We start from the raw sequence: 50141 nt of genomic DNA, 5'->3' as shown, positions 1-50141 counted from the left end.
CGGCTCGCGGATCGTGTCGATGATCGATTCAGTATAAGCGTACGCGCCGCGAAGCTTCGCCTCGCCCGCCTTCAGCGTCGAGATATCGGCGAGGTTGATGACCACGCCTTCGATCCGGTCCTCCTGGGTCCGGTAAGGAGAAATACTGCAGAGATACCATGTTCCGGACGCGCTCTGCACGTCACGCCTGAGCAGAGTGAGATTTGCAAGTACGGCGCGCGCATCGGCGAGCAGATCGACATCCGTGAACCGGATCGCCAGGTCGGCAAGCGGCCGGCCGACGTCGGTTGCGATCAGGCTGAACAACGGAGCCGCCGCAGGCGTGAAGTGACGGATGTTGAGATTCCTGTCGAGAAACAGCGTCGCGATGTCGGAACTGTTCAGGATGTTCTTGAGATCGTCGCCTGTCTTGCGCTCACGGTCGAGCGACTCCTGAAGCTGATTATTGACCGTGGTGAGCTCCTCGTTGAGCGACTGCAGTTCCTCCCGCGACGATTCCAATTCCTCATTCGTCGACTGAAATTCCTCGTTCAGCGAAACCGCTTCCTCATTGAGCGACGTCAGCTCCTGGTTCGAGGCCTGCAGATCGCGGATCGTCGCCTCGAGTTCCCTGCGGGTCGTCTCGAGCTCCCGTTCGAGCTGTTCGGTGCGCGATGCTTCCGCCGGCGATTCGGCAGCCGGAGCCTTCCGATGCCTGACTTCGTCGGTGAACGTGACGAGGAGCAGCTCTTCGCCGTGATGCTGGAGCGGCCGGACCGAGATATTCACCGTGACGCTGTCGCCGTTGCGTTTGACCTGGCCGCCACTGATGGTGGCAACTGCATGACTCTGGCTCGCCTGACGGGCTGCCGCGCGGAATTTGGACGGCAGGCCGTTGCGCAGCATGCTCGGCAGGTCCTGGCTCGGCTCGCCCGGGGCCACCCGAAGGTAGCGATCGATCGGACCGAAGAAGTACAAGCCCTGGTACCTGCGATTGACCAGGACGGTGGCCGGCGCATAGGTGTCGAGCAACTGATCGTGGACGAGATCGCCGAGGTTGGGTTGCTTGGCCTCAAGGGGGACAGGAGGCCGCGGCCAGAGCGTGCGGCTACGATCGACGATGAGCGGCGCCACGGCCCTGCCGCGCTGCTGGACGGGCCCGATGCGACGGAATATCCGCATCGCTTCGGAAACCGGCTCGAAATGATCGGTGAGCTTGCCGACGGTCTCCGAACTGCCAAGCAACAGGACGCCTCCCTCGCGCAGCGCGAAGTGAAACACCGTCAGCACCTTCTCCTGCTCATTGGGCTGCAGGTAGATCAGCAGGTTGCGGCAGGACACGAGATCGAGGTGCGAGAATGGCGGATCAGCCAACAGATCCTGGACGGTGAAGACGATCGAATCGCGCAGGTCGCGGCTCACCCGGTAGCCGCCGGCCTCATGGACGAAGAACCGGGCCAGCCGCTCCTCGGCAATGTCGGCCTTGACCGAGTCGGGATACAGCCCGTTGCGTCCGTAGGCGACGGCGTCCTCGCTGACGTCGGACGCAAACACCTGGAGCTTCAGGCCGCGCTTCGTCTCCGCGAACTCTTCCAAAAAGAGCATGGCGATGGAGTAGGCTTCCTCGCCTGTGCTGCAGCCCGGCACCCAGACCCGGATCGGCAGATCCTCCCGGTGCTGGCGCACCAGATCGCGAATCACGGTCCTGGCCAGAGCCGCAAAGGTGTCCGGATCGCGGAAGAAGCTGGTGACGTGGATGAGCAGGTCCTTGGCGAGAAGCTCGAGCTCGCGGCCGTCCTTTCGCAACATTTTGACATAGGCGGCGAACTCATTGACCCCTGCGGCCGCCATCCGCCGTTGCGTGCGGCGAAGCAGCGTCGCCTTCTTGTAGTGAGCGAAATCGCGGGACGTTCGTGCCTGCAGCAGCGCAAGCAGCTCGTCGAGCGAGCGTTCCGCCTCCTCCTCGACGGGAGCTATCCTCTTGGGGCGGGCGGTCACATAGGGATGCTGCGCATAGCTGAGGAGTGCCCGCGGTATCCGCTCCGCGGGCAGCACCAGGTTGACTGCGCCGGTCGCGATCGCGCTGCGCGGCATTCCCGCATAGCCTGCCTCTTCCGGATCCTGGGCGATGACCAGGCCGCCGTTTTCGCTCACCGCCTTGACCCCGGCGCTGCCGTCGCTGCCGGTACCCGAGAGGATGATCGCGACGGCACGTTCGCCATAGGCCTGAGCCAGCGAGGTCAGGAAGAAATCGATGCCTCCCCCGTGCCGCATGGCCGGTCGGGAAATCCGCAGGACACCGTGGTCTAGCGCGAGATCGGCCTGTGGCGGGATGATGTGGAGACGGTTGCGCTCGAGCGCCATGCCGTCGGTCGCCTGGACCACCTTCATCGCGGTGTCAGACGCCAGCAGCTCGGCCATCATGCTTTTGTGGTGCGGGTCGAGGTGCTGGATGAGAACGAAGGCAAAACCGGTCTTTGCCGGCATTGCCGCAAGCAGCCTCCTGACTGCCTCGAGTCCGCCGGCCGATGCGCCAAGTCCAACGACGAGAAAGCGATCCTTGTCGGGCTGCGACGGTTGCGGCGCCGCAACGGTGTCTTTGGCAGACGCCGCTCGCTGCTTCGTCTTGACCGGTCGCTTGGCCGAGGCAGCCCCTCGCGCGGTGCGGCGCCTCGGAGCTTTCGGGTTGCCTCTGTATTTCCCCGCCTTCGGCATGCCGACCCCACTCACCACGCCGAGCCATCGCGAAGCCCTGAGACTTTGTTTCTCAGTATTTTCCGAGGGCTCTCATGCGCCTGCGGCCCCCCTATCCTGCAAGGAACTCGAGCCTTCGATGCTGCATACCGCATCAACGGCCTGCTGCAAATACAAGACTCGTAACGCAGGGTAGAGGCGGTGACAACGGACAACCCAGTGGTTTCCCACCACGGCAGGGCTTCTGCCGGGTTCGGCCCCGGCATGCCGAGGTCCGGTCGGGGCCGGCGGGATGACCCGGGCGGAGGTCGTGGACCGATTGTCGTGATCGACCGGTGCAAATCAACCCGAAGCTACCTTGTCAAATGCCTCGAGGAGGCAACCGACGGCGCAGAGGTCATCGCATTCCCAAGCGCCTCGAAATGGCTCGAGGCGGCCCAAGACCACGAGCGGCCGAAAGTCGTGCTGGTCTGCAACTCCGGTCACGACGGCCGCGATGGCCCGATCGTTGAAGACCTGTCGCTGCTTTCCGATCTGACCGACGTTCGTGTGATCGTGCTTCCAGGCGCCGGTGCGGCCGCCCCGCTCGCGGCGCGGCCGCCGCGGCACTCACGAATTGCAACGCGGGCCGTCCCGTCGCTTGCAAGATGTTCAGGAGAACAGGACGACGCGTTCGCCTCATGGCACAGGATTGAAGTGGTGGAGTGAGGGCCCCAACCATGGACAGATTCATCGCCGAACAGAACATCGCGCACTACAAGAGGCTGCTTGCGACCGAACTCGACGAGCAAAAGCGGCAAGCCATTCGGCACCTGCTTGTCGATGAAGAAGCGAAGCTGCATGCGATGGAGGAAAAGCCGAGGCTGAACTCCAACTCGCAGCCGAGGAAGTGAGGTCGATGCAGTTTGAGGAGAACGACAAGCGCTGGTCGCACCAGGCCGACGTCGAACAATACGGCAAGCTGCTGCGAACATCCCTGACGAAGGTGAGCAGCAATTTGTGGAGCGACGGCTCGCGGAGGAGTGGGAGGCCTGCTCTGCACTCTCGGCATCGCAGCTCAAGGATCGATTGGGAAGTCATCTTCCGGTCCTGCCCCCCAATTACACAGGCCGGTGAACCCGATCGTAGCGAGCATGACCCTCCCCACAGGGCTCTGCTCGGAAGCACGGCACCGAAGGCTTCCAGCCTTCGGTGCCGACTTCACCACTGAGACCTCCAACGGATACACTCGCCAGAATGCCCGATCAATTTCCGGTCTTCGACATCGTCCTGAACAAGCGTGGCGGGACCTGGAGATGGCACGTTTGCACGGCTGAAGGCCACGTTGTCATGCAGGGTTCCGAAAGAAGCCGGCCGTCAGCCAAGTACAAGGCTAACAGAGCGCTGTTCCTGCTACTGCTATCCGCTCCCTACCGATCGATGCGGCCAAAGCATATTGACCAATAAACACCTGACGAGGCTCAGTACGGCGGCGGGCAACCGCCGCTTGGCATCACACGAGCGATTTCCTCGCGGCCAGGCGGCCGCGCCAGCCGAGTTTGACGCAGCTCTCGACAATGCCCGGACCGTTGCGTTCGACGACGACAGGTGACACCCACTGCTCGCTCCGTGCGGCCTTCAACCCTTGAGCGCCGTCACGACCACCTCGATCAGGGCACCGCCACCGAGATCGGCAACGCCGACGGTGGCGCGGGTCGGCAAATTATCGCCGAAGAACTCCGTCCAGGCCGTATCCATCTCCTTCTTCTTCGAGAGGTCGGTCACGAAGATCGAGGCGCTGACCACGCGCGAGGCATCGGTGCCCGCCTCCTTCAGGTAACCGGCGATCTTGCCGAGGATGTTGCGGGTCTGATCGCCCATGGGGACAGATGTGTCATCGGCGATGGTGCCGCCAACGAAGACGAAGCCGTTGGCTTCGACCGCGCGGTGCATGATGGGCGTGCGGATGCTGCGATTGATGCTCATGATGTCCTCTCGTTAGAGCTTGGAAGGATGGAAACGGTCGATGCCGAGGTCGCCGATGCGGGTCTGGGTGCCGCCGCTCGCGATCAGCTCCGCCATGACGGCGCCGGCGCCGGGGCCGAGCTGGAAACCGTGCAGCGAGAAGCCGAACTGGTGATAGAGGCCCTTGTGGCGGCTGCTCGGGCCGAATACTGGCAGATCGTCCTTCATCTTCGCCTCGATGCCGGCCCAGGCGCGGACGATCGTCGCGCTGCGCATCACCGGGAACAGCTCGAACACGGTACGGGCGCTGGTCGCGAGGCTCTTCCAGTCCAGGACCGTCTCGTTGCGATCCTGATCGGGCGTCGCCAGATGGCCGCCCCCGATCAGCACGGTGCCGTTGGAGAACTGCTTGAAGGAGAGTTTTCGCCCGCGCAGGATCACGACCGGATCGATGAAGTGGGGTACGCGCGAGGTGATCATCAGCATCGGCGCCACGGTCTCGACCGGAACGGGCTCGCCGAGATCAGCGGCGATCTTCCCGGCCCAGGCGCCGGCGGCGTTGACCAGCACCGGCGCGGCAAAGCTCTCGGCGCCGACATCGACGTGCCAGAGGCCGGCGCTCTGCCGGATGTTGGTAGCAGCAACGCCCTCGCGCACGATCGCGCCGAGCTGCTCGGCCTTGCGCCGGAACGCCGTCGTCGTCTGCGCCGGATTGGCCGCGCCGTCGCGCCGCGAGACCACGCCGCCGGGACAGGTTTCGGCCACCGCCGGCACCAGCCGGCGCAATTCGGTCGCGTCGATCAGCTCTTCGTGGGCAAAGCCAAGCGCGTTGAGTTCGGCGACGCGTGCGCGGCAGACTGCGAGCTCATCCTCGTTCTCCGCGACCAGAACCTGGCCGTGGCTCTCAAAACTGCAATCGTCGTCGAGGAGATCGGCGATCTTCTCCCAGATCCCCATCGAGCGGATCGAAAGCGGGATTTCGGGGATGTGCCGCGCGAGCTGGCGCACGCCGCCGGCGTTGACGCCGGATGCATGCCGGCCGGCATAGTCCTTCTCGATCAGCACCGGCTTGATACCGGCAAGACACAGATGCAGCGCGGTCGAGCATCCGTGGATGCCGCCGCCGACGACGATCGCATCCACGTACCTCGTCATCCGCGAACCACCGCCTTGACGTCGGCCTCGCTCTGCGGAACGGCGGCGAGCTCGGCGAGCGTGATCGGCTTCACGGGCGCGCGCAGCCGGTAATAGCCGATCTCCTGCGGGCTCCTGGCCCGCGCCTGCGCCATCAGCTCGGTGACGGTGAGGCCGCACAGCCTTCCCTGGCAAGGGCCCATGCCGGTGCGGCGATAGGCCTTGAGCTGGTTCGGCCCGGTCGCGCCGATCGCAACCGCATCGAGAATGTCCTTCGCCGTCACCTCCTCGCAGCGACAGACGATGGTGTCGCCCGTGGGAATACGGAACTGCGGCGCTGGGCGGAACAGCGTATCGAGGAAGACACGGCCGCGCTCGGCCCTGGCGAGATCGGCGCGGAGCGTCGCCATCGGCACGAGTTTCTCGGCAGCCGCGGGCGCCAGTGCCTCCACCGCCGCACGCGCCGCGATGCGGCCGCGAACCACGGCCGCATTCGCGCCACCGATGCCGGCGCCGTCACCGGCAATCGCAATGCCGGCGACCGATGAATTGCCGCTCGCATCGAGCGTCGGCGACCAGCACAATTGCAGTTCGTCCCAGCGATGCTCGATACCGGCGGCCATCGCCAGATTGACGTTGGGTACGACGCCCTGGTGCAGCAGCAGCAGATCCGCAGGGATGGTCTCGCGCGTGCCGCCGGCGACATAGCTCACGCTCGCGAGCTGTCCGTCGCCCGTCGCGGCGAGCTCGGTGACGCCGGAGACGACCTGCACCTTGGCCCGCACCTCGCGCATCATCGACAAGCCCTTGGCGAAATAGGGCGAGGTCAGGAAGGCGAAGGCGTGCGGCAGCGCCGCGAAGTAATTGCCGCGCCCGGTGGTGTCGAGGATGCGGTCGATGCGGCCACCGAGCCGAAGAATCTGCGCGGCGAGCAGCCAGAGCAGCGGCCCCTGCCCTGCGATCACCGTGCGGCCATCGGGCACCAGCGCCGACGACTTCAACATGGTCTGCGCCGCGCCCGCGGTCATCACGCCTGGCAACGTCCAGCCCGGAATCGGGAACGGCCGCTCCAGCGCGCCGGTCGCGAGGATCACGCGCCGCGCCTTGACGAAGGCCGACGCGCCGCCGATCGAGACGGCGATATCGAGGTTGCGATCGAGGCTCCAGACCGTCGCGCGCTGGATGATCTCCGCGCTGCTCGCACGAACCGCCTGCACGAGGTCGACGCCCGCCCAATAATCGGCGCCGAGCTGATTGCGCTCGCTCACGGGCGTCGAGGCGATGGCGCGGTACACCTGACCGCCGGGACCGATGTTCTCGTCGAGCAGCAGCGTCGACAAGCCGGCTTCGGCAGACGTCGCAGCCGCAGCGAGCCCGGCGGGACCGGCCCCGATCACCACGACGTCGTAGGCTTCGCGCTTCGGAGCCATGGTCATTTTCCGATCTCCCGCTTGCCCTTCTGGATCTCGATCTGCATGCCTTCGGTGACTGGCACGAGGCAGCCCTGGCGGTTGCCGACACCGTCGATAGTGACGAGGCAATCGAAGCAGACGCCCATCATGCAATAGGGCAAACGCGGCGCGCCGCTGACCGCGGTCGCTCGACGCGCGTCGCGGCCGGAGACCAGCAGCGCCGCGGAAACGGTGTCGCCCTGCCGTGCCGCAACGGCGACGCCGTCGACGAAGATCTGGACCAGCGGACGCTTGTCGTGTTCGGATCGCTTGAACATGGGGATGCCCCTTGGCTCCTTCTCAGAATCTAACAACCGGCGTTTGCGCCACTTGCGCCGCCGAAGCGACTGGCCGAGAACGCACCCACCAGCTCCCGCTCGAGTGAGCCCTGCGCGACCATGCGCGCGACATCGAAGGCGTGATTGGAGGCGAGCGTCACGCCGGAATGACAGCAAGCGACGAAGGCCCCGGGATGCGTCTCCGATTGGTCGTAGATCGGAAAACCGTCCTGCGGCATGACGCGGATGCCGGCCCAGCTCCTGACGACGTTGAGCCGCGCCAGATGCGGGAACATCCGCTGCGCGCGATCGGCCATGACGGCGCTGATCGAATGCTTCAGCGCGCGATCGTCGAGCTCTTCTTCCTTGCTATCGCCGATCATCACCGTGCCCTCGTCGCTCTGGCGGATCGTGGTCAGCGGATGCGGCAGGAACGGCACGGTTCGTTCGGTCACCACGATCTGGCCGCGGGTCGGGCCCATTGGCGCATGGAGACCGACCATCGGCGCGAGCGTCTGGTTGGCATTGCCGGCGGCGAGCACGATCTTGCCCGCGCGGATTTCGCCGGCGGGCGTCGTCAGGCGGAATTCGCCGCCGCTCTTCGTAATTGCCGTGACCGGGCGATCCGGGAAATAATCGATGCCGAACGCCTTGAAACCGGTATGGAAGGCACGAAACGTGCGCAGCGAATTGACGTGACCGTCGAGCGGGCAGTAGCTGCCGCCGGAGACCTCCGGCCCGATCAGCGGCAGCGACTTCCTGACCTCGGAGGCGGAGAGCATCTCCATCCTGTAGTCGGCGGCACCCGCCTGGTTGTGCATGCGCGTGACCAGCTCGCTGCGCTGGCCGAATTCGTCCTCGCCGAGCGTGAGATGAAAGCCGCCATTCTGCTGCAAGCAGACGTCGAGTCCGCTCTGCTGCTTCAGCTCCGAAGCAAGCTGGCCCCACGCTTCCGAGGCCCGGACCGTCCAGACCGTATAGGCCGGCATGCCGAGCCCCTTGCTCTGGACCCAGACCAGCGCAAAATTCGCGCGCGAGGCGCGCTTGGCGATGTCGCCCTCGTCGAGCACGGCGACGCTCTTGCCGAGCCGGCCAAGTCCCCAGGCGATGGCGGAGCCGAGCAGCCCGCCGCCGACGACGGCGACGTCGTATTCCCCTGACATGAGTTCTCCTATCGCCCCGGATCGCCCTTGCCGGCGAGCACGCGGTCGAGCCCGTAGAAGCGGTCGAGCAGAATGAGGGCGGTCATGGTGATCGCGATGACGCAGGCCGAGACTGACGTCACCAGCGGATCGATGTTGTCCTGAATGTAGAGGAACATGCGCACGGGCAGCGTCTCGGTGCCGGGTGCGGCGAGGAAGACAGTCATGGTCAGATCGTCGAAGGACTGGATGAAGGCGAGCGCCCAGCCGCTGATGACGCCGGGCAGGATCAGCGGCAGCGTGACCCGGCGGAACAGCGTCCAGCCGCCGGCGCCGAGCGAGACCGCCGCCATCTCGACCGAAAGGTCCATGCCGATCGCGGCTGCAAGCGTCAGCCGCAGCGCGAACGGAAACACGATGACGACATGCGCGATGATCAGCGCCGCAAAACTGCCACCCAGCCCGAACGAGGTGAAGAAGCGCAGGAAGGCAATGCCGAGCACGACATGCGGGATCATCAGCGGCGACAGGAACAGCGCAGCAAGCGCATCGCGGCCGCGGAAACGATAGCGCGCGATCGCAAGCGCCGCGGGCACGGCGAACAGGAGCGCGACGAAGGAGGACAGCGCCCCGAGCCCGAGGCTGATCCAGAAGGCGTGGATGAACTCGGGATAGTTCGCGATCGTCCTGAACCAGCGCAGCGAAAAACCATTGGTCGGCAGCGACAGATAGCCTTCGGGCGTGAAGGCGACGAGACAGACCACCAGGATCGGCGCCACCATGACGGTGACGAAGACGGCGTGGAAGACCAGCGCCAGCGGACCGTTCCGTCTCATCGGAACACCTCCGCATAGCGGCGCTCGATCATCGCGTTGCTGCCGACCACGATCAGCACCAGCGCCGCCAGCAGAAGCGTGGCGACCGCCGCGCCCAGCGGCCAGTTCAGCGTATTGAGGAATTCGTCATAGGCAAGCGTTGCCGCGACCTTGAGCCGGCGGCCGCCGATGATCGCGGGCGTCGCAAAGGCGCTGGCCGAGAGCGAGAACACGATGATTGCGCCCGACAACACGCCCGGCATGATCTGCGGCATGATGATGCGGCGGATGATGGTCACAGGGCCGGCGCCGAGCGACATCGCGGCATTCTCGATCTGCGGATCGAGGCGCTGCAGTGCCGCCCACACTGACAGAACCATGAACGGCATCATCACATGCGCGAGCGCGACGACCATGCCGGTCTCGGTGAACATGAAGGGAATTGGCGAGCGGATCACGCCGAGCGACATCAGGAGCTTGTTGGCGAGGCCGTTGTTGCCGCCGAACAGCAGCGCCCAGCCGAGCGTGCGCGCCACCACGGAGATCAGCAGCGGCCCGAGAATGACGAGCAGGAAAAAGCTCTTCCAGCGCCCGCTCATGCGGTTGAGGATGTAGGCTTCGGGTGCGCCCAACAATGCGGTGAGCAGCGTGGTCAGAATCGCGATCCGAAACGTGCGCCAGAACATCTCGGCATAGTACGGATCGGTCGCGATCTCCTGCCAGTTCTTGAGGATGAAGACTGGCTCGATGCCCTTGTACTGGCCCCAGTCGTGGAACGACAGCATCACGGTCATTGCGAGCGGAATCAGCAGCACGCCGACGAACAGCATCAAGGCAGGCGCCGTCAGCGCCCACGGCGCGCGGATGCTCCGTTCCTCGGCAACCGAGCTCATGACGCAGCTCCGCCGCGCACGCTCATGTCCTCCGCCCGCCAGGCGAGACGAACGCCCTCACCTTCGGCCGGCTGCGCCTGACCGTCATTCTGGCGGATCACGATCGCCGGTCCGCATTCGCTCGCGCACTGGAACAGCCAGTGATTGCCCTGGAATATCCGCGTGACGATCTTCGCGCCGAGGCCCGCATCGCCGAAGCCGATCCGCTCGGGGCGAATGCTGACGGTGACGGGACCGCTGAGGCCGGCCGGCGCCGGCGCGCTCCAGGAGCCCGCCACCAGCCGCGCCGGCATAGCTGTCCGATCGATCGTCGCGGCAAAGTCATTGGTCTTGCCGAGGAACTGCGACACGAAGGCCGAGGCCGGCCGCTCATAGGTATCTTGCGGCGTGCCGATCTGCTCGATGCGGCCCTGGCTCATCACCACGATGCGGTCGGACAGCGACATCGCCTCGTTCTGGTCGTGGGTGACCAGGATCGTCGTGGTCCCGATCGTGCGCTGGATCTGGCGCAGCTCGATCTGCATCTCCTCGCGCAGTTTTGCATCGAGATTCGACAGTGGCTCGTCGAGCAGCAGCACGCTCGGCTTGATCACGAGCGCACGGGCCAGCGCCACGCGCTGCTGCTGGCCGCCGGACATGCGGCGCGGATGGCGTTGCTCGTAGCCGGCAAGGCCGACCATCGCGAGCGCGGCGCGAACGCGCTCGGCCCGCTCAGAGCGCGGCACGCTACGCATTTCCAGGCCGAAGGCGACGTTCTCCGCCGCCGTCATGTGCGGAAACAGCGCGTAGCTCTGGAACACGATGCCGAGCCCGCGCCTGGCCGGATGGATCGCAGTCAGGTCCTTGCCTTCCAGCCGGATCGCGCCGCGCGTGGGGTCGAGGAAGCCTGCGATCATCTGCAAGGTGGTGGTCTTGCCGCAGCCGGAGGGGCCAAGGAAGGAGATGAACTCCCCCTTGCCGACCGCGAGACTGAAGTCATCGACCACAGTCTGCGCGCCGAACTGCTTGGCGACCCGATCGAGCTCGAGATGAGCCATGATGCTGTCTCCGCCGCTAACGATCAGATCAGCGCTCGACCTCGCGGTTCCAGCGCTTGGTCCACTCCTCGCGCTTCTCGTTGATGACCGTCCAGTCGGGATTATAGAGCTTTGCCGCACGCTCGCCGATCGGGGCCATCTTGCCGAGCTCCGGCGGGATCACGAGCGATTTCAGCACCGGGCCGTAGCCATAGTCCTTCAGCAACACGAGCTGGATTTTCGGATCGAGCAGCATCTTGATGAAGCTGGCCGCGAGCGGCGAGGCACCGGGCTTGGCAATGGGACAGGCCGTCGTCAGCAATGTTGCCGCACCTTCCTTCGGATAGACGAAGTCGACGGGGAAGCCGGTATTGGCAAAGCTCTGCACGCGGCCCGTGCCCCACACCGCGATGACGGCCTGGCCGGACTGGAACAGCTCAGTCATCTTGCCGGGCGAGGGCTCGTAGGCGAGCACGTTCGGATTGATGTCGGTCTTGAAGATCTTGAAACCGGAATCGACGTTGGACTCGCCACCGCCGTTCATCTTCGACAGCATCACCAGCGCTTCGAGGCCGTAGGTGTTGTTGATCGGCGGAACGACGAGCTGCTTTGCGTATTTTGGATCCTTCAGGTCGTTCCAGGAGGTCGGCGGCGCCCAGCCCTTCTCTGCAAAGACCTTGGTGTTGTACATCAGACCGGTCGCGACGATGCCGATTGCAACCGCGCGGTCGTCCTTGAAACGGGCGGCGTCGTAGAGATCGGCCGGCAGGCCGTCAAGCTTGCCGCAGAAGCCGAGCTGGATCGCCTGGTACATCGGGCCGTCGTCGACGATGGCGACGTCGATCTGCTGGTTGCCCTTCTGCGCCTGGAGCTTTGCCAGCGTGTCCGTGGAATTGCCGGCGACGTATTCGACCTTGACGCCGTTCTCCTTCTCGAAGTTCGGGAGCACCTCGTCGCGGATCGTCTTCTCGAACGAGCCGCCATAGCCGGCGACATAAAGCGTCTTTTGCTGGGCCGAGACGGCCGAGGGAACCACGGCGAGCGCCGCGAGGCTGATCGCAGTCAGGAGGCTGAGAGACTTCATGTGGACCGATCTCCAATACGGGGAACGAGGCGAGGTGCCGGATGCCGGAAAAACGAGCGATCTCCAGTACTGCTGAAAAATATTGCAATGCAGCCTTTCGGCGTCCAATGAATAATGGCACCATCTATATGCCGAAATGTTATGAATTGGAGCCGGAATGGCGCGGATTAATTCGCGGCAGGTTGAAGCCTTCCGCGCGATGATGGTGACGGGCAGCGTGACCGAGGCGGCCAAGCTCGTGGCCGTAACGCAGCCTGCGGTCAGCCGGCTGTTGCGCGACTTCCAGGGACTATTGAAGATGAAGTTGTTCGAGCGACGCGGCACCGGGCTGGTGCCGACCGCCGCCGCAACCGCACTCTATATGGAAGTGGAGCGCTCCTTCGTCGGCCTCGAACGCATCACCGCGGCCGCCGAAGAGATCCGCAGCCGTCGCACCGGCACGCTGAGAATCGCCGCGCTGCCGGCGCTGTCCAACGGCTACCTGCCGCGGCTCGCGGGCCATTTTCTCAAGGAGCGGCCCAACCTCAATCTCGCCTTCTTCGGTGTGATCTCACCGATCGTGGTCGACTGGGTGCTGAACAACCAATGCGACGTCGGCTTCGCCGAGGTGCCGATCGCACATTCCGGCCTGCCGAGCCTGCGGCTGCCGGCGCTGGCGCGCGTCGCGGTGCTGCCATCGGGACATCGCCTGGCGGCAAAGGACGTTTTGCAGCCGCGCGATTTCGAGGGCGAGACATTCGTGTCGCTGTCGGCCGGGTCGAGCGGACGACATCTGATCGACCAGGCCTTCAGTCGTGACGACGTCCGCCGCGTCCTTCGCGTCGAGACCGCGCTGTCGGAGATCATGTGCGGGATGGTATCGTCCGGGCTCGGGGTGGCGATCTGCGATCCGTTCACCGCGCAGGAATTCTCGACGCGCGGCGTCGTCGTGCGCCGCTTCGTTCCACGGATCGACTTCGAATTCGCGGCCGTATTCCCCGCGCAACGCAGCCCGTCGCCCGTGGCTTTGGATCTCGTGGAAACCGTGCGCGAGGCGCTCAACGCGATGGATCAGAATCGAGGTTGATCCCTGATGGCACGCTCCTCCCCCGTTGAAGAAGCTGGCGGGACGGCAACAAGCCGCCGACCACAAGGAACATCACACCGAACACAGGATCAGTGCCCGACCCCGGCCGCTTGCCCTGACGTGATCGAACGCCTGTGCCGCGTGGGTCATCGGCACCCGCAGGCCAATCGGGAGATGGACGCGCCGCTGCTCAACAAGTTGCCGCAACTCGGCGAGAGCAGCAGGTTCGGGCCGGAAGGTCGTCCAGTGGTAGTTTGGCACGCCTTTCGGCAGGGCGGCGCGGTGGCTCCGCTTGTCGGACATCGTCTTGAGCGCGCCACGTACCCAGCCGAGCTCATCGAAATTTCCGAGGAGGGGATGCACCGTCGTGGCATGGCCGATCGCACCGTCGCGAAGGCAGGCGAGCAGCGAGCGTTCGTGTTCCCATGACGCGAAATTCAGCGTCGCATCGAAGGTCCGCGGAAGCGATGCGAACGGCTTGTCCGTGCTGTCGACCACGACACTGGCGCCCGCTTCCCGGCAGGCCCCGAAATCCTGCGGCCATGCGATCGCCGCAACCGTGGCTCCCCAGGTGGACAACATCTGCAGCGCCAGCGTCCCAAGGCCGCCGGCGGCGCCAAGGACGAGCACGTTTTTTCCGCGAGCATTCTGCGGCGTCAGTCCGGCGCCACGGACCGCAAGCCACATGGTGATGAAGCTGTAGGGAAGCGCCGCGAGCGCCTGAAGGTCCGTCTCCGACGGCGCCGGCAGGAGATGCGCAGCCTTGACCAGCACATGGCTCGCGTGGGTGCCGTCGGTCGAGGGCGGCTTCACGCCGTACACGGGATCGCCGATGTTGAAGGCCGTGACCGCGCCCCCCACGGCCGTGACGATACCTGCCATATCGTTGCCGAGCACCATGGGAAACTTGCCGGCACCGAGCAGCGAAGCAGTCGCCGGCCGTATCCCTGCGCGCGCCGCACGTCGATCGGATTGACGGACGCTGCCCTCACTGCGACCTCGACCTCATCAGGTCTCGGCTCTCGGCGGAGCACGCGCTGGATTTCCAGGCTGCCCTGTGCCGATGGCCCGAGACACATCAGCACTGCGCGCGAACTCGCTGCCGCTCGCTCGCAGCTCCGCTTGATTTCAGGTGTCGTGACCATTTGCTAATGGACCATTTCGAAGAGAGGGATCAGGCGCTGCGGGTTCAGCGTTGCCACTGGCGGCCCGGGCGCGCCATGCTGTTCTTCAGGGCCACCAGGAGCTTCACCCGCGTCTTGTCGCTGAGCGCCAGCTTCAGCACCCGCCAGAGCCGTCCGGGTGTCATGCGTGTATCGATGAAGTCGTCGGGCAGGTCCGGCCCCCACTGGTAGAGGCCGCTGCGATCCATCAGGTGGTAGCCCGCCGGCTGCGCCGCGTCGAACAGGTCCCCGTCCGCGTAGTGCTCATGTTTCTGGCCCCAGGGGTCGCGCCAATAGTCGAAGATCTGGCTGCCCAGCAGGTGACGGCCCACGCCCCAGGCGTGGCGATAGCGTTTCGCCAATAGCACCTGTTGACCCATCTCCACGGCATCGAGATCGACGACCTCGAACGCGACATGGTCGACCTTCGACTCCATTCCCATGGCGACAAAGATTGTATGATGGTCGGTCGGCTCGTCGCCGCGGTCAAGCCGCATGAACGAGCCCACCGGCGTGCCGTCGGCGAGGCACATCACGTCCGACGGGATGAAGCCGAACGTCTCCATGTACCAGCGCGCACTGCGGCTGAAATTCGGCGTCTCCAGCACGAGATGACCGAGCTTGGTAACTTGCGGCGGCTCGAGCTTTGGTCGCTGGGTGTCGTTGACGCGCACGGTTTGATCCGGCGCGTTGTGCAGAATTTGCGGGCGAGCCGGCAGCGGCTCGCTTGGGGTGAAGCCGTGATGAACGTGGACCGCGACGTTTTCCGGATCGCGCAGGTGCACGACCGAGCCGTCGCCCGGCCCGTCGGCCGGCTCGACCCGGCTGCCGAATTTTCGAGCCAGCATCTCGAGATCGTCGGCCTTTGGCACCGAGAGCCCGATGCCGAGGAACCGCGCCTCGCGCCCGCGCGTGACACGGTAGATATAAGGCGCGGGAGCCGTCCCACGCATGAACAGGTCGCTGTCGCTTCCCGCCGCACGGACCAGGCCAAAGTCGACCAGATAGCGTTCCGCCGTTTCGAGATCGGGCCGCTCGAAATGCGCGTAAAGCAGCCGGTCAGCCTTCACCAGGGGCGAGACGCCGCGCTTCAGCTCGATACTACCGGGACCGCTTTTGGGAATACCGTTGGACATATCTTTCTCCTGAGCTCAGGCCGCTATCGGAGGTGCGGCGACATCCAGCGACTTCGCAAATGGGGTGAGAACCTGCAGGTCGCGTCCCTTCGCATCGAGCCGGTCTGCGATGAAGCGGTCGGGTCGCACGAGCACCGCCCGCACCGCGTAACGTTTAGCCCAAGCCTGGAACACCGCATCGTCGCATCTCAGCTCGAGCGTATGCTGGCTCGCGCCAGAGCCATTGATGCAGATCGAACGGGCGTCGAGCGCATCGAGAATGCGGCGATCACGCGCCGAGAGCATCGTTGCCGGATCGACGCCGATGCCGAGCACCATCCATTGATGGCAGGCCTGAAACGCATCGAGCAGGAACGAGCCGTCCGGCGTCTTCACGCCGGGTTGCGGCAGCATCTGGCCGATCAGGACATCGCGCCCCGCGCCTGTCAGCGAACTGCGGCCGATCGCCGGCGGCGGCATCACGCCACCGCGACCGATAAACGCCCGGAACGCACGCGACATGTTGAGGCAGGCAAAAATGGCGTCGCGCAGCGCAGCGGCGCGCCGGCTGGTCGGCATGATGACGGCACCGAGCCTGCGGGACAGCTCGACCATCTTGCGCACCACGGGCGCGCGTTCCTGCTCATAGCTGTCCAGGATCGCCTCCGGGGCAAATCCCTTGAGAACCGACGAAAGCTTCCAGGCGAGATTGACGGCATCCTTCATGCCGCCGTTCATGCCCTGCCCCGCGAACGGCGGCATGAGGTGTGCCGCATCGCCGGCAAGGAAACCACGTCGGTTGCGCCAGCGGTCCGCAACGCGGGCGTGAAACGTGTACACCGCCTTGCGCTCGATCTCGACTTCGCGATACCCGGCGCTTTCCGCGATCAGCTCGGTGATCCGGGCATCATTCTTCAGCTCCTCTTCGGTTTCTCCCGGTAGCTGCATGAATTCCCAGCGAACACGTTCGCCGACCGCAGGCAGTTCAACGCGCGGACGGCGCGGATCGCAATGGAAGCTGATCTGGTCAACACGATGCTTCTTGACGATCGCATCGACGACGAGCCATCGCTGCGCATAGGTCGATCCGATCAGCCTGACCCCGAGCATGTCGCGAACCCGGCTCGTTCCACCATCGCAGCCGGCCACGAACTTCGCCCGCAAGCTGCTCGGGCCGTTGCGCGTCGCGATCGACAACACGGCATCCTCGCCGCGCTGCAAGAGGCTGGTGACTTGATGGCCGAACAGCACCTTCACGGTGTCGAACCGGGCCAGCCCCCTCAGCAAGACCCGCTCGAAATCCGGCTGATAGAACGTACCCAGCGACGAGTGGCCGTAAGGCCCGTGGGCCGGCATGTCTGCCTGCATCAGCACTCGACCGCGCGAATTGAGGTACCGGACATGGGGGTTCTTGATGAGGCCGCCCTCGATTTCGCCGAGCAGCCCGATTTGCGCGAACAGCCGAAGCGTCTCTGAATCATAGGCGATGGCCCGCGGCAGTCCGAGGAGTTCTGCATTGGCCTCGAGGACGGCAACCTGGATCCCGGCCATGCCGAGCAGATTGGCCAACATCAATCCCACGGGCCCTGCGCCAACGATCGCAACGTCGACATCACGTAGCGCCGCCCGTGCCGCAATGCTTTCCACCGCCATTCGAGCTTTCCTCCCCCGCAGGGTCGACAACTATTTTTGAACATGATAGTCAAAACGACTAAATCGTCAATATGAGATTAACGTCGTGCACGAATTTGAACCAAGCCGCTGTCACGACAGCGGAAATTGGCGACGATCATGCAATGGCCAGTGAAAGGGAGAATGCCTTGGCGACCAATCTTGTGCGTTTCGAAGCAGGTCAGGGCCCCCGCTGGGGCGTGGTGACGGGGACGCAAATCGCGCCGCTGTCGGGCGACTATGCGACCACCGCCGCGCTCATCGAGCACGGCGAAGCGGACTGGCGCGGGGCGCCGGCCCGGGCCACGCGAATTGCGCTGGCATCCGCCAAGATTCTGTCGCCAGTGACGACACCGGCTCGGCTGTATTGCCAGGGAGCCAACTATCGTCAGCACATGATCGAATCCGGCATGGATCCGGACGCCAAGTTATTCAACATGTTCTTCACCAAGGCCGACGCCTCGGTCTGCTCTGCCCACGACGCAGTGCTTCGCCCCGCGCACGTCAAGCTCCTGGACTACGAGATCGAACTCGCTCTGGTCTTTCGTCGCCCGATCACGTCCGCGATTACGGTCACGCGCGAAACGCTTGCTGACCATGTGTTTGCCATCACCATCGCCAACGATCTCAGCGCCCGTGACGTGCAGTTGCCGCAAACGCAGTTTTTCAAGGGCAAGAGCTACCGTGGGTTCTGCCCGATCGGACCGTGGCTGACCGTTCTGGAACGAAGCGAGTTTTCCGTGGTCGACGAGCTCGCGCTCGAGCTCGACGTCAATGGCACGCCACGGCAGCGCGATACCACGGCCAATCTGGTGTTCAAGCCGGCCGAGACGATCTCCGAGCTCTCGACGTTCGCCAACGTGCTGCCCGGCGACGTGCTTCTGACGGGCACACCGAGCGGCTGCGCCTTGCAGGTCCCGCCGCCGCCATTACGCAAGCTGATTCAGCTGCTGCCGGAGCGCACCCTGTGGCAGCTTTTCTTCAAGGCGCAGGCGCGGAGGCCGCAATATCTCAAGCCGGGTGACCGGATCAGCGCACGCATCGCCAGCCGCGACGGCACGATTGACCTCGGTGAACAGGTAACCGAAATCGTCGGTCCTTGAGCGCCCGACGATTCTACGCCCGCGGGCGGCGGAGTCGCCCCCTCGCCCTCCCTTTGGGCGCTTCCGTACCTTGCAGGGGCTCCGGCAGGCGCGCCAGCACGGATTTGAGCTGCCGTGCGTCGACATCGATCGCGCGCAGGATGGCCGCAATCGCACCTTCGCGATCGCGCGAGGTCAAGCGGCCTTCGGCGATGGCACCAAGCACTTGCAGCTGGATGCCAACCACAACTTCCAGACCAAGTTCGGGGTTGATGGAGCTGGTTGCCGGCAGACGTTTCACGTGCTGCCTGATGTCTTCGAACAGGCGCCGACGAGCGACCTCGCCGACATTCGCCGCGGCTACGGTCATACGAGCCGTCAGGGCAGCCCAGCGGGCATCAGCAAGTGCCCGATCGATGAAGCAGCTACAGCCGTAAGCTATGCGAAGCGCGGGTTCGTCGATGGAAAGCCGGACTGGCTGAAACAGGTCATCTATGGCGGATACCAATTCGTCGGCCACGGCCGCCGTCAACTCGCGCAGGTCCTTGAAGTGAACGTAAAATGTTCCCTTGGCGACCTCGGCCTCCCGCACCACGTCGTCAACCGTGACCGACTCCACGGCCTGGCGGGCGAAGAGTGCGTTCGCAGCAGCGATCAGTTGGGCGCGCGTCCTGGCTCTTTTCTCGCGGCCGATCTCCGCACGACGGATTGGGTCGATATTGGCCACCAGACAACGACCTTTCGATTTTAACTTGTTCAATAAGTCAAAATGACCAAATCGTCCAGTGGAGGCATGACGCGGATCCCGGTCTCATCGACCACGCGATCTTCGCCCTGGATCTCACGGCGCAAACTGCAGAGACGAAATGGGAATCGGGACACGTGAGTTGGTTTTTCGACCAAGATCCGATCAGGATGGATCAATCTGGCTTTCCAACCAAAGGTCCACTCTGAGGCACAGGCCTTGCCAGAACCTGATTTTATGGTGGGCGCACCAGGGCTCGAACCTGGGACCCGCTGATTAAGAGTCAGCTGCTCTACCAACTGAGCTATGCGCCCGAAAGGCGCGAACGCCCTTGCGAGGCCGGTCGTTTAGCAAGCAAAGCTGACGATGGCAAGCGATGCAGCCGATGTTTTCCAAGGGTTCATGTCCTGCCCCGAAAACGCGAAAAGCCGCTGGATTCCAGCAGCTTCGCGAAGGCTAATCCCGTGAAAGTCCGGTCTTCTCAGAGCCGGCCGCCATCCCGGTCGGGCCCGCCGTCCCGATCACCATGAAAGCGGTCCATGCCGCGTTCCATCATGCGGTCCATGCGGTGCTCCATGAAGCCGCGGGGTCCCCCCTCCTCGCCGCCGCCGAACGGGCCGCGGTGGCGGGTTAGGGCGGCGAGCCGGCGCTTCTGGCCGTCGTCGAGCGTCTTGTAGAGGGGGTCGGCGGCATCGGCGATCCTCTTCAGGGCGGCCGAGGTGGCACCCATATCGTCGGCGCGCTGGCGCAGCCGGGCGACCGGATCGTCAGGCTTGTCCGCGCTGCCTTGCGGCGGGTTCATCCGCGCGTTCGCCCGATCGATCCGCAGTTTTGCAAAATCGCGCACGGCGGCCTCGACCGGCGGCCACAGCTTCTCTTGGTCGGCGTTGAGCTTCAGCCCGGCATGCACGGCGGCGATACGCGCGTCGACGAAGGCGGCGCGGTCTTCCGGATTCATCCGCATGTGGTGCATGCGGTCGTGAAAGCGGTGGTACTGCGCGTAGACCGCGCCCGAGGCTGCGATGCTCAGGACTGCGACAGCGGCGATGGCGAACTTCTTCATACGAACCTCCTCATCAAGGTTGCCTCAAGATGAGCGCAGGCGAAGCCGTATTCAACTTACAAACTGGTCAGGGACGCGTGCCTTACCAAGATGTAATGCACCATCTACAGTTTGAAATCGTTCGCAACAACGAGAAAGCCTCCGCATACCGGCGGAGGCCTTTCATTCATCGTTCGCCGGGATTCGTGGCGCGCAGTCAGTTCGCTGCGCCTAGTTCGTAGCGCTTTTGGCCTCCTTCACGAATTCGTCGATCAGCCCCTGGCCGACGCGGCCAGCGGCATCCTTGTAGACCGGCTCCATCGCCTTTCGCATCGCGGCGTCCTGGTCCGGCGTCAGCTTGAGGATCTCGCTCTTGCCGCTCTTCTTGATCTCGGCGAGCGCGTCGTCGTTCTCCTTCTGCGATTGCGTGTTGTTGAAGTCGGTCGCTTCCTTCATCGCCTTTTCGAGCTGGCCGCGGATGTCGGCCGGCAGATCGTCCCAGAACTTCTTGTTCACGATGACGACGTAGCCGATGTAGCCGTGATTGGTCTCGGTGATGTACTTTTGCACCTCGTGCATTTTCTGGGTGTAGATGTTGGACCAGGTGTTCTCCTGCCCGTCGACGACGCCGGTCTGCAGCGCCTGGTAGACCTCACCGAACGCCATCACCTGCGGCAGCGAGCCGAGCGCCTTGAACTGCGCCTGGATCACGCGCGAGGACTGGATGCGGAATTTCACGCCCTTGTAGTCATCGGGTTCGATCAGCTTCTTGTTGGCGCTCATCTGCTTGAAGCCGTTGTCCCAATAGGCAAGGCCGGTGATGCCCTTGGCATCGAGCAGCTTGAGCAGCTTCGTGCCGAGCGGGCCTTCCGTCACCTTGCGCAGCGTCTTCAGGTCCGGCAGCAGATAGGGCAGATCGAACGCCTCGAACTCCTTGATGCCGAGCGGACCGAATTTCGAGTTGGACGGCGCGAGCATCTGCACGCTGCCGAGCTGCAGCGCCTCGAGCTCCTCCTTGTCCTTGTAGAGCGTCGAGTTCGGGTAGACCTCGACCTTCACCTTGCCGCCGGTATATTTTTCGGCCAGTTCCTTGAACTTTTCGGACGCCTTGCCCTTCGGCGTGTCGTTGGCGACGACATGGCTGAACTTGATGATGATCGGCGACTGTGCCGCGGCGGGCCCGGCGAAGGCCAGTGCCGCGATCGACAGGCCGGCGATGGACGCTGCAAAAGTAAATTTGCCCATAATCTCTCCCCTTGTTTGTTATTGGGGACGTGGCTCGCAGGATGCTGGCCGCGTCCGAAATGAAAGACGCCGGCAGCCTAACCGGGAGCCGGCGCACGCGCTATTGGTCGTTCGCAGGGCTGGTATACAACTGCCCGTCATTCCGGGGCGGCGCGAACAGCCGAACCCGGAATGACAAGCTCCGCGTGTCAGCTCGCAGCTGCCGTCTGCACGGTGTCGCGCTGGCGCTTCATGACGATCTTGTTCAGCGCGCCGAGATAGGCTTTTGCCGACGCCACCAGCGTATCCGGATCCGCCGCGCGTGCCGTCATCGCGCGTCCCTCATGCGACAGCCGCACCGACACTTCGGCCTGCGCGTCGGTGCCTTCGGTGACGGCGTGGACCTGGTACAGCTCGAGCTTTGCCTCGTGCGGCACCAGCGCCTTGATGCAGTTGAAGACGGCATCGACCGGGCCGTTGCCCTCGGCTTCCTCGATCTTGATCTGGCCGTCGACGTCGAGCTTCATGGTCGCGCGCTGCGGGCCATGGGTGCCGGCGATCACCGTCAGCGAGGTCAGCTTGATGCGGTCGTGCGAGGCGGCCATCTCCTCGTCCACGAGGGCTTCGATGTCCTCGTCGTAGATGTCCTTCTTGCGGTCGGCGAGCGCCTTCATGCGCGCGAACGCGTCTTCCAGCTGGTTCGGGCCGAGCTTGTAGCCCATTTCCTCCAGCTTGTGCACGAAGGCGTGGCGGCCGGAGTGTTTGCCGAGCACCAGCGAGGACTGCTTCAGGCCGACCATCTCGGGCCGCATGATCTCGTAGGTCGAGGCGTCCTTCAGCACGCCGTCCTGGTGGATGCCGCTCTCATGCGCAAAGGCGTTCCGGCCGACGATCGCCTTGTTGTACTGGACGGGGAACGAGGTCGCCGCCGACACCACCTTGGAGGCGCGGGTCAGCTGCGTGGTGTCGATCTTGTTCCACCAAGGAAACACGTCGTTGCGGACGTTGATGGCCATCACGACTTCCTCGAGCGACGCGTTGCCGGCCCGCTCGCCGATGCCGTTGACCGTGCATTCGATCTGGCGCGCGCCGCCGGCGATGCCGGCCAGCGAGTTTGCCACCGCCATACCGAGGTCGTTATGGCAGTGAACCGAAAACACCGCCTTGTCGGAATTCGGCACCCGCTCGATCAAGGTGCGCATGAAGTGACGATATTCCTCCGGCGTGGTGTAGCCGACGGTATCAGGGATATTGACCGTGGTCGCACCAGCCTTGATCACGGCCTCGACGATGCGGCAGAGGTAGTCCATCTCGCTGCGGGTGGCGTCTTCGGCCGACCATTCGACGTCGTCGATCTGGTTGCGGGCGCGGGTGACGTTGGCAATCGAGAGCTCCATCACCTGCTCGGGCGTCATGTTCAGCTTGACGCGCATGTGCAGCGGCGACGTCGCAATCACGGTGTGGACGCGGCCGCGCCTGGCGAATTTCACCGCTTCGGCGCAGCGGTCAATGTCCTTCGGGTTGGCGCGCGACAAGCCGGCGATCACGGAGTTCTTGGAGCGGCGGGCGATCTCGCTCACCGCCTGGAAGTCGCCTTCGGATGTGATCGGGAAGCCGGCCTCGATGACATCGACGCCCATGTCGTCGAGCATCTCGGCGATCTCGATCTTCTCCTCGAAGGTCATGGTGGCGCCGGGGCACTGCTCGCCGTCGCGCAGCGTGGTGTCGAAAATGATGACGCGGTCCTTCTCGGACTTGTTCACGGTGGCCATTTCGAAATTTCCTTTAAGCGTTCGCGCCGGTCGTTCCTTCGGCGCTGTCAGGGTCTGGTGATCTCGTACAACCCCTGAGTGCCCAGGCGCGTCGCGCCCAGCCGGCCCTCAGGGGCAGGTAAGAAGGAGCTCGCCAATAAGGAGGGTGGGCAGGATGGCGGCCAGGGGCACGGACGGACCGGCGGCCAGAGCCGCCTCCCCCGAAATCCCATGCTTTTGGCCGCGAATCAGCATTGCCAGACCCTTTTGAGCCCAAGAATCCTCGGCCAAAACCGTTGACGGTTCGTTGCCGGGAGGCTCAGTGCGGCGTTTCTAGACGAGAAATGGCAACAACTGCAATGCCAAAAGATGGTCAGGTAGGTTGACCTGGTTGCGGCGGCGCGCCCGCCTTCCCACAGCGAATGACGGGGTCGCCTTGAATCGCCGCCGCGAAGTCGCGTAGGCTTGCGGCTGTGGGGACAAGCAGACTCCCCGTGAGACGTCTCGTCCAAGCTCTGCGCAACACCCGATCCGTCGTGGAGCTTGCGCATGGACATCGAACGTCATTCCCCTTCCCGTCACACCCCTTCCCGCCCCACCATCGCCATCGTCTCGCGCGGCGACGCCGCCGCGCGCCGGGACACGACGGCACAGACCAGCCGCTTCGTCCGCGTCTTCGAGGCGCTCGCGGCTGCCGGCATCGCCGCACAGCCGGCCATTTACGACGAGGGTTTTGCCGATGCGGTGCGCGATCAGTTGCTCGGCGTCGATGGAGTCCTGGTCTGGGTCGATCCGATCCATCAGGGCAAGACGCGCGCGGCGCTCGATCCGCTGCTGCGCGATGTTGCCGCGCGCGGTCCGTGGGTCAGCGCCCATCCCGACGTGATCCTGAAGATGGGCGTCAAGGAGGTGCTGTACCGGACGCGCCATCTCGGCTGGGGGACCGACACGCATCGCTACGACAGCGCCGCCGATTTTCGCGCAAGTTTTCCGTCGCGCCTGCGCGAAGGCGGCCCGCGCGTGCTCAAGCAGAATCGCGGCAATGGTGGTCAGGGCGTCTGGAAGGTCGAGGCGCTGCCGGATACGGCACAGGTCCGGGTGCTGCACGCCCAGCGCGGCAGCATGCCTGAAGACATTCCGCTCGATACGCTGATTGCGCGCTGCGAGCCCTATTTCGGATGGGGCGGCTGCATCATCGATCAGGCCTTCCAGCCGCGCCTGCCCGAGGGAATGATCCGCTGCTACATGAGCGGATCCAAGGTCGCGGGCTTTGGGCAGCAATTGATCAAGGCACTGGTACCGCCGCCACCCGAAGGCCCGGATGCGCCGGAGGCGCAACCCGGGCCGCGGATCATGCACGGCCCGGAGGCCGCACAATTCCAAAGACTACGGCGCAAGATGGAAGACGAATGGACGCCGCAGATGATGGCGACGCTCGGCATCGACGCGCCATCGCTGCCGGTGATCTGGGACGCCGACTTCCTCTACGGACCGCGCGACGCCGATGGTGCCGACAGCTACGTGCTCTGCGAGATCAATGCGAGCTCATGCTTTGCGATTCCCGATGAAACGCCTGCAGCCATCGCAAGAACCGTCAGCGCGCGGCTGCAGAAGGTCGGGTGAGCGGTCCCGGCAGCGGTTACTGCCGGGGCGGCGGCACGAGGCTGAGCAGCCGTTCCCGGAGGCTCGTTTCAACTGGCGCGTTACAGACCGGGCGGTTGTAGAAGCCGGTGGCGCGACAGACTTTGGGCGTCGGACCCCGGAGATCGCCGAACTGGCACGCCTGGCACATCCGCACAACCGCCGCCTCGAGCTGCAGCGAATAGTCGAGCGCGGATGCCGCCGGCTCGAACGACTGGAAGAGCTGGCCGGCCTTGATGTTCTGGAACCAGGTGTCGACATGGGCCTTGACCTTCATGGGATCGGTGAGGTCGGCGATCTTGAAGCTGCTGCCGAGCAGCCCGATCGAGGCGCGCGGCGTGCGTGCCGCGCCGTGGCACGACAGGCAGGACGAACGGATATTGTCGGCCGGCCCATTGGCGCGCCCGTTGAAGCCCATGGTCGGACGCTCGTCCCAGCCATAGGTCACACCGAGCAGATCGGGATTGGTCCAGCCTTCACGGATCGCGTTGTTATAGACGCCAGGGTCGTTGCCCCATTGCAGCGATACCGGCACGAGATTATCGAACAGCTTGTCGCCCGTCGGCGGGCCGCGCCAGACGAACGTCCCGAACACCCATCCGGTCTCTGTCGATCGGCGATCCCTTACCGAAATGTCGACCTGGAGCAGACGCAATGTCCGGATCGAGCGCGTGTTGGCCGGGTGACCTGGGGGACCCGACCCTGTCGGCACGGGGTCGATGAAGGCATCGTATTCCGGCGCCCCCTGCAGATACGTCACCTCGTCGGGTGAGGCATCGGTGAACAGGAATTTGACCGACGCCGTGTCGAATGGAAATTTGATCGCGACCGGGAAGGACGGATCGCAGGGCTCGGCAAACACATCACCGAACACGGCGGCCCCAGGCCTGTTGTAGAAGCCGACCGCCCAGACCTGATATTTGTCGCCGCTGGTCTTGGAGAGATCCTTGGCATCCGGGCTGCGCTCCTTGGTCAGTCCCATCAACGGCTCCCGGCCGGAAAAGCCATAGTCGAGCCATTGCGAGATCCACCACTCCTCCTGGCCGGTGCCGACGAGCTTGCGGTCTGCGATCTTGAAGGACGACTTCGCAGTGCCGAGCACGGCGTTCATGTAATCGGCCGGCTTGGTGCGGAAATTGATCGCTTCCCACGGCTGCTGATCGTTAGGGTTGAGCCGCATCGACGGGTAGTCGGTTCGCCATTTCGCCATGGCCACCGCGCCGTTCGCCTTCATGGTGCTCGCGGAAAAGCTCGCGCACTCATCGGCCCGGCACGACGAGCCTGCGATCATGGCCAGAATGACGACAACCCCTGCCGCTCTCATGTCGGCCTCCCTTGCGCCTGCTCAGTGAACCTTGTCGGCCCGGAATTTGGCGGAAAGCGGCACCCGGGTGTATTAATTGCTTCACACAACCTGAGGAAATACGGGGGCAAATCGCCGCACGTCGCACGACCTGATGATTGCAATCATTCGCTCATCCGCAACCCACTTTGGCAACATGATGGCCCGCGCGTGACAAACTGAATTCGCTGCATCGTCTCGCATTGCACACCTCAACCCCTCAAGAGACTCACGGATAACACACGGCGCTCGCAACCGGGCGCAGACCGGATTAACCTTGGGTTGCTCGGCCGGATCAACCGGCCAGCGCACACAGAACCGGGAGGACGCGATGACGCCGCAAGACGAATGCGAACGAGATTCTGCGCTTTCACGACGACGACTTGTCCAGGGGCTCGCGGCCTGCGCCGGCGCCACCATAGCAGCAGCCAGCGGTGCGCTGGCGCAAACCGGCCCCGTGGCACCGCCATCGACCATCACCACGCCGCCGCGCGATTTCGGACCGAACGGCGCGCCAACGACTTATTTCTGGGATCCTGACATCATCGCAGTCGATCCGTCCTTCAACGATCTCGCGCAGCCCAACACGGCGATCAAGCGTCTCTATACCGGACTGCTGTGGGCCGAAGGTCCGGCCTGGAGCGCGCAGGGCCGCTATCTCCTGTGGAGCGACATTCCCAACAACCGGCAGATGCGCTGGACCGAGGATGACGGCCGCGTCAGCGTATTCCGCACGCCCTCCAACAACTCGAACGGCAACTCGTTCGACTTCCAGGGACGGCAACTCTCCTGCGAGCACCTCACCCGCCGCGTTACACGCTACGAGCACGACGGCACCGCAACGGTGCTCGCCGACAATTTCGGCGGCAAGAAGCTGAACTCGCCGAACGACGTCGTCGCGCATCCCGACGGCAGCTACTGGTTCACCGATCCGCCCTATGGCGGCCAGCTCTATGAGGGCGAGCCCGACGTTGCGGGCGGACCGAGCAATGCGGGCGGCAAGCTCAACCCGAAGATCGGTCAGCCGGCCGGCTTCGTGCCGGGCCGCCGCGAGTTGCCGACCAATTGCTATCGCGTCGATCCGTCGGGCCGGCTCGACCTCGTCGTCACCGAGGAGCAGGTGCCGGATCCGAACGGCCTCTGCTTCTCGCCCGACTTCAAGAAGCTCTACATCGCCTCGACCGGCAAGGGACCCGGCGATACCGGCCCCGGCGGCAAGGGCGAGATTTTCGTCGGCGACGTCGGCACCGACAACAAGGTATCGAACATCAAGCGCTTCAGCGACTGCATGGTCGACGGCGTGAAGTGCGGGCCGGATGGCCTGCGCTGCGACGTCCAGGGCAATCTCTGGGCCTCCAGCAATGCCGGCCGCGCCGTCGGCTATAGCGGCGTGACGATCTGGACACCGGACGGCAAGCTGATCGGTCGCATTCGCCTGCCCGAAGTCTGCGGCAACATCACCTTCGGCGGGCCGAAGCGCAACCGCCTGTTCATGGCAGCGAGCCAGTCGCTCTACGCCGTGTTCACGGCAACGCAGGGCGCTGGGCCGGGCTGAACCGGTCTGAACGACGACGCGATGGCGGCGTCGGCACATGTGCCGGCGCCGTGTTGCATTCCGCAAGTGCAGTGTTGCAAAAGCGATCTTGCCAATTCGATCGGGTTGATGAGAGTGACAGGCGCAAACGCTCAGGCGCTCAGAACCTGGGATTGCTCAAGGAGGACGCATGCTCCCCTACGTCACCCACGATCCGCGCTTCGAACGGCTGGTCATCGGCCACGTCAATCTCGAAAAGCTCGCTACGGGCTGCCGCTGGGCCGAAGGCCCGGCCTATTTCCCGGCTGGCCGTTACCTCGTCTGGTCCGACATTCCGAACGACCGGATGATGCGCTTCGATGAGACGGACGGATCAGTGTCGGTGTTCCGCTCGCCGAGCTTCAACTCCAATGGCAACACGACGGACCGTCAGGGACGGCTGGTCAGTTGCGAGCATTTCATGCGGCGCGTTACCCGGACCGAGCACGACGGCTCGATCACCGTGCTTGCGGATCAATTCGAAGGCCGCCGGCTGAACTCGCCCAATGACGCCGTCGTCAAGTCCGACGGCTCGATCTGGTTCTCGGACCCGACCTATGGAATCGATAGCGATTACGAAGGGCAGCAAAGCCCTTCCGAGATCGGGGCCTCCAACGTCTATCGGATCGACGGCAACACGGGGACAATCACACGTGTCGTGTCCGACCGGGTGCAGCCCAACGGATTGGCCTTCTCGCCCGACGAGACGCTGCTCTACGTCGCCGATACCGGCGCAACGCATGTGCGCGGACTGCCTGCAACCATCTGGGCTTATGACGTGTCGGGGCAAGGAACAGGAGATACCCGGCTGTTCGCCACCTGCTCCGACGGTCTGTACGACGGGTTCCGCTGCGACATCCACGGCAACATCTGGACGTCGGCCGGCCGCAGCGTGTTCTGCTATGCGCCTGACGGTGCGCATATCGGCACCATCCCGATCGGCGAGATCGTCGCCAATGTCTGCTTCGGCGGCCCACGCCGCAACCGGCTATACATCTGCGGACAGACGTCGCTCTACTCGATCTATCTCAACACGCGTGCGGCGGTTTGAGGAACGAAACGGGCTAGCTCACGACACGTTCGCCGCGCCCGTACACCAGCAGCATGAAGATGATGACGAGGCCGTAGATCACCTGCCGCCCGGCCTCGGGCATCTCCATGATGGACAGCACGCTGTTGAGCAGCACGATCAGCACGACGCCGATCAGGGTGCCGAGATAGCGGCCCCGGCCGCCCAGAATATTGGTGCCGCCGATCACGACTGCCGCGATCGCCGGCAGCAGATAGGCATCGCCCATTCCCTGATAGGCCTTTGTGGAATAGCCGGCCAGCAGCACACCCGCGAGCGCGGCCGCGCCGCCGCAGATCACGAAGCAGATCACCGTCACGCGGCGGGTGTCGACGCCGGCGAGATAGGCCGCCGCCTCCTTGTTGCCGATGGCATAGATGTAACGCCCGAGCGCGGTGCGCTGGAGCATAACCACGACCAGCACCGAGACCGCGGCCCAGACGAACAGGGCGTGGGGAATGCCCAGCGTACGGTCGGAGGCGAGCGTTCGCATCAGGTCGGTTGCTGCGGTCTGCGGCGCATAGCCGCCGGTATGCGCGACCATCAGGCCGCGCATCACCGCGTTGACACCCAACGTGAAGATCATCGACGGGACGCGCAGATAGGCGACCCCGATGCCATTGACGAGGCCGACCAGGAGACCGATCGCGAGCCCAACGGGAATCGCGAGCGGCCCTCCGATCGAGGTCGCCATCATCGCGGCGGCTGCGAGTGTCCAGGGCACCGACAGATCGATCTGGCCGATCAGGATCACGATCATCATGCCGGCCGCCACGACGCCTAAGAAGGCGCCGATCTGGAGCTGCTGCAGGAGATAGGTCGGCGACAGCAGCGGGGCGCTGCCGAAGCGGGCAAACGTGTAGACGGTGCCCGCCGCCAGGATGACGAGGATGAACAGGGCCGCAATCAGGATCGGGCGATCGTCGCGCGACAGGCTGAGCGAGGCCGAATTCATCGGAACAGCTCCAACGTGTTCTTGACGCGCAGGACGCCGAGCGCCCCGATGCTGACGGCCGCCAGCAGGATCAACCCCTCGAACAGAGGCTGCAGCAAGGGCGCGATATCGAAGATGCGGAAGAAGAAGGAAATGACGCGCAAGACCATCGCACCGAAGATCGAGCCGATCGCGCTGCCGGTGCCGCCGAGCAGCGATGTGCCTCCGATCACGACTGAGGCGATGGAGTTGAGCGTATAGGCGCCGGCCTGCGGAATGTCGGCGTTGCCCGACGAGGTCTGGATCGCCAGGAAAAGACCGCCGCAGCCGGCAAAGAAGCCGGCAAGCGTGAAGGCCGCGATCTTCGCGCGATCAATCGGAAGGCCCGACATGTAGGCCGCACCTTCGGCCGACCCGACCGCATAGACCGCGCGGCCGAGAACGGAACGCCGGAACGGCACCCAGACAAGGAGCGCGATCAGGACGATCAGCACGAAAGGCACCGGAATCCACGCGATCGGCGCAAACCAGCCGGCGGCACCGTCATCGAAGATGTGCACCGTCGCGGCAAAGTCGCCGAGCGAATTGGTCAGCGCCCAGTTGAGATCCTCGTCGATCTTGCCGCCCGGCGTCGGGCGCAGGAACAGCGCGATGCCGATATAGACCGCGCCCGTCGCAAGCGTCGCGATAATCGGCTGGATCCGCCCGTAGACGACGACGCACCCATTGATGAAGCCGGCCGCCGTGCCGATTGCAAGGCACAGGACGATCCCGAGCAGGATGCCAGTGATCCCGCCGGGAAACGTGCCGAGGGCCAGATGCAGGCCAAAAATGTCGAGATGCAGCGGCGCGCCGGCAGCCGCGCCTGTCAGCAGATAGCTCGCAAAGCAACCCACCATCGTCATGACGGCGCCGACCGAGAGATCGAGCCCCGATGCCAGCACCGGCACGGTCTGGGCCATTGCGACCATCGCGAGCGCAAAGATCTCGTTACCGTTCTGAACCAGAACGGCGGAGGAGAAGCCCCTGGGGTGAGCGAGGTTGTAAAGCACATAAAGGATAGAGAACAGCAGGACGGCGGTGACGATGCCGACATTCTGACGGACCTTGATGGCGACATCGTCAAGCATGGGCGACCCCGCCGTCGGCCGTAGCATCGATGTTCAACGCGCTCGCGATGATGTTGGTCTCGGTCAATTCGCTGCCTTCGAGCTCGCGCACAATGCGCCCGTCATACATGATCGCCACGCGGTCGCAGCAGCCGATGAGCTCGTCATAGTCGGTCGAATAGAACAGGATTGCCGCGCCCTGGTCGGCGAGCTCGCGCATCAGCCGGTAGAGCTCCTGCTTGGTGCCGACGTCGATGCCGCGCGTGGGATCGTTGAGCAGGATGATGCGCGGATCGGTCATCAGCCATTTGGCGAGCACGACCTTCTGCTGATTACCGCCCGACAGGGTCGACACCGGATCGGTGGGAGCACCGATCTTGATCTGCAGCCGGGCAATCGCGCGCTTGACCGCGGCGTCCTCCTTGGCGGAGTCGACGAAGGGACCGGTCGAGATCGCACCGAGCGACGCAATCGCCAGATTGTCCGCGATCGACATCGGCAGCATCAGGCCTTCGGTCTTGCGGTCCTCGGGAACGAGCGCGATGCCCACCGCCTTCGCTGCTGCCGGCGAGCCGGCGCGCACTTCACGGTCCTCGACCATGACGCGGCCGCTGACGCCGCGCAGAACGCCGAACAAGGCAAGCAGCAGGGATTTCTGACCCTGGCCGTCGAGGCCGCCGAGCCCGACGATCTGGCCCGCGCCGATGCGAAGCGAGATACGGTCGAGACGGCCCTCCCAGGACAGGTTCTCGAGTGCCAGCATCGGCCGTCCCGCCTTGCGCGCCGGCTTGGGCGGATACTGAGTCGCGATGTCGCGCCCGATCATGAGCTGGACGATATCGGCGGTCGAGCGCATGCCCTTGTCGAAGGTCTCGATGTGCCGCCCGTTGCGGAACACCGAAGCGCGGTCGGCCAACGCCTCGACCTCGTGCATGCGATGCGAGATGTAGAGAATGGCGACGCCTTCGGATTTGAGCCGCGCCAGCATGGCATAGACTTTTTCCACGTCGGCGCTGGTCAGCGCCGAGGTCGCTTCGTCGAGGATCAGGAGCTGCGGCTTCTTGCCGAGCGCCTTGGCGATCTCCACGATCTGGCGGCGCGACAGCGGCAGGTCGCGGGCCCGCATCAGCGGATTGACGTCCTCGCAGCCGATCTCCGCCAGCAACGCCTCGGCGCGCCGCCGCTGCGCCCGAGCGTCGATCAGACCGAAGCGGCGCGGGGGCGACGCGATCGAGATGTTGTCCGCGACCGAAAGGTCGGGCATCAGCGACAGTTCCTGGAAGATGCAGACCACGCCGGCCGCATTGGCGGCGGACGGCGACGCGAAGCTCACCTCGTTCCCGGCAAGGCGCATGGTGCCGGCGTCGGGCTGCACCACGCCGGCAATGATCTTGATCAGCGTGGATTTGCCGGCACCGTTTTCGCCGAGCACGGCGTGGATCTTGCCCCGCTCGCAGGCGAAGTCGACGCCCTCGAGCGCCCGCACGCCGGCATAGCGTTTGGAGATGCCTGACAATGCGAGGAAGGCTTGTTGCGTCGGGGGGACTGACGGCATGGCTTACTGCTCACACAGCGGCGGCCCGGCTGACGCCGGGCCGCGACTGTAACGTATCGCTTGCGATCACTGAGTGTTCTTCTCGCTCTGCGACATGATCTCCGGCGCCGTGAAATTCACGCCGCAGGGCGTGAACTGGTTCGGCGCAAAGAAGTTCGCATTGAGCTCGGGCCAGTAGTTGGTGCCGGGCTTGAGGTCCTTGTAGGTCGCGACCGGAATCGGGATCGAAATGAGTTGCGGCATGACGTTACCCTGCAACGCCGAGATCGCGGCCTTGGTGGCGATGGCGACCAGGGCGGGCGACTGGCCGTAGGACATGCCCTTCAGCCCGTCCTTGGCATAGGTGGCGATCTGCTTGCGGAATTCGTTCTCGCCCTCACCCGACATCGGCACGAAGGGATGCTTGGCCGCCATCATCGCCTGCACCGTACCGTCGGAGCCGCCTTGCGTGAACACGCCATCGAACTTGCCGTGAACCGCAAGCGCGTCCGCCGTCACCTTCTGCGAGGTGCCGGTGTCCCAATTCCCGACCACTTCGGTGATCTTGAAGCTGTTGCCGGGCGCTTCCATGACCTCGCGGAAGCCGATATGGCGGTCACGATCGACCGAATTTCCGGGCAAGCCGCGGACCTCGAGGATGTCGCCGGCCTTCTTGCCGCTTTCATCGATGATCCACTTGGCCGACATGCGGCCCATTTCCTTCTGGTCCTCATTGACCATCATCACCTTGTCGGTGTCGAGGACATTGTCGAAGGGGACGACCACCACGTTGTTCTTGTCAGCGAGGCGGATGATGCGGTCAAAACCGTCGGGCGCCACGGCGATGGTGACGATGGCGTCGAAGCCCTGATTGATGAAATCCTCCATCGCACCGAGTTGCGCTGCAACATCGGTGCCGGTGGAGACCACCTTGAACTCCTTGATGTGCTCCTTGATGCCGGGCTGCTCGGCGAAGGCTTTTGCCGTCTTCACCATCTGGATGCGCCAGGTATTGCCGACGAAGCCGTTGACGAGCGCGATCTTGTAGGGGCCCGGCTTCTTGTCCCACTGGAAGAACTTGGTCGAACTGGACCAAGGCTTGAAGCATCCGGGATCGGCGCCCGGGCCTGACACCACTTTGGGGCCTGCCAGAACAGTGACCGGGGTTAGCAGCAGGCCGGCGCAAGCCAGCCCCGCGAGACGAAGCGTCAACTTCATGTCCCTTCTCCTTAGAATCTTTTGCGTTCCACCCATGAATGGCCAAACGGCCGTGCCGGGAATTTGGCTTCCCGTGCAATTGCGTAGCTAACATGACACGCAACCTTCGATGCGCACAAGCCGAAGGCCGACCGCAGGTCGCGGCAGACATCGCACACGCCAAGGAAAGCCATCACGATCGCGGGAACCGCTACCGTGCTACGGAAGCGAGCTGAAAATGCACAGATGACAAATGGATGCCCGCATCTCGTATCGCGCCACGTGAATGGACGAGACATCGCAGCAAACGACACGCCGGGCTTCCCAGAGCCTGCCCCCGCAAGCGCGTCGTCAAAAGAATGAGACTCTGGGAAAACTGGCAGGGACTCGCCGGTTCCTGTTCAGCAACATAACGAAGCTGACGCAGCGCGCGCCGCACGACCATCAGGCTATCGTCCGATCATTTGATCGTGATCATAGCGCTTCTTGATCGCGATCATTTTTCCTCGCACATGGCTACCTTCGCGAACCGTCCGCCATCCGCGTCGCGAGCGCCGCCATCAGGGATTTGTGCAGGCGATCGTCGGGAGCAAAATTGTCGGCGAGCGTGCGGATCACGTCGGCGAAGCGGTTGCGATAGGTCGCCGCGCGCTTGACGTCGCCGATGGCGGTGAAGACTTCGGCGGCGCTGTCATAGACGCGCCAGGCCGCGAGCGGAAAGTTTTCCTTGTCGACGATCGAGAAGCCCGTCGTGAGGTTCGCCAGCGCTTCGTCGCGGTCGCCCGAGGCCACTGCAATCCGGGCCCGCAACCCGTGCGCCTGCGCCAGATGATTGAGGTCCGGCGCACGCGCCACATAGGCGTAGAGCTCGTCGGCCGCCCGCCGCGCCAGCGCGATGTCGCCGGTCCTGAGACCGTACTCGCCGAGACAGTGATGGAGCTGCGCATAGATCGTGTAGTCGAGCATGATGGCATCGGAGTCGAGCCGGCGCTGCACGCTGTCGAACTGGTTCTTCGCGCGCTGCGGCTCGTTGAGGCCGACAAAGGCTTTTGCGAGCACGGCGCGCTGGTAGAAGAAGGCGAACGGGTTTTCCGCGAGCACGCCTTCATCGACGCCCTCGCACAGATCGCGCGCGCCGGCAAAATCCATCGCCTCGACGTGCAGCCAGGCCAGCGCCAGGCGGCACAGCGCTATCGCCGGCGGGTTGGCGTTCTTTTCGGCGAGCGCGAGCGCCGCGATCGTCTCCCGCTGCAATCGGCGCCATTGGCCGAGATGGATCAAGGCCGTCGATTCCATCGAGTTGAACAGCACGAAGACATAGACGTCGCCGACCTCCTGCGCGAGCCGCTTGCCGTCGGTGCCGGTCTGCCGGCACGCCTCGTAGCGCGCGCGCAGGCATTCGAGAATGCCTTCGATGCCGCAGCGCCTGATCAGCGTGCTGTGATCGCGTGCGCCGGCGGTGACGCGCAGCGCCTCCTCGCAGAGCGCCGCGTCGCGCGCGTCCCATCCCTTCAGCCAGAGGTTTGTGCTGGCGCTGCTTCCCTGCACCATGGCCTTGAAGGCGTCGTCGGCCAGGGCCTCGCTCTTCGCCAGCGCCTCGTCCGAGGCCTGGAGGCACACGCGCCGATCGGCATGCAGGGTGAAACGGCTGACCGCGAGCAGCCCGCCCACCTCCTGACGAAGCTCGCCGGCCGCAGCCGTCAGCGCGATCACCTGCCTGAGATCGTCCACGGAGCCCGCGAGGTCGCCGGCCGATCGCCGCGCCCAGCTCCGCTGGCGCAGGAACGCCATGCGGACCGCGTCCTGCGCTGACGTGCCGATGCGATCGAGGATCGCAAGCGCACGCGACAGGTAGTTGATCGCTTCCTCGTGGCCGAGGCGGCGCGTGGAGTTTTCCGCCGCCTGGCCGAGATAGCGTAGCGCGCTTGGAAAATCCCGACCTTGCTCGAAATGCAGCGCGAGCGTGGACGCGATCTCGGCGGCGCGGCCGCGATAGGCCTCTTCCAGCCGCTTGCCCAGGCGATGATGCGTCTGCGCGCGCAGACCGGGGGCGAGATGCCGGTAGACCACGTTCTGGTAGAGGTTGTGGCGAAAGGCGTAAGTCCCGGAATAGGTCCCGTCGGGCCACTCCCCCGCACCGGAGCGGACCAGCAGATGATCCTTTCGCGCCAGCGCTTCGAGCTGACGCTCTGTCTCAATCGCATCGCGCGACAGGCCGGCCGCGACCAGGCTTGCGGAGAACTCGAGACCTGCGACGCTCGCGGCGTCGACGAGGCGCCGCTCGTCCTCCGTCAGGCGACCGATCTCGTGGGTGATCATGTTGAGGAGGTCGTCGGGGATATCGTGCCCGGTGATCGCCGCGGGCAAGGCGAGGTGCCAGGTGCCGTCGGTCTCGACGACGGCGCCGAGATCGATGAAGTGTTTTACCAGTGAGGTAACGAAGAGCGGCTGACCATGGGTGCGCTCGAATACCGGCTCCGACAGCGCCGATGCCAGTTGCGGATCGCGGAAGCGAAGCGCCAAATAGTGCTCGACGTCGTCACGCGCGAGCGGTTCGAGCGCCAGCCGCGCACAGAGCCCGTGGATCTCGAGATCCTGATGCAGCCGCCTGATCGGATGCGCGTCGATGACGCTGTCCGCCGGCCGGTACGAGCCGATCACGAGCACCGGCGCCGCAGCCGTTCCGCGCGCAAAACGCGAGAGCACGTCGAGCGTCGCGAGGTCGCTCCAGTGCAGATCCTCGAGCACGACGACCCAGGGCTGACGCGCGCTCATCGCCTCCACGAGCTCGCAGAATTCCCGCACCATGCGTTCGCGCGTCGCGCCAAAGACCTCGTCGCGCACGGCGGCGCGTTCGCTGGCGTCGATCGCGTCGGGAATCTGCAGCATCCAGGTCGGCGCATGGGTGCGGATCGTCGCGAGCAGATCATGGCCATCGGGCGCGCGGCAACGCGCCGCCAGTGCGTCGATCGGCGACTGGAAGACGTCGTCGATCCCGAAACGTTCGGTGCAACGGCCCGAGAGGAGATCGAACCCCTGCTCTTTCAGCCGCTCAACGGCCTTGGCGATGAAGGCCGTCTTGCCGATGCCCGCCTCGCCCGTGACGAAGGCGACCTGCCGTCGCCCGGCCAGCACACTTTCCGTCATGCGGTCGAGCGCTTCCAGCGACGCGGTGCGGCCGACAATCATCTGCGAGGGCGTCTCGTGCGGGTCGCGCACAGTCGTACCATCGCCTGCGGCCGGTTGGGTCATGCGTCGCGGCGACGGAGATGAAGCAAGTGCAGCGTGCGCGCTCTCAAGACGAACCGTTGGACCGACGAAGCGATAGCCTCGGCGTGGCATGGTCTCGATCCAGTCCGCGCCACCGGCCTCGCCGAGCGCGCGGCGCAAGGCCGAGATCTGAACGCTGAGATTGCTCTCCTCCACCGCCAGTCCCGACCACGCGGCTTCGATCAGATCGTCCTTGCTCACGAGTGCGCCGGGACGCTCGACCAGGATCCGCAACAGCGCCACCGCGCGCTGTCCGAGCGCGACCGGTTGGCCGTCGCGAAACAGCACATTCGCCTCGGCGTCGAGGCGAAAGGGCCCGAAAGCGTGGATGGTCGCCATCGCGGAACATCCCAGTTCGAAATTTTTTCGCAACTTCTTCGGCCGCCTTTCAGGACTTCGTCGGCCGTACGCCTAGGCTAGCAGAAAATCGGCCGGCGATCTGTGAAGTGATCGCCATCAGTTGGAGCGATTTTTACCGGTTGAGGGCCGCCGATGCCGCAACCGGCCCGTCTATTTGCCGCAATATGGAATGGAGCCTAGCCATGACAACATTTGCCCCCAAGCCCGATTTTCAGTCACCCGTCAGCGTGCCCGACCATGACGGTTGGATCATGTTCGGATACGCGCTTTTCAGCGTCCTGCTTTTTGCCGCCGCGGTTCTTGCAACCGGTGGCCCGGGTCTGCCGGACGCCGAATTCGCGGTGGCGCTGGCGATGCCATGACCAACGACCGATTGCGGCTCGCGGTGTGGTGTCTCGGTGCCTCGGTCGTCACTGCGGTCTGCATCTGGGTTTTCGTCGGAGCACCTCCGAACCAGGCGGTCGCCTTGTGGCGCAGCCCCGTGCTCAATCCCGCGCCGCGTTGATCAATCCATTTTCAAGAGCGGAGCTTGTCATGACCTGCCCATTTGAGACGATCGCGACATCGGCGCCCCGGCTGCGTGCCGCAAGACGTTGGAGGCGCGGACCATGAGACACGCCCCCTTCGTTGCCGCAAGCTTCGTCTTGCGCAGATACCGGCACGGCCGACGCGGCCTGTTCATCGCATTCCTGGAATCGGTGTATCGCTGGCACCAGCAGCGGGTGTTACTCGACGTATACGACGACGCGCTGCCGCCTGCCGACACAACGGATCAGCCCCGCCGGGAGCGACAACGCCCTGATATACAGGAGGTCGCCCGCCATTGGCTGCCGCATTGATCGCCGATCATTTGCGGTGAAGTGCAACGCGGAACAGGCGAGTTAGCCAAATCGCCTATGCCGGCGCGTGTTGACTTTCAAATCCTCCCTCTGGATACTTCGCAAAAAGCGCAGAAGTTGCCAGTCCGAAAACGACGGTTCAGTGGGAGGAACACGATGCCGACGTCACGCAGAACGCTGCTCAAGACTTCCGCCGCGGCCGCAGCCGCTTTCACTTTCGATTGGACGCGCGCGCAGGCCCAGGCCGAGACGGTGCGCATCGGCGTCATCTACGACCTGACCGGACCATTCGCGGCCGGCGGCTCGGTCGCCTCCTCGATCGGCGCGCAGACCGCGATCGACCTCGTCAATGAAAAGGGCGGCATCGGCGGCAAGTACAAGGTTGCGCCCGTCGCCGCCGACTCCCAGAGCAAGCCCGACGTCGCGATCAACGAGTCCGAACGCCTGATCAACCAGGAGAAGGTCGACATCATCCTCGGCGTCTATGCGAGCGCGCATGCGGTGCCGCTCGCGGCCAAGGTCGAGCAGCAGAAGAAGATCCTCTGGATCACGACCGCGGTGTCGACCGCCGTGTTCAAGGACAAGAACCTGCAATATGTGTTCCGCGCCCAGATCCACTCCGACCAGTACGGCCAGGCCTTTGCCGGCTTCATGAGCGAGCACGCGCAGGCCAAGCTCGGCATGGATGCCAAGGACGTCAAGATCGCATTGATCCACGAGGACGGTCCTTACGGCGTCGGTGTTGCTGCGGCGGACGAAGCCTATGCCAAGCAGGCCGGGCTCCAGATCGTGCTGCGCGAGGGCTATTCGGCCTCGGCGCCCGACCTCTCCGTGCTCGTCACCAAGATCAAGCGCGCCAAGGCCGACGTGATCTCGCATGCCGGCTACAATCCCGACATCACGCTGTTCCTGCGCCAGGCGCGCGAGAGCGGGCTGCGTTTCAAGATGCTGTTCGGCAACGGCGCCGGCTACAGCCAGCTCGACAAGCTGCGCGCGACCTTCGCCGCCGACATCGACAATTTCTGCAACATCGATCCGGTGCCTGCGCAATTGCTCGACCCGGCGAAGCTTGCACCGGGGCTCGGCGACCTGATCAAGACCATGGTGTCGCGCTACCAGGCCAAGACCGGCGCCACCGACGTGCCGCCGCACTGCTCGATGGGCTTTAACCAGACCTGGGTGCTGCTCAACAACGTGCTGCCAGTGGCCAAGGAAAAGTATGGCAGCTTCGAGCCTGAGGCCATTCGCAAGGCGGCGCTCGACGTCGACATTCCCGCCGGCGGCACGATCCAGGGTTATGGCGTCAAGTTCTTCCCGCCGGGCACACCGCTCTCCGGCCAGAATGAGCGCTCGACGCCGGTCGTGATGCAGAACGCGGGCGAGCACATCTCCGTGGTCTGGCCGACCAACATCCAGACCCAGGCGCCGGTGTTCCCGCTGCCGAAATCGTCGGTGTATGCGGCGTAGGGCTGCCGGCTACTGAAACGCGACTTCGGCGAAGCTGCGCAGCTTGCGCGAATGCAGGCGCTCGGATTCCTGCTGCTTGAGGCGCTCAAGCGCCTTCAGGCCGATTTCCAGATGCTGGCCGACGCGCTGGCGGTAGAACTCGCTGGCCATGCCGGCGAGCTTGATCTCGCCGTGCAGCGGCTTGTCGGAAACGCAGAGCAGCGTGCCGTAGGGGACGCGGAAGCGATAGCCGTTGGCGGCGATCGCGGCGGATTCCATGTCGAGCGCCACCGCGCGCGATTGCGACAGGCGGCGGATGACGGATGGCCCCGCGATCTCCCAATTGCGGTTGTCGACGCTTGCGACCGTGCCGGTGCGCATCACCCGCTTCAGCTCAAATCCTTCGAGGCCGGTGACCTCGCCGACCGCTTCCTCGAGCGCGACCTGCACCTCGGCAAGCGCCGGGATCGGCACCCAGAGCGGCAGCTCACGGTCGAGCACGTGATCTTCGCGGACATAGCCATGGGCCAGCGCATAGTCGCCGAGCCGCTGCGTGTTCCGCAGGCCCGCGCAATGACCGATCATCAGCCAGGCATGCGGCCGCAGCACCGCGACATGGTCGGTGACGTTGCGCGCGTTGGAGGGGCCGATCCCGATATTGATCAGCGTGATGCCACGATAGTTCGGCTGCACCAGATGATAGGCGGGCATCTGCGGGACGCGCGGAGGCGCAGTCCCCTCCGTGCCACCGCCGAGCCGCGCATTGTGCGTGATGACGTTGCCGGGCGCCACGAAGGCATCGAGGCCCGCCTCGGCCGCGGCCAGACGCTGCTGGCACAGTTGCACGAAGGCATCGACATAGAACTGGTAGTTGGTGAAGATCACGAAATTCTGGAAGTGCTCGGGATCGGTGCCGGTGTAGTGATAGAGCCGGCGCAGCGAGTAGTCGACGCGCGCGGCGCGAAACAGCGACAGCGGCTCCGGCGCCCCCGGCGGCAGCTCGATCGTGCCGTCGGCGATGGAATCATTCATCGTCGCGAGGTTGGGCGTGTCGAAAATGTCGCGCAGCGAGCGCATGCCGACGGCGTCGTTGGTGAGTGCCGCCTCGATGTTGATGTCGCGCCGGTAGGCGAAATGCACCGGGATCGGCTCATTGGACTCGCCGATCTCGACTGGCACGCCGTGGTTCTCGATGAGGAGGCGCATCTGCTCGGTGAGATAGGAGCGGAACAGGTCCGGCCGCGTCACGCTGGTTTCGTGCACGCCGGGCCCGGCGACGAAACCGTAGGAGAGACGCGAATCCAGCCGCGCGTGGGTGGCGGTCGTCATCCGGACGAAGGGGTAGCAGGCGCGCACATGGGTGGCGAAGGACTGGCCGTTGAGATAGGCCTCGAACCGGTCGCGCAGGAATTGGGTGTTGCGGTCGTAGATCTCCTCCAGCCGGGCGACGGCCGCCTCGGCATCGGTGAAGGCTTGCGTGGGGAGCGGCGGCGGGGATTCGATCATCGGTGACGGACTCGATTCGTGCGGTGGCTTGCTGCCTGGCAGCATATCACACCGACGGCCTCACAGCGTCACGCGCCGGCCCTCCTCCGCGGCCCAATAGCCGGCATAATTGACCTTGATCGTCTCATAGGCGAGCGCGAGGTCCGACAGCGGCTGCCGCCCGGTCGCCACGCATTCCATGAAGTCCTGGATCTCCTGCAGATAGCCGCGCGTCCATTCTTCCTCGAGGCAGACATATTGCCAGCCGGTTTTGCGGTCGACCTTTTCGGTGATGTAGACCGGGGCAAGCTTTTCCTCGGAGGTCTGGTAGCTGACGAGATGCGTATTCGGCGTGATGTTGGCGAACAGCGCACCGCCCGACGTATAGGTCTCGATGAGATTGCGCACGCCGCCCATGATCATGTCGCCGGAGAAGATCGTGGCCTTGGTGCCGTCGGAGAAGGTCGCGGTCAGCGTGCCCCAATCCTCGACATCGACGGGATTGGCCTTGATGTAGGCGCGCTCCTCCGGCTTGAGGCCGGCGGTGACGTTGCCGACGTCGCAGGTGACGCTGGCAACGCGAATGCTCTCTCCGCGCGCCTTGGCTTCGACCTGCTTGAGATAGAGCACGCCCGATAGCGGATGACAGCCCATGCGGATCAGCGAGCCGCCGCCGGTCATCGCCCATTGCGCGGCGTGCGCGGCATGCGACCCGGAATGGCTCTCCTCGCCCCTCATGAACAGGATCTTGTCCTTCGTCGCCCTGATGATCTCGGCTGTCTTGGTCACGGCCGGCGCATACACCCAGTCCTCGGCGTACATGAAGAGCTTGCCGCTCTTCTCGATCGCGGCGCGGGTCGCGTCCATCTCCTCCAGCACGTGCCGGTACATCTGCGCCTTCGGCACATGCTTGCCGATCGGCTGCCTGTCGCCTTCGCGGCCAAAATAGCCGGCGAACGGTTTTTCGCAGATGACGTGCTTGCCGGCCTGCATGGCCTCGACGATCATCGTCGTGTGCAGGTTGGGCGGCGTGCAGATGTCGACGACGTCGATCTCGGCGTCCGCAATCAGATCGCGAAAGCTGCGATAGACTGATGGAATCTGATGATGGCGTGCGAACGCAACGACCTGATCGCCCCGCGCCGCCACCGCCCTGACCTCGACGTCAACGCCGTAGACACGCTTGTAGGCATACATATGCAGCTCCGACACGAAGCCGCAGCCCACGAGCCCCACCCTGATCCTTGCCATCGCGCCCTCGCCCCCGGTTTGGGCGGCACTATAGCGCGGCTGCCAGCCTAATCCACCGAGACGCGCACCACGCCTGCGCTCATCATGCCGAGCGCGCGGGCGGCGGGGACGGAGAGATCGACGATGCGGCCACGGATGAAGGGACCGCGATCATTGACGCGGCATTGAATCGAGCGACCGCCATAGGACACCCTGAGCACGCTGCCGAACGCACGCGTGCGATGGGCACAGGTCATCTCCCCGTTCTTGCCGGCTTTGCTATATCCGTAGTATGAGGCAAGCCCGCTTTCGGCATGGGCGTCAGAGAGGACGGGAAGAGAAAACGTCGCAACACAGATCGATGAAATCGTCAGCGCTCGCACGGCACCGCTCCCGGTTGGCCCTGCCCCGCGCTCAAACGTCTGACTGTTCCCGGAAGTTCCGATGGAACTGCCGGGAACGATCCCGGCAGGTCCATCAAAGATTGTTACGGCTTGTGGAACACCAGCGTCCGCAACTCGATGCTTTCGCGCGGGGCGGCGTCCGCCGGCGTGGTCGGATCGACGAAGGCAGTGTGCGGAGCGAAGCGGGTGCGGCCGTCGGTTGCGGAGTCGTAGCACTTCAGCAGCAGCGCCTCGTCCGGCGTCATCTCCGGGAAATAGAACCAGCGGTGATTGGGATTGTACTTGACTGAATAGGTCTCGCCGCGCCGGTTCGGATATATCAGGTCGGAGGCGACGAGATCGTCAGGCGCAACGGTGGTGCCGTCGGCCATCGCCAGCGGCGAATCCCTCAGAGGACCCCGGATCGGGCGCCAGAGATTGATCACCTGCACGCGGCCCTTCAGCAGCTCGTCGGCTTCATCGGGCAGATGCTCGCGTACGCGGTTCGCACCGGAGAGAATGGTCTGGTCGACATGGACGCGCGTCGCCGGCTGACGCGGACCGCCGCCTCGGATGTCGGCCGCGCCGTCGACGCGCTTGCGCACGGTGTGATCGAAAATGACGACGCGATCGGCCTTGAGCGTTGCCCTGAGAAACGCCACGACGGCGGGATAGTAGACCGACCTCACCTCCTCGTCGTTATAGAAGTCCTTCACCCGCGTCGGGTGGCGCACCAGCCCAAAGCCTTCGCGGTCGAGCGAGAAATTGTCGGCGATCAGGCGCGCGTCGAAGATCGGCACTTGATGCGGCTCGGGCAGCGAGGTGCTTTTGGGCTCGCCCGGCGGTGGATCGAACGCGTAAGTGCGCGGCTTGCCCGAGGTCGGTGCGAGATAGTTGAGTTCGGCGGTGACGAAGGGAAGCGATTCGATTTTTGTTTCTTGCAGGCCCATGGCCAGGATCTCCCGGGTTCATCGTCAATTTGATTTTTGACGGCGAGCATCGGGCGGCAAGGGGCGCGATGTAAATAGCAACAAGGCTGTTGCCGACAGCGACATATGCAGCACGAATCTTTCGGCGATTGCGGTTGCGCCGAAGGTCTCGTTCTCTGCTCACGACCACTTGATCCGGGAATGAAACAGCCGGCCCAACGGGGCCGGCTGCACGGATGGCTCTCGCTCTGACTTACTGCCCGGACGACCGCTTGAACGAGTCCCACGCCGCCTGATTGGCGCGGTCGAACGCGGCGCGCGATTCCGTGAGCGCCGTGCTCCAGGCGCTCCAGGATGCCGCGCCGGCCTTGGCGAGCTCCTGCAGTCTTGCTTCCGCGGCCGACGCGCCCGCCTTCATTTCCTGGGCGCTTGCTTCCATCTTGGCGCGACGATCGGTGGCGAATTCGGCTGACGAGGCCTGGAATTTCTCCGCAGCCTCCCGCCACGCCTTGACCTGCGCGGCGCCGATCTCCTCGAAGGCGGTCTGCTGCTGCTTGGCCTGCTGCATCGCCTTCTCGAGATATTTGTTGGCCTCGCCCTGAAAGGCCGTCCATTGCGTGTCGAGCTGCTGCTTGGCTTGCGCCCAGGCAGCCTCGCCCGCCTCGCCCTGCTTCTTCATCTCGCCGAAGAACGCTTCGCGCCGGCCGCGCAGGTCCACGACGGTTTTTTCCGTCGCGGCGCGCGCGTCAGCCGTGAGCTGGCTCATCCTGCTCTCCAGCGTGCCGAGCATGGCGTCCATCTCGTCGATCCGTTCCTTGGCCCAGTTCAGATAGAAATGCGCCTGGCTTGCCATGGATGCCTCCCGCCGTGCTCACCAGTAACGGCGATAGTAGTGACGGACGTAGGGGCGGTACGGCCGATAGTAACCGTAGCGCGGGCCATAATAGGGACGCACCACGCGATAGGGCCGATAGTAGCGGCGATAGCCGTAGTACGGCGCGTAGCCATAGGACGGGGCATAGCCGTAGGACGGCGCGTAACCGTAGCCGGGGCCATAACCGTAATAGGCCGGCGCATAGCCATAGCCATAGCCTGGATAGCCGTAGCCATAACCATAAGGCGCGCTCGCGATGGCGCCGCCAATGATGGCGCCGGCCGCAAGGGCACCGAAGCCCAAACCCCAGCCGCCGCCGCGCCAATGCACCGGCGTCGTGTCGTCAGTGACCATTGCCTTCATCGTTGCGACATTGGTCGGCATCGGCGCCGCCGCGGCCTGCTCCACCTGACCGGCCATGACGACGCTCGCCAGCGCGCAGGCCATCGCCGTTTTCCAGATACTCATCGCCTTACTCCCTGTCTGACGTTTCGCTCGGAAAAAGATCGCACACCATGATCGAATTTATTTGCGCTGAGTCAAAGCCTTGATTTGCGGTTCCGATCCCGCGTGCAGCGCACAAGGCGCGCGGAGCCGGCGGAGGGGCGCCGCCGGCAATGTTCTGGCCAGCGAGTTTGGCCGAGTGCGGCGTGGCTGGACAGCTACTTCATTGTCACATGCGCTGGAGACACCGAGGCGACCAGATCCTCGCGGTCGGGCTTGTCGCGCATGAACCAGCTCAGTTTCAGATCGACCTTGTGCAGCGTCCCCGAGCCGAGCAGGCAACCGGCAGCGGTCGGCACGACGACAAAATCGTTGCCGAAAGCCAGCACGTCGATGCGATAGGATTGCGCCTTCGCATCGAGCAGCTCCCAATGCCCCTGAAGCCGCTGTCCGTGCCGATCGCTGTTGACGATCGCGCCGCCATGCTCGTTCAGCGACATCGTCCAGGCGCCGTCGAACGAGACGGTCTCGGCGCAAGGCGCCAGCACCTGCCAGGCGGCTTCGAGATTGCGCGCCGGTTGAAGCTGATCCTGGGGACCTGTCAGGTAGGCGAGTCCGACGGTCAGCAGTCGAAACAGGCCAAGCAGTCCGTAAGCGGAGGCCATCGCTGAATCCAATCATATAAGTAAGCAATTCGAAAAATATGACGCAGCCTACCACTTCCTCCCGACCCCGGGGTAGGCGCCACTTCACAAAACGCGGGAAATCGAGAGACAGGTGACGCCGAAGCCGCCCCGCCCCGGCTGGCCCCGGGCCGATCCCTGTGATTTGATCGAGCCGGCCCGAAATTCGGGCAATTCGGGGGGAAACCGCATGAAGCGGCGGGCTTTTCTGCGGCTTGCGGCGGGTGTCGCGGCCACCTGGCCGGCGGCCGCGTTGGCCCAAAAGGATGCGAGCCCGCCTGTCATCGCGATGCTGGTACCGGGAGGCGCGGAGCTTGCCCGGCAACGGGTCGAGGCGGTGCGCGCGGGCCTGAAGGAGATGGGCCTCGTCGAGGGGACCGGCTACACGCTCGCGTTGCGTTTTGCGAATGGCGACTTCTCGCGGCTGCCCGGACTTGCAAGGGAGCTCGACGCACTGAAACCTCGCGTCTTCGTCGCCTCAGGTGCGGCCGTGCGCACGATGCGGGACGAATTGCCGAACGCGCCGCTGGTCTTCACCTCGTTTGCGGCCGACCCCATCGCGTACGGGCTCGTGCGGAGCTACACGAAGCCCGGCGGGATGGCGACCGGCAATGTGATGAACGCCGTCGGGGGCGAGGAAAGCCTGACCGAAAAGCGCTTCGGTTTCTTCAAGGAACTGGTGCCGAACCTGACGCGCCTCGGCATGATCGGGACCGAAGCCGGCGTACTCGCAGCGATGGAGCAAAGTGCGCTGGGACGCGTCGCGCCAAAACTCGGCTTTGCGCTCTCACCCTATCTGATCAAGACGCTCGACGACCTCGACGCGGCGTTCGCGGCGGGCGTGAAGGACGAGGTCAGCGCGTTCTACATTTCCGGCGACTCCGTACTCTACAACAACATGGCGCGCGTCATTCCGCTGGCCGCGGCCACGAGCAAGCCGACGCTCGACGTCTACACCGACTGGGCGCGTGCGGGCCTCCTGATGAGCTACTCCGCCGATCTGCTCGACGACTTCCGGCGCGCCGGCATCTACGCCGCCAGGATCATCCAGGGCGCACATCCCGGCGATCTCCCTGTCGAGCAGGCCAGCAAATTCGTGCTGATCGTCAACCTCAGGACCGCCAGGCAGCTCGGCATCACCGTGCCGGCCACCCTGCTGACGCTCGCCGACGAAGTGGTCGAATGAGAGAACGGCCGAGCAACCAACATGCCGCTTTCCGAATTGTTATCCGTGCCGTTAGAATTCGATGCCGTGGCGGCCCGGCCGGCCTTTCGAGAACGGAAGGTTTGAAGCGATAAATCAGCGTCCTCGGGAGGATGACATGAGTAGAGTTGGAAATGAGCCGCTGGCGCGCCAAGCCCTGGCCTTTGTTCTGGCCGGGGGACGAGGGTCGCGACTGATGGAGCTCACCGACCGGCGCGCCAAGCCTGCCGTCTATTTCGGCGGCAAGTCCCGCATCATCGATTTCGCATTGTCCAACGCGGTCAATTCCGGCATTCGCCGCATCGCGGTCGCAACCCAGTACAAGGCGCACAGCCTGATCCGGCACCTGCAAATGGGCTGGAACTTCTTCCGCCCGGAACGTAACGAGAGTTTCGACATTCTCCCCGCCAGCCAGCGCGTCTCGGAGAACATGTGGTATGTCGGCACGGCTGACGCCGTGTACCAGAACATCGACATCATCGAATCCCATGGCGCGAAATACATCGTGCTGCTCGCCGGCGATCACGTCTACAAGATGGACTACGAAATCATGCTGAAGCAGCACGTCGAGAGCCGCGCCGACGTCACGGTCGGCTGCCTCGAAATGCCGCGTGCGGAATCCTCCGGCTTCGGCATCATGGACATCGACGACGACGGCGTCATCAAGTCGTTCCTGGAGAAGCCCGCCGATCCGCCGCCGATGCCCGGCAAGCCCGACAAGTCGCTCGCCAGCATGGGCATCTATGTCTTCGATTCCAAATTCCTGTTCGACGAGCTGAAGCGCGACGCCGACGATCCGAATTCGAGCCATGATTTCGGCAAGGACATCATCCCCTATGTCGTCAAGCATGGCCGCGCCATCGCGCACCAGTTCTCGAGCTCCTGCGTGAGGTCGGGCGACGATCCCCGCTCCTACTGGCGCGACGCCGGCACCGTCGATGCCTATTGGGCCGCCAATATCGACCTCACCGACGTTGTGCCGGAGCTCGACCTGTTCGACCGCTCGTGGCCGATCTGGACCTACGCCGAGATCACACCGCCGGCAAAGTTCGTCCATGACGAGGAGAACCGGCGCGGCCAGGCGGTGACCTCGCTGGTCTCTGGCGGCTGCATCATCTCGGGCGCATCGCTGCGCCGCTCGCTGCTGTTCACCGGCGTGCGCATCAATTCCTTTGCCAATGTCGAGAACGCCGTGATCATGCCGTATGTGAATGTCGGACGCGGTGCGCGGCTGAAAAACGTCGTGATCGACCGCGGCGTCGAGATTCCCGAAGGTCTCGTCGTCGGCGAGGATCCCTTGGAGGACGCCAGGCGGTTCCGCACCACCGACCAGGGCATCTCGCTCATCACCCAGACGATGATCGACGGGTTGAATAAATGACGTCCATTCGCGTCCTTGCGGTCGCTTCCGAAATCTATCCGATTATCAAGACAGGGGGGCTGGCCGACGTCACCGGCGCGCTTCCCTCTGCGCTGGCGGCGCATGGCGTCGACATGCGAACGCTGGTGCCGGGATATCCGAGCGTCATCCGCGCGCTTCCGGACGCCGACGAACTGTTGCGCTGGCCCGAATTCTTCGGCGGCCCGATACGCGTGCTCGGCGGCGCGCGCGACGGCTTCGATCTCTTCGTGCTCGACGCGCCGCATTTGTACGACCGGCCCGGCAATCCCTATCTGACATCCGAAGGGCACGACTGGCCCGACAACGGCCTGCGCTTCGCCGCGCTCTCGCGCATGGCGGCGGAGATCGGGCTTGGTGCCATCCCCTCTTTCGTGCCCGATATCGTGCACGCCCATGACTGGCAGGCAGGGCTCGCTCCGGCCTATCTGCACTACGCCGACCGGCCGCGGCCCGGCACCGTCATGACCATCCACAACATGGCCTATCAGGGCAAGTTTCCCTACGAGATGCTGGGCCCGTTCGGGCTGCCGCCCGGTTCGTTCAACATCCATGGCGTCGAATATTACGGATCGATCAGCCTGCTCAAGGCCGGCCTGCAATTCGCCGATCGCATCACCACGGTGTCGCCGACCTACGCCCAGGAAATCCAGAGCGATGAAGGCGGCATGGGGCTCGGCGGCCTGCTGCGCGAGCGGTCGGGCGTCCTGAGCGGGATCCTCAACGGCATCGACACGTCCGTCTGGAATCCGGAAACCGATACGCACATCGCCTACCGCTTCAGCGCCGAGGACCTGCCGTTTCGCGCAGCGAACAAGGCGGCACTCCAGCGGCAATTCAACCTCGATCCCTCGCCGGACTCGCTGCTGCTCGGTGTCATCAGCCGGCTGTCGTGGCAGAAGGGCCTTGACCTCCTGCTGCAGAACATCCCGACCGTTCTCGGCGAGGGCATGCAGCTCGCGCTGCTCGGCAGCGGGGATTCGGACCTGCAGGAAGGCTACAAGGCTGCGGCGCGCGCCCATCCGGGCCGCATCGCCGCCGTGATCGGCTATGACGAGATCCTCGCGCATCTCGTGCAGGCGGGCTCGGATGCGCTGGTCGTGCCGTCGCGCTTCGAGCCATGCGGCCTGACGCAACTCTGCGCGCTGCGCTATGGCGCCGTCCCGATCGTCGCGCGCGTCGGCGGCCTGGAGGATACCGTGGTCGACATCGGCGAGGCCGATTCATCGGGCAATGCTGCGACCGGCTTCAAGTTCGGCCCGGTGACATCGGACAACCTCGGCGCCGCGCTGCGCAAGGCCAACATCGCGTTTCACGATCATGTGACCTGGCGCCGGCTGCAGCAAAGCGGCATGGCGACCGACGTCTCCTGGCGCAACCGGGCCGGCCAATATGCCGCGCTCTATCGCGACATCATGGTGTCACGCCGGGTTTGAACGGGGTTCGCTGCCGCATTTCCCATCAGCGAATCCATGCTATGCAGCCGGCATGGAACCGTTCGTCGTCAAAATGCTGGGGTTTGCGGCCGCAACCTGCACCACCCTCGCCTTCGCTCCGCAATTCATCAAGGTCTGGAAGAGCCGCTCCACCGAGGACATCTCGCTCGGCATGTTCCTCGTGTTGGTGCTCGGTATCGTGCTGTGGCTCGTCTACGGCCTGCTGTCCGGCGATGCCCCGCTCGTCGTCGCCAACGCGATCACCTTCGTGCTTGCGGGCGGCATTTTGTACATGAAGCTGAAATACGGGTGACGACCTCTTCCTTCTCCCCTTGTGGGAGAAGGTGGCGCGAAGCGCCGGATGAGGGGTTATCTCAGCGCACTCCAATGCAAGAGTGTCGCTCGCGGAGAGAGACCCCTCACCCGTCTCGCCGCTGAGCGGCGAGCCACCCTCTCCCACAAGGGGAGAGG

At 64.5% G+C, this 50141-nt stretch carries 44 protein-coding genes and 1 tRNA gene; 14 read left to right on the top strand and 31 right to left on the bottom strand.

Features of this window, described 5'->3' with window-relative positions; genetic code table 11:
• Positions 1–2694: chemotaxis protein CheB (locus C2U70_RS25350; protein WP_186294459.1), on the bottom strand; the 2694-nt coding region annotated here is incomplete at its 3' end.
• A 303-nt stretch (positions 2695–2997) separates the two neighbouring features.
• Here C2U70_RS25350 and C2U70_RS25345 point away from each other — a divergent pair.
• On the top strand, positions 2998–3381 hold the full coding sequence (locus C2U70_RS25345; protein ID WP_140981360.1) for a hypothetical protein: 384 nt from the start codon (positions 2998–3000) through the stop codon (positions 3379–3381).
• Positions 3382–3392: 11 nt separating this feature from the next.
• Positions 3393–3566: a hypothetical protein gene (locus C2U70_RS33175; protein ID WP_186294458.1), complete on the top strand. Its 174-nt coding sequence runs from the start codon at positions 3393–3395 to the stop codon at positions 3564–3566.
• Positions 3567–4290: 724 nt separating this feature from the next.
• Here C2U70_RS33175 and C2U70_RS25340 read toward each other — a convergent pair.
• The 9 genes from C2U70_RS25340 to C2U70_RS25300 are packed head-to-tail and all read right to left on the bottom strand — an operon-like array spanning position 4291 to position 12430.
• The gene (locus C2U70_RS25340) at positions 4291–4638 is read right to left on the bottom strand and encodes a RidA family protein (protein WP_140981359.1); all 348 of its coding nucleotides are present in this window, start codon (positions 4636–4638) and stop codon (positions 4291–4293) included.
• A 12-nt stretch (positions 4639–4650) separates the two neighbouring features.
• The gene (locus C2U70_RS25335; RefSeq protein ID WP_140981358.1) at positions 4651–5772 is read right to left on the bottom strand and encodes an NAD(P)/FAD-dependent oxidoreductase; all 1122 of its coding nucleotides are present in this window, start codon (positions 5770–5772) and stop codon (positions 4651–4653) included.
• Positions 5769–7187 (bottom strand): NAD(P)/FAD-dependent oxidoreductase, encoded by a 1419-nt coding sequence (locus C2U70_RS25330; protein ID WP_140981357.1) that lies wholly within the window; start codon positions 7185–7187, stop codon positions 5769–5771. Before C2U70_RS25330 ends, C2U70_RS25335 begins: the two co-directional genes overlap by 4 nt.
• A complete protein-coding gene (locus C2U70_RS25325; protein WP_140981356.1) occupies positions 7184–7480 on the bottom strand; it encodes a (2Fe-2S)-binding protein in 297 nt (98 codons plus the stop codon). Before C2U70_RS25325 ends, C2U70_RS25330 begins: the two co-directional genes overlap by 4 nt.
• Positions 7481–7509: 29 nt before the next feature.
• Complete coding sequence (locus tag C2U70_RS25320; RefSeq protein ID WP_140981355.1) at positions 7510–8643, bottom strand: NAD(P)/FAD-dependent oxidoreductase; 1134 nt, start codon at positions 8641–8643, stop codon at positions 7510–7512.
• Between the two features lie 8 nt (positions 8644–8651).
• The gene (locus tag C2U70_RS25315) at positions 8652–9458 is read right to left on the bottom strand and encodes an ABC transporter permease (protein ID WP_140981354.1); all 807 of its coding nucleotides are present in this window, start codon (positions 9456–9458) and stop codon (positions 8652–8654) included.
• Positions 9455–10330: an ABC transporter permease gene (locus C2U70_RS25310; protein WP_140981353.1), complete on the bottom strand. Its 876-nt coding sequence runs from the start codon at positions 10328–10330 to the stop codon at positions 9455–9457. The genes C2U70_RS25315 and C2U70_RS25310 overlap by 4 nt, the downstream gene beginning before the upstream one ends.
• Complete coding sequence (locus C2U70_RS25305; protein WP_140981352.1) at positions 10327–11367, bottom strand: ABC transporter ATP-binding protein; 1041 nt, start codon at positions 11365–11367, stop codon at positions 10327–10329. The genes C2U70_RS25310 and C2U70_RS25305 overlap by 4 nt, the downstream gene beginning before the upstream one ends.
• Before the next feature lie 28 nt (positions 11368–11395).
• On the bottom strand, positions 11396–12430 hold the full coding sequence (locus C2U70_RS25300) for an ABC transporter substrate-binding protein (RefSeq protein ID WP_140981351.1): 1035 nt from the start codon (positions 12428–12430) through the stop codon (positions 11396–11398).
• A gap of 157 nt (positions 12431–12587) precedes the next feature.
• Between C2U70_RS25300 and C2U70_RS25295 the strand changes: the two genes are divergently transcribed.
• Entirely contained in the window at positions 12588–13496 is a 909-nt protein-coding gene (locus C2U70_RS25295) for a LysR substrate-binding domain-containing protein (protein ID WP_140981350.1), read from the top strand.
• 72 nt (positions 13497–13568) lie between these two features.
• Here C2U70_RS25295 and C2U70_RS25290 read toward each other — a convergent pair whose 3' ends face one another.
• The 3 genes from C2U70_RS25290 to C2U70_RS25280 form a co-directional block, all read right to left on the bottom strand.
• The gene (locus C2U70_RS25290; RefSeq protein WP_433960706.1) at positions 13569–14420 is read right to left on the bottom strand and encodes a zinc-binding dehydrogenase; all 852 of its coding nucleotides are present in this window, start codon (positions 14418–14420) and stop codon (positions 13569–13571) included.
• A 265-nt stretch (positions 14421–14685) separates the two neighbouring features.
• Positions 14686–15795: a VOC family protein gene (locus tag C2U70_RS25285; RefSeq protein WP_140981348.1), complete on the bottom strand. Its 1110-nt coding sequence runs from the start codon at positions 15793–15795 to the stop codon at positions 14686–14688.
• 15 nt (positions 15796–15810) lie between these two features.
• Positions 15811–17427, bottom strand: a complete 1617-nt coding sequence (locus C2U70_RS25280; RefSeq protein ID WP_140981347.1) for a bifunctional 3-(3-hydroxy-phenyl)propionate/3-hydroxycinnamic acid hydroxylase — start codon at positions 17425–17427, stop codon at positions 15811–15813.
• Positions 17428–17594: 167 nt separating this feature from the next.
• Between C2U70_RS25280 and C2U70_RS25275 the strand changes: the two genes are divergently transcribed.
• Positions 17595–18548, top strand: a complete 954-nt coding sequence (locus C2U70_RS25275) for a fumarylacetoacetate hydrolase family protein (protein WP_140981346.1) — start codon at positions 17595–17597, stop codon at positions 18546–18548.
• 13 nt (positions 18549–18561) lie between these two features.
• On the opposite strand, the gene C2U70_RS25270 is transcribed toward C2U70_RS25275, so the two are convergent.
• The 5 genes from C2U70_RS25270 to C2U70_RS25250 all read right to left on the bottom strand — a co-directional run bounded on the left by C2U70_RS25270 (position 18562) and on the right by C2U70_RS25250 (position 23310).
• Positions 18562–19254, bottom strand: coding sequence for a TetR/AcrR family transcriptional regulator (locus C2U70_RS25270; protein WP_140981345.1), 693 nt, complete (start codon positions 19252–19254; stop codon positions 18562–18564).
• Positions 19255–19510: 256 nt separating this feature from the next.
• Positions 19511–19586: transfer RNA gene (locus tag C2U70_RS25265), tRNA-Lys, on the bottom strand.
• Between the two features lie 167 nt (positions 19587–19753).
• Positions 19754–20335 carry a Spy/CpxP family protein refolding chaperone gene (locus C2U70_RS25260; RefSeq protein ID WP_140981344.1) on the bottom strand — a complete coding sequence of 194 codons (582 nt, stop codon included), beginning with the start codon at positions 20333–20335 and terminating at the stop codon, positions 19754–19756.
• A gap of 210 nt (positions 20336–20545) precedes the next feature.
• Positions 20546–21559: a TRAP transporter substrate-binding protein gene (locus tag C2U70_RS25255; protein WP_140981343.1), complete on the bottom strand. Its 1014-nt coding sequence runs from the start codon at positions 21557–21559 to the stop codon at positions 20546–20548.
• A gap of 188 nt (positions 21560–21747) precedes the next feature.
• The gene (locus C2U70_RS25250) at positions 21748–23310 is read right to left on the bottom strand and encodes a 2-isopropylmalate synthase (protein WP_140981342.1); all 1563 of its coding nucleotides are present in this window, start codon (positions 23308–23310) and stop codon (positions 21748–21750) included.
• Between the two features lie 528 nt (positions 23311–23838).
• Between C2U70_RS25250 and C2U70_RS25245 the strand changes: the two genes are divergently transcribed.
• Complete coding sequence (locus C2U70_RS25245) at positions 23839–24912, top strand: Cj0069 family protein (protein WP_140981341.1); 1074 nt, start codon at positions 23839–23841, stop codon at positions 24910–24912.
• A gap of 16 nt (positions 24913–24928) precedes the next feature.
• On the opposite strand, the gene C2U70_RS25240 is transcribed toward C2U70_RS25245, so the two are convergent.
• On the bottom strand, positions 24929–26254 hold the full coding sequence (locus tag C2U70_RS25240; RefSeq protein WP_140981340.1) for a hypothetical protein: 1326 nt from the start codon (positions 26252–26254) through the stop codon (positions 24929–24931).
• A 349-nt stretch (positions 26255–26603) separates the two neighbouring features.
• Between C2U70_RS25240 and C2U70_RS25235 the strand changes: the two genes are divergently transcribed.
• Both C2U70_RS25235 and C2U70_RS25230 read left to right on the top strand, forming a co-directional pair.
• The gene (locus tag C2U70_RS25235) at positions 26604–27827 is read left to right on the top strand and encodes an SMP-30/gluconolactonase/LRE family protein (RefSeq protein WP_140981339.1); all 1224 of its coding nucleotides are present in this window, start codon (positions 26604–26606) and stop codon (positions 27825–27827) included.
• Positions 27828–27996: 169 nt separating this feature from the next.
• A complete protein-coding gene (locus tag C2U70_RS25230) occupies positions 27997–28896 on the top strand; it encodes an SMP-30/gluconolactonase/LRE family protein (RefSeq protein ID WP_140981338.1) in 900 nt (299 codons plus the stop codon).
• Positions 28897–28909: 13 nt separating this feature from the next.
• Here the strand turns inward: C2U70_RS25230 and C2U70_RS25225 are convergent, their stop codons facing one another.
• The 5 genes from C2U70_RS25225 to C2U70_RS25205 all read right to left on the bottom strand — a co-directional run bounded on the left by C2U70_RS25225 (position 28910) and on the right by C2U70_RS25205 (position 37297).
• Positions 28910–29869 (bottom strand): ABC transporter permease, encoded by a 960-nt coding sequence (locus C2U70_RS25225; RefSeq protein WP_140981337.1) that lies wholly within the window; start codon positions 29867–29869, stop codon positions 28910–28912.
• Complete coding sequence (locus tag C2U70_RS25220; RefSeq protein WP_140981336.1) at positions 29866–30978, bottom strand: ABC transporter permease; 1113 nt, start codon at positions 30976–30978, stop codon at positions 29866–29868. The genes C2U70_RS25225 and C2U70_RS25220 overlap by 4 nt, the downstream gene beginning before the upstream one ends.
• Positions 30971–32512, bottom strand: a complete 1542-nt coding sequence (locus tag C2U70_RS25215) for a sugar ABC transporter ATP-binding protein (protein WP_140981335.1) — start codon at positions 32510–32512, stop codon at positions 30971–30973. The genes C2U70_RS25220 and C2U70_RS25215 overlap by 8 nt, the downstream gene beginning before the upstream one ends.
• A gap of 66 nt (positions 32513–32578) precedes the next feature.
• On the bottom strand, positions 32579–33709 hold the full coding sequence (locus C2U70_RS25210) for a sugar ABC transporter substrate-binding protein (RefSeq protein WP_140981334.1): 1131 nt from the start codon (positions 33707–33709) through the stop codon (positions 32579–32581).
• A 495-nt stretch (positions 33710–34204) separates the two neighbouring features.
• The gene (locus C2U70_RS25205; RefSeq protein WP_140981333.1) at positions 34205–37297 is read right to left on the bottom strand and encodes an ATP-binding protein; all 3093 of its coding nucleotides are present in this window, start codon (positions 37295–37297) and stop codon (positions 34205–34207) included.
• A 107-nt stretch (positions 37298–37404) separates the two neighbouring features.
• Between C2U70_RS25205 and C2U70_RS25200 the strand changes: the two genes are divergently transcribed.
• From C2U70_RS25200 to C2U70_RS25195, 3 genes are all read left to right on the top strand, one after another.
• Positions 37405–37680 (top strand): hypothetical protein, encoded by a 276-nt coding sequence (locus tag C2U70_RS25200; RefSeq protein WP_140981332.1) that lies wholly within the window; start codon positions 37405–37407, stop codon positions 37678–37680.
• A complete protein-coding gene (locus C2U70_RS33170) occupies positions 37677–37823 on the top strand; it encodes a hypothetical protein (protein WP_186294457.1) in 147 nt (48 codons plus the stop codon). Before C2U70_RS25200 ends, C2U70_RS33170 begins: the two co-directional genes overlap by 4 nt.
• Before the next feature lie 490 nt (positions 37824–38313).
• Positions 38314–39624 (top strand): ABC transporter substrate-binding protein, encoded by a 1311-nt coding sequence (locus C2U70_RS25195; RefSeq protein WP_140981331.1) that lies wholly within the window; start codon positions 38314–38316, stop codon positions 39622–39624.
• 9 nt (positions 39625–39633) lie between these two features.
• On the opposite strand, the gene C2U70_RS25190 is transcribed toward C2U70_RS25195, so the two are convergent.
• The 7 genes from C2U70_RS25190 to C2U70_RS25160 all read right to left on the bottom strand — a co-directional run bounded on the left by C2U70_RS25190 (position 39634) and on the right by C2U70_RS25160 (position 45613).
• The gene (locus C2U70_RS25190) at positions 39634–41109 is read right to left on the bottom strand and encodes an AMP nucleosidase (protein ID WP_186294456.1); all 1476 of its coding nucleotides are present in this window, start codon (positions 41107–41109) and stop codon (positions 39634–39636) included.
• Between the two features lie 60 nt (positions 41110–41169).
• A complete protein-coding gene (locus C2U70_RS25185) occupies positions 41170–42339 on the bottom strand; it encodes a Gfo/Idh/MocA family protein (protein WP_140981329.1) in 1170 nt (389 codons plus the stop codon).
• A 47-nt stretch (positions 42340–42386) separates the two neighbouring features.
• The gene (locus C2U70_RS25180) at positions 42387–42701 is read right to left on the bottom strand and encodes a septal ring lytic transglycosylase RlpA family protein (protein WP_140981328.1); all 315 of its coding nucleotides are present in this window, start codon (positions 42699–42701) and stop codon (positions 42387–42389) included.
• Positions 42702–42805: 104 nt separating this feature from the next.
• Entirely contained in the window at positions 42806–43651 is an 846-nt protein-coding gene (locus C2U70_RS25175) for a CmcJ/NvfI family oxidoreductase (protein ID WP_140981327.1), read from the bottom strand.
• A 232-nt stretch (positions 43652–43883) separates the two neighbouring features.
• A complete protein-coding gene (locus C2U70_RS25170; RefSeq protein WP_140981326.1) occupies positions 43884–44483 on the bottom strand; it encodes a hypothetical protein in 600 nt (199 codons plus the stop codon).
• Between the two features lie 18 nt (positions 44484–44501).
• Positions 44502–44972, bottom strand: a complete 471-nt coding sequence (locus C2U70_RS25165) for a hypothetical protein (RefSeq protein WP_140981325.1) — start codon at positions 44970–44972, stop codon at positions 44502–44504.
• Between the two features lie 194 nt (positions 44973–45166).
• Entirely contained in the window at positions 45167–45613 is a 447-nt protein-coding gene (locus tag C2U70_RS25160) for a hypothetical protein (protein ID WP_140981324.1), read from the bottom strand.
• Positions 45614–45821: 208 nt separating this feature from the next.
• Here C2U70_RS25160 and C2U70_RS25155 point away from each other — a divergent pair, with 208 nt between their 5' ends.
• The 4 genes from C2U70_RS25155 (at position 45822) to C2U70_RS25140 (ending at position 49983) form a co-directional block, all read left to right on the top strand.
• Positions 45822–46817, top strand: a complete 996-nt coding sequence (locus C2U70_RS25155) for an ABC transporter substrate-binding protein (protein ID WP_140981323.1) — start codon at positions 45822–45824, stop codon at positions 46815–46817.
• 136 nt (positions 46818–46953) lie between these two features.
• On the top strand, positions 46954–48216 hold the full coding sequence (gene glgC, locus C2U70_RS25150; RefSeq protein ID WP_140981322.1) for a glucose-1-phosphate adenylyltransferase: 1263 nt from the start codon (positions 46954–46956) through the stop codon (positions 48214–48216).
• Positions 48213–49670, top strand: coding sequence for a glycogen synthase GlgA (glgA, locus tag C2U70_RS25145; protein WP_140981321.1), 1458 nt, complete (start codon positions 48213–48215; stop codon positions 49668–49670). Before glgC ends, glgA begins: the two co-directional genes overlap by 4 nt.
• A gap of 52 nt (positions 49671–49722) precedes the next feature.
• Entirely contained in the window at positions 49723–49983 is a 261-nt protein-coding gene (locus C2U70_RS25140) for a SemiSWEET transporter (RefSeq protein WP_140981320.1), read from the top strand.
• Positions 49984–50141: the final 158 nt, after the last annotated feature.

It is taken from the genome of Bradyrhizobium guangdongense (assembly GCF_006483445.1).
GTDB lineage: Bacteria > Pseudomonadota > Alphaproteobacteria > Rhizobiales > Xanthobacteraceae > Bradyrhizobium > Bradyrhizobium guangdongense_A.
This window is presented reverse-complemented; position numbering and strand designations above follow the sequence as displayed.

Coding starts and splice junctions, on each gene's coding strand:
- C2U70_RS33175 (WP_186294458.1), top strand. CDS start 3,393: ATGGACAGATTCATCGCCGAACAGAACATCGCGCACTACAAGAGGCTG.
- C2U70_RS25340 (WP_140981359.1), bottom strand. CDS start 4,638: ATGAGCATCAATCGCAGCATCCGCACGCCCATCATGCACCGCGCGGTC.
- C2U70_RS25335 (WP_140981358.1), bottom strand. CDS start 5,772: ATGACGAGGTACGTGGATGCGATCGTCGTCGGCGGCGGCATCCACGGA.
- C2U70_RS25330 (WP_140981357.1), bottom strand. CDS start 7,187: ATGACCATGGCTCCGAAGCGCGAAGCCTACGACGTCGTGGTGATCGGG.
- C2U70_RS25325 (WP_140981356.1), bottom strand. CDS start 7,480: ATGTTCAAGCGATCCGAACACGACAAGCGTCCGCTGGTCCAGATCTTC.
- C2U70_RS25320 (WP_140981355.1), bottom strand. CDS start 8,643: ATGTCAGGGGAATACGACGTCGCCGTCGTCGGCGGCGGGCTGCTCGGC.
- C2U70_RS25315 (WP_140981354.1), bottom strand. CDS start 9,458: ATGAGACGGAACGGTCCGCTGGCGCTGGTCTTCCACGCCGTCTTCGTC.
- C2U70_RS25310 (WP_140981353.1), bottom strand. CDS start 10,330: ATGAGCTCGGTTGCCGAGGAACGGAGCATCCGCGCGCCGTGGGCGCTG.
- C2U70_RS25305 (WP_140981352.1), bottom strand. CDS start 11,367: ATGGCTCATCTCGAGCTCGATCGGGTCGCCAAGCAGTTCGGCGCGCAG.
- C2U70_RS25300 (WP_140981351.1), bottom strand. CDS start 12,430: ATGAAGTCTCTCAGCCTCCTGACTGCGATCAGCCTCGCGGCGCTCGCC.
- C2U70_RS25295 (WP_140981350.1), top strand. CDS start 12,588: ATGGCGCGGATTAATTCGCGGCAGGTTGAAGCCTTCCGCGCGATGATG.
- C2U70_RS25285 (WP_140981348.1), bottom strand. CDS start 15,795: ATGTCCAACGGTATTCCCAAAAGCGGTCCCGGTAGTATCGAGCTGAAG.
- C2U70_RS25280 (WP_140981347.1), bottom strand. CDS start 17,427: ATGGCGGTGGAAAGCATTGCGGCACGGGCGGCGCTACGTGATGTCGAC.
- C2U70_RS25260 (WP_140981344.1), bottom strand. CDS start 20,335: ATGAAGAAGTTCGCCATCGCCGCTGTCGCAGTCCTGAGCATCGCAGCC.
- C2U70_RS25255 (WP_140981343.1), bottom strand. CDS start 21,559: ATGGGCAAATTTACTTTTGCAGCGTCCATCGCCGGCCTGTCGATCGCG.
- C2U70_RS25250 (WP_140981342.1), bottom strand. CDS start 23,310: ATGGCCACCGTGAACAAGTCCGAGAAGGACCGCGTCATCATTTTCGAC.
- C2U70_RS25245 (WP_140981341.1), top strand. CDS start 23,839: ATGGACATCGAACGTCATTCCCCTTCCCGTCACACCCCTTCCCGCCCC.
- C2U70_RS25240 (WP_140981340.1), bottom strand. CDS start 26,254: ATGAGAGCGGCAGGGGTTGTCGTCATTCTGGCCATGATCGCAGGCTCG.
- C2U70_RS25235 (WP_140981339.1), top strand. CDS start 26,604: ATGACGCCGCAAGACGAATGCGAACGAGATTCTGCGCTTTCACGACGA.
- C2U70_RS25230 (WP_140981338.1), top strand. CDS start 27,997: ATGCTCCCCTACGTCACCCACGATCCGCGCTTCGAACGGCTGGTCATC.
- C2U70_RS25225 (WP_140981337.1), bottom strand. CDS start 29,869: ATGAATTCGGCCTCGCTCAGCCTGTCGCGCGACGATCGCCCGATCCTG.
- C2U70_RS25220 (WP_140981336.1), bottom strand. CDS start 30,978: ATGCTTGACGATGTCGCCATCAAGGTCCGTCAGAATGTCGGCATCGTC.
- C2U70_RS25215 (WP_140981335.1), bottom strand. CDS start 32,512: ATGCCGTCAGTCCCCCCGACGCAACAAGCCTTCCTCGCATTGTCAGGC.
- C2U70_RS25210 (WP_140981334.1), bottom strand. CDS start 33,709: ATGAAGTTGACGCTTCGTCTCGCGGGGCTGGCTTGCGCCGGCCTGCTG.
- C2U70_RS25205 (WP_140981333.1), bottom strand. CDS start 37,297: ATGGCGACCATCCACGCTTTCGGGCCCTTTCGCCTCGACGCCGAGGCG.
- C2U70_RS33170 (WP_186294457.1), top strand. CDS start 37,677: ATGACCAACGACCGATTGCGGCTCGCGGTGTGGTGTCTCGGTGCCTCG.
- C2U70_RS25195 (WP_140981331.1), top strand. CDS start 38,314: ATGCCGACGTCACGCAGAACGCTGCTCAAGACTTCCGCCGCGGCCGCA.
- C2U70_RS25190 (WP_186294456.1), bottom strand. CDS start 41,109: ATGATCGAATCCCCGCCGCCGCTCCCCACGCAAGCCTTCACCGATGCC.
- C2U70_RS25185 (WP_140981329.1), bottom strand. CDS start 42,339: ATGGCAAGGATCAGGGTGGGGCTCGTGGGCTGCGGCTTCGTGTCGGAG.
- C2U70_RS25175 (WP_140981327.1), bottom strand. CDS start 43,651: ATGGGCCTGCAAGAAACAAAAATCGAATCGCTTCCCTTCGTCACCGCC.
- C2U70_RS25170 (WP_140981326.1), bottom strand. CDS start 44,483: ATGGCAAGCCAGGCGCATTTCTATCTGAACTGGGCCAAGGAACGGATC.
- C2U70_RS25165 (WP_140981325.1), bottom strand. CDS start 44,972: ATGAGTATCTGGAAAACGGCGATGGCCTGCGCGCTGGCGAGCGTCGTC.
- C2U70_RS25160 (WP_140981324.1), bottom strand. CDS start 45,613: ATGGCCTCCGCTTACGGACTGCTTGGCCTGTTTCGACTGCTGACCGTC.
- C2U70_RS25155 (WP_140981323.1), top strand. CDS start 45,822: ATGAAGCGGCGGGCTTTTCTGCGGCTTGCGGCGGGTGTCGCGGCCACC.
- glgC (WP_140981322.1), top strand. CDS start 46,954: ATGAGTAGAGTTGGAAATGAGCCGCTGGCGCGCCAAGCCCTGGCCTTT.
- glgA (WP_140981321.1), top strand. CDS start 48,213: ATGACGTCCATTCGCGTCCTTGCGGTCGCTTCCGAAATCTATCCGATT.
- C2U70_RS25140 (WP_140981320.1), top strand. CDS start 49,723: ATGGAACCGTTCGTCGTCAAAATGCTGGGGTTTGCGGCCGCAACCTGC.